Here is a 55743-nt window from a genome sequence, read left to right on the forward strand (position 1 = left end):
TTCCTTGATCTTGCGCGAGAAGGAGACCTCGTTGGTCAGCAGCATGTTCTTGGCGACCTGCTGCGTGATCGTCGAGGCGCCCATCGGCCGGCGGTCGCGGCCGAGATTCTCCACGTTGGTCAGGATGGCGCGGGCGATGCCGACGGGATCGATGCCCTTGTGGTCGTAGAAGTTCTTGTCCTCGGCGGACAGGAAGGCGTTGGTCACGCGCTTCGGCATGGCGTCGATGGGGACGAACACGCGCTTTTCCGACGCGAACTCGGCCAGCAGGCGTCCGTCGCCCGCATGGACGCGGGTGGTCACCGGCGGTTCGTAGTTGGCGAGCTTGGTGTAGTCCGGCAGTTCGTGATCGTAATGGTCCAGCATGTAGACCAGCCCTCCCGCCCCGGCCAGGGCGAGGATCACGACGGCCATCAGGGCGGACAGAATAAAGCGCATGACGGTTCCCAGACAGGCATGGCGGCGGCCCCGCCGCCTTCGTCCGGGACAGAGACCGGGAAGACGCGGAACCGTCCGATGGGCGGCATCCTACACCGCGAGGGGCAGCAGTCCGACTCCCTCGCAGCCATGTCAGGAAAATGTGACGGCCACAAGGCGCATGCAAGAAAGTGGTGACCGGAAGACGCGTATGCCCGCCCGCCCCCGCCCGCATGGCTGCACTGGGCAGCGGTGCCCGGCGCGGCCGATTTCGGTTCAACCGAGCCTCAGCTCTTCTGCGCCCCGGTCAGCCATTTGAAATAGGCGTCGATGGTGCGGACCATGCCGCGGCCGAGCTTTTCGCGGTGGGCCGACTTGCTCAGCAGGCTGACGTCCTGGGGACTCGACAAGTAGCCCATTTCGACCAGCGCGGACGGCATGTCCGGCGCGGTCAGCACGGCGAAGCCGGCCTGACGGTGCGGCTTGTTGGGGATCAGCTTGACCTCGCGGCCGAGGTGCTCCAGCGCCATGTTGGCGAAGCGCTTGGAGTGGTTCATCGTGTCGCGCTGGGCGAGGTCGATCAGGATCGAGGCCACCAGATCATTCTCGGAGGACAGGTCCATGCCGGCCAGCGCGTCGGCCCGGTTCTCCTTGGCGGCCAGCATCTCCGCCTCGCGGTCGGACGCCCGGTCGGACAGGGTGTAGATGGACAGGCCGCGCATGTTGGCGGAGCCGATGCTGTCGGCGTGCAGAGACAGGAACAGGTCGGCGTTGGCCTCCCGCGCGATGGCGACGCGGTCGCGCAGGCGGATGAACACGTCCTTGTCGCGGGTCAGCCGCACCCGGTAGCGGCCGGACCCTTCCAACTGGCGCTTCAGCTCCCGCGCCATCGCCAGCGTGATGTCCTTCTCATAGACCCCGCCGACGCCGACCGCGCCGGGATCGACGCCGCCATGGCCGGGATCGACGACGATCATCGGCTTTTCCGGCACCGGCGCCGCCCGCGGCGGGACCGGGGGCGGAAGGGCCGCGGCGACCGGCACGATGGGGTCCTTCTTCGCCGGCGGGCGGACCGCGTCGCGGCTCACCGACGCGGTGGCCGCAGTGGCCGTGGTCGCGGCGACCGGGGCGGCGGCGGCGAACTGCGCCGGGGTGGTGCGGGCGATGTCGAGGACGAAGCGCGGCTTGAAGCCGTCGCGCGGCGGGATGAGGTAGGACTCGACCACCCGCGCCGGGCCGTCGGTCTCCACCACCAGGCGGGAGGCGCCGCCGTCGCGCCCTTCGAAGCGGTAGCGGGCGACCACGCCCTTGCCCGCCATCACCGTGTTGCCGCCCGGCCAGCTCACCTCCGGCAGATCGACGACGACGCGGTAGGGCGAGCCGTGCACCGACACGGTGAAGGGAACCGAGTCGGTGAGTTCCAGAACCAGCCGCGTCTTGTCGGGATGCAGGCCGAGCCGCGCGTTCAGGACGGACACCCGCTCCTGCACCGGCGGCGGGAAGGGCAGCGCCGCGGTGGTCTGGGCCTGCGCCGGGGCGCACGGCAGAACGGCCGCCCCCAGAAGGGCGCCCAGCGCAGCGACAATCGCGAGCAATCGGGGCATCCGTTCCACCAGAAACCACAAACCGGCAAAGCCAGCGCTCAGCTATAGCGCAGCGAAATCAAGGCGCTCAACGCTGGTGTCCGGGGGCGTGGCGGAATTGTCGGCGAGGGTGCCGTTCATGCAACACCGCCCCCGCCGGCCCCGGCCCGGGGAAATGCCGCCGAACCGGATGCGACGGACCGCAACTTTCGCCGAATTCCACGTTGTGCATGGTTTCGTGCTTGTCTATGGTAGCTCTGCGACATACCGCGACCCACCAGCCCACTCTTCCGAGAGGTTTCTCTCCGGGGTGACTGTGGGCGTCGCCCGCGGACCCCCACGGCCGAAATTTACATCATCGGGCGCGGTCCGGGGCGTGACGCTTCTGGGTTGCCGGTGGATTGGGACGAAACCTCGAAGCTGGTGCCGGCCGCAAGGCCGTAACCCGGAGGCCGAAGCCCGACCCGTCCTGGCTGCTTCGTCAGCGCCGTTCGACGGGTTAGGGGCCGGTTCCGCAGGCTTCGCTCACAACGATGACGCGCCCTGGCGGCTTGTCCGTCGCGCGGGCGGCCTGGGGCGTCATGGGGATCTTGTATGGCCAAGCGCATGCTGGTGGACGCCACGCACCCGGAGGAAACCCGGGTCGCCGTGGTCAATGGGAACAGACTCGAAGATCTCGACTTCGAAATCGCCACCCGGAAGCAACTCAAGGGCAACATCTACCTTGCCAAGGTGACCCGGGTCGAGCCGTCGCTCCAGGCGGCCTTCGTGGAATATGGCGGGAACCGCCACGGCTTCCTGGCCTTCTCGGAAATCCACCCCGACTATTACCGCATCCCGATCGCCGACCGCGAGGCCCTGCTGGCCGAGGAGCGCCGGCTTGAGGAGCAGGCCGAGGCCCGCGCCGAGGCCGCCGCCGACGGCGCCGTGATGGCCGAGCCGATCCGCCCGGATGTCGTGGTCGAGGAAAACTCCCCGATGCCCGGCTCCTACGCCGAGGCCGAGGGCGACGGGTTCGAGGGCGATGTCCCGGCCTTCGCCACGGACGCCGGTTCGGACGGTGGTTCGGACGAGGCCGCGGATTCGGACGAGGCTCCGGAAGGCGCCGCCCCGGCCGAGAGCCCGGACGTCATCGGCGGGGACGAGGTCGAAGAGGCCCACCGCCGCCGCGCCCGCCCGCTGCGCAGCTACAAGATCCAGGAAGTCATCAAGCGCCGGCAGGTCATGCTGGTCCAGGTGACCAAGGAGGAGCGCGGCAACAAGGGCGCGGCGCTGACCACCTACCTGTCGCTGCCGGGCCGCTACTGCGTGCTGATGCCCAACACGGGCCGCGGCGGCGGGATCTCCCGCAAGATCACCAACCCCGCCGACCGCAAGCGCCTGAAGGAGATCCTGTCCGATCTCGACATTCCGGAAGGCATGGCGGTCATCCTGCGCACCGCGGGGCTGGAACGCTCCAAGCAGGAAATCAAGCGCGACCTCGAATATCTGCTGCGCCTGTGGGACGACATCCGCGTCCAGACGCTGAAGTCGTCCGCGCCCTGCCTCATCTATGAGGAGGCGAACCTCATCAAGCGCTCGATCCGCGATCTCTACACCGACGACATCGACGAGATCTGGGTGGAGGGCAGCGCCGGCTTCAACACCGCGCGCGACTTCATGCGCATGATGATGCCGAGCCACAGCAAGCGCGTCATGCAGTACCAGGACGACACGATCCCGCTGTTCCACCGCTATCAGGTGGAAACGCAGATCGACGCGATCCACAGCCCGGTCGTGCAACTCCGCTCCGGCGGCTACATCGTCATCAACCCGACCGAGGCGCTGGTTTCCATCGACGTCAACTCGGGCAAGTCGACGCGCGAGCGCAACATCGAGGAAACGGCCTACAAGACCAACCTCGAAGCCGCCGACGAGGTGGCGCGCCAGCTCCGCCTGCGCGACCTCGCGGGCCTCATCGTGATCGATTTCATCGACATGGAGGAGCCCCGCAACAACGCCGCGGTGGAGCGCCGTCTGAAGGAGGCGATGAAGAACGACCGGGCGCGCATCCAGCTCGGCCGCATCTCCGCCTTTGGACTGCTGGAACTGTCGCGCCAGCGCCTGCGCCCGTCGCTGCTGGAAACCAACTTCGAGCGCTGCCCGCACTGCTCCGGCACCGGCGTCATCCGCTCGGTGGAATCCGCCTCGCTGCACGTGCTGCGCGCCATCGAGGAGGAGGGCATCCGCAAGCGGTCGTCGGAGATCACCGTCTTCGTGCCGACCCGCATCGCGCTCTACATCCTCAACCAGAAGCGCGGCGAGCTGACCAAGATCGAGGACCGCTACCGGTTCCGCGTCATGGTCCAGGCCGACGACACGCTGATCGCTCCGGACCTGCGGCTTGAGCGCGTGAAGGCCCGCACGCCGGAGGACGACGTGCCGCTGGTCAGCGCCGAGCGCGTCCTGGCCGAGACCGACCGCATCCTGGCCGCCGAGGCCGAGGAGGCCGAGGAGGAGGCGCCCGTCGTCGAGGCCGCCGAGGTCGCCGGGGCCGAGGTCACGGAACGCGCCGACGCCGCCGGGGAGAGCGAGGGCGACCGCCGCCGCCGCCGCCGCCGCCGCCGTGGCCGCGGGCGTGACCGCGAGGATGGCCGCGCGCCGTTCGGCGAGTCCGCCGACGCGTCCGACGAGGCGACCGAGGGCGAGGAAGTCGAAGCGGAGGCCGCCGACGCCGACGAGACGGCGGTCGACGAGGAAGCGATCGAGCGCGCCCAGATCGAGGCGCCGGAGTTCGTCATCAACGACGTCGATGTCGGCCCCGCCCACATCGAGGACGACGAGGACGAGGAGGCCGATCTGGCCGCGTCCGAGGCGGAGGACGGCGCCGATGCCTTCGAGGCCAACGGCGACGGGAATGGCGAGCGCAAGAAGCGCCGCCGCGGCAAGCGCGGTGGTCGCCGGCGGTCCCGCCAGCGCGAGGGCCTGGAGGCCGGCGAGGGTCTGCCCGCCGCCGAATCGGAAGATGGCGCCGAGGGCGAGGCGGAAGCCGAGTCCTTCCCGACCGCCGTCGAGGCCGGCCGCGCCGTCAACCCGCCGGAACTGCCGGCGGACATGGAACCGGTCGAGTTCGACTGGGTCCTGACCAGCGCGGTGGCCGCCGAGGCCGCCCCGGAGACCACGGCGGACACCGCCGCGGAGGTTCCGGCCGCCGAGGAAGCCGCCCCGGTGGCGGAGGAGGCTCCGGCCCGCAAGCCGCGCCGTGGCCGCGCCAAGGCGACCGCCGCGGAGGCTGCCGAGGCCGTGACGGCGGAGCCGGAAGCGGCCCCCGCCAAGCCGAAGCGCGCCGCGAAGGGCGCCAAGGCTGCTCCCAAGGCGGCCGCCCCCAAGGCTGCCGCTCCGGAGGAAGCCGCCCCGCCGGCCAAGCCGTCGCGCAGCCGCAAGGCGAAGACCGCGACCGCCGAGGCCGCCCCTGCCCCGGCGCCGGTTGCGGCCCCGGTCGCCGAGGAGCCGAAGAAGCGTCCGGCGCGCAAGCGCAAGACCGCGGCGGACGCTCCCGCCGAGGCGGCACCCGCTCCGGCCCCGGTTGCGGCCCCCGTCGCCGAGGAGCCGAAGAAGCGTCCGGCGCGCAAGCGCAAGACCGCGGCGGATGCGCCGACCGAAGCGGCGCCCGCTCCGGCGGTCAGCGAGACGGTTCCGGCCGCGCCGGCACCCGAGCCCGCCAGCGCAAACGCCGCTCCGGAGGCCAAGCCGCGCCGGGGTTGGTGGAGCCGCTAAGCGCGCGCTTCATCGCCGTAAAGACTGGAAAAGGCGCCTCGCGGCGCCTTTTCCTTTTCCTGAGAACCGCGAAGGGTCCCGACCATGAGCAAGGCCTTCACCCGGGAGAACGACTCCGCCGGCGACGACGACGAGGCCGACGATCCCAAACCCTTGCCCAAGGGCGTGAAGAACTACATGACGCCCGAAGGCTTCCAGCGCATGCAGGAGGAACTGCGTTCGCTGCTGCGCGTCGAGCGCCCAAAGGTGGTCGAGGTGGTGTCCTGGGCGGCCGGCAACGGCGACCGCTCGGAAAACGGCGACTACATCTACGGCAAGAAGCGCCTGCGCGAGATCGACCGGCGCATCCGCTTCCTGACCAAGCGGCTGGAATCGGCGGAGGTGGTTGACCCCACGCTCCAGAAGAACCGCGACCGCGTGTTCTTCGGCGCCACCGTCACCTACGCGCGGGAGGACGGCACGGAGAACACCATCACCATCGTCGGCGCCGACGAGGTGGACATGGACCGTGCCCATGTGAGCTGGATTTCGCCCATCGCCCGCGCCCTGCTGAAGGCGCAGGAGGGCGACGTGGTGGACCTGCGCACCCCCGCCGGGCTGGAGCAGATCGAGGTCGTCGCCATCCGCTATCCGGGCGACGAAGCATAAAGAACGCTGGGGCTACAGCAGCCCCAGCTCCTCCAGTTCGGCGCGCAGGCTGGCGGCGCCGGAGAAACGGTGCGCCGTCATGCCGAGGATGCGGGCGGCCTCGACATTGGCCGGGCTGTCGTCGATGAAATAGCAGTCCGCCGCCGACAAGCCGTAGCGGTCGAGCAGGAGCTGGAAGATCGCCGGGTCCGGCTTCACCAGCCTCTCGTCGCCGGACACGATGATCCCGTCGAAGAGGTTTAGGAAATCGAAGCGCTGGCGGGTCAGCGCCAGCTTGTCCGACGAGAAGTTGGTGATGGAGTAGAGCGGCGTCCCGCGCTGCTTCAGTTCCATCAGGATCTCCGGCGTTCCGGCCATGGGGCCGGGCACCATCTCCTCCCACCGCTCGTGATAGGCGCGGATCAGCTCGCGGCAGTCGGGAAACTCGGCGGTCAGAAGGGCGACCGCCTCGTCCCACGGGCGGCCGCGGTCCTGCTCCAGGTTCCAGGCGGGGGTGCAGATGGTGTCGAGGAAGTCCTCCATCAGGTCCTCGTACCCATCGAACAGCTCGCGGTAGAGATGCCGCGGGTCCCATTCGATGAGCACCTGGCCGATGTCGAAGACGACGGTGGTCGGCTTGGTCATCGTCAATTCCCGTCCCAGCCTCAGCCCTTGCGGGCCGCCGCGACGAGGTCCTTCATCTGGTCCAGCTTGATGGCGCCGGGGACCAGCTCGTCGCCGATGACGAAGGCCGGGGTGCCGCGGATGCCCAGCTCCTCGGCCAGCGCCTGGTTGGCGGCGATGACCTTCAGCACCTCGGGGCTGTTCATGTCCTTCTTCAGCTTGTCGGTGTCCAGCCCGACCGACTTGGCCAGCCGCTGGATCACGTCGTCGTCGAGCTGGCCGCGGTGGGCCATCAGGGCGTTGTGGAATTCCAGATACTTGCCCTGCCCGCGCGACGCCAGGGCCGCCTTGGCCGCGGTCAGCGAGGCCGGGCTGAGGATCGGGAACTCCTTGAAGACGAAGCGCAGCTTGCCGTCGTCCTTGATCAGGCGCTCGGTGTCGGCCTGCACGGCCTTGCAGTAGCCGCACTGGTAGTCGAAGAACTCGACCACCGTCACGTCGCCCTTGGGGTTGCCGGCGACCGGATCGGCGGGGTTCTGGAACAGCGCCGCCTTGTTCTCGGCCAGCGCCGTCTTGGCCTTCTGCTCCTCGGCCATCTTCTGGCGCTTCTGGAGCGAGTCCACGGCCTCCAGGATGATCTCCGGGTTCTTCAGGATGTAGTCGCGCACGACCTCCTCGACGGCCTTGCGCTGCGCGTCGTCCATCGGGCTCTGCGCCTGGAGGGCGGGGGCCAGCAGCCCCGTCGGAAGGGCCAGCGCGGCGGCGAGCGCCAGGGCGGCGGGGCGGAAGCGGGTCATGTCGAACTCTCTCGTGGGGAGCCAAAACGGCGCGAATCGGGGCGATACTGTGGACCGGGACGGCGGGGTCAGGCAAGACGGCTGTGCGCCGCCCAAAGGGAGGAGGCTCAGGCTCACTTGCCGCCCGCCTGCCCGCGGATGTCCTGGGCGCGCAGCCAGCCGGGAGAGCCGACGGGCAGAAGCTTCTCCGCCCGCTCCGCCTGGAAGCGGGCCATCGGCTTGTCGCCGCGGGCGAAGGCCTCCTCGGCGGTGGCGTAGGCGACCATGCCGGCGTTGCCTTTCATGCTCCAGGCCTGGGCCATCAGCCGCCACAGGAAGGCCGACTGCGCCTGCGTCTTGGACGCCACCTGGAGGTTGCGCAGCGCCTCGTCGGCCAGCCGGCCGTCGTTCTGCTCCATCAGGGAGTGGGCCAGCGAGACGCGGATGCTGCCGGCGTCCGGCTCCAGCTCGATCGCCTTGCGGTAGGGCGCGGCGGCGTCCACCGCCCGCCCGTTCTGCAGCATCAGGTCGCCCTTCATCTCGTAGAGGAAGGCGTTCTTCGGTTCCTGGGCGATCAGCCCGTCGACCAGCGGCAGCGCCTGCCGGACCTCGCCGCGCCGGAAATAGGCGTAGGCCCGGCCGTAGCGCGCCACGAAGGACGGGTCGTCCGCCTTGTAGCGGCGCAGCGCCCCGTTGGGGTCGAGATAGGCGTAGAGCTTGGCCTGGATGCGGCGGAACTCCTCGTTCCATTGCGCCGGCACCGGCCTCTTGCCGACCCGTGACCGCTCCACGAAATTGCGCACCGTCTCGATGCGCTCGCGGGTCAGCGGGTGGGTGCGGCGGTAGCCGGCGTCGCGGTCCACCAGCAGCGGGTCGTCGGCGGCGCCCAGCTTCTCCAGGAAGGTGACCAGCCCCTCCGCCGAGATGCCCGATTGCTCCATGTAGGACAGGCCCGCCTGGTCGGCCGAGGATTCCTGGCTGCGCGAGAAGGACAGAAAGTTGCGCTCCGCCAGATGCTGGCCCAGCATGACGCCCGCAGCACCGGCCCCGGCGTTGCCCGCGGCGATGCCGCCGACGATGCCGATGCCCATGCCGATCAGCGAGGACAGGAAGGCGTTCTCCATCGCCTCCGACCCGCGGACCAGATGGCCGCCGGCGATGTGGCCGGTTTCGTGGGCGATCACGCCGATGAGCTGCCCGGCGTCCTCCAGCCCCAGCAGCAGACCGGTGTGCAGGAAGATGTTCTGCCCGCCCGCGACGAAGGCGTTCATGGTGTTGTCGTTGACCAGGACGATGTTCACCGCGTCCGGATCGATGCCAGCGGCCTGGAAGATTGGCCGCGCCATGTCGCGGATGATATGTTCCGTCTCGGCGTCGCTCAGGAATTGCATCTCCTGGCGCCGCTGCGCGCCCGCGGGCGGCGACCACGACAGAACCATCACGGCAACCATGGCGATGACCGAAACCAGCCTGCTGGGCTTGCGCACCGTTTCTTCCTCCGCACACCGGGGCACCGGGCAGCCGGTCAAGACGCCGGTCCGGGCACCCCATTCCACCCGCCGAATCTGGCAAGGGTTGGGCGCGATTGCCATAGCCGCATCGCTGGTGGGCGGCTGCGTCAACACGAAATACCGCACGGGCGCCCCGGCCCAGAGCTTCGTCGCGGCCGACGAGCCGCGCGCCGCGGAGATCGGGCGCGACATCATCGCCCAGGGCGGCAAGGCCGGCGACGCCGCCACCGCCATGGCGATGGCGATGGCCGTCACCCTGCCCTCGCGCGTCGGGATGACCGGCGGCGGCGTCTGCGTGGTGTTCGACGCCGCGAAGAAGGAAACCCGCACGCTCGACTTCCTCCCCCGGCCCGCCGGTGCCGGCGGGGCCGCCCTGCCCGGCTTCCTGCGCGGCGTCTACGCGCTGCAGGCCTCCACCGGGGCGATGCGCTGGGAGCAGGCGGTGGTCCCGGCCGAGCAGCTCGCCCGCTCCACCCCGGTCAGCCGGGCTCTGGCCAGCGACCTCGCCGACTCCGCCGCCCGCCTGTCCGCCGATCCGGAGGCGCGCCGCGTTTTCCTGCCCACCGGCGCGCCGCTGGCCGAAGGCGCTCCGCTGAGCCAGCCGGAGCTGGCCGCCACGCTGTCGCAGGTGCGGCGCAGCGGCATCGCCGCCATGTATGGCGGGCCGCTGGGCGGCGCCGTGGCGCAGGCCGCCGCCATCGACCCCGCCGCGGTCCGCGGCTTCCAGCCGCGCTGGACCGGCACCGCGGCGATCCCTCTGGGCATCGTGTCGATGCATTTCGCCCAGCTTCCCGAGACCAACAACGGCGCCGCCCTGACCGCCGCCTGGAAGGCCGCCGCCGACCTGCCGTCTGACCGGCGCGCCGCCCGCGTGGCCCAGGCGCTGGGCGCCACCGGCAACGGCGCCTCCGCGCCCGGCGCCGGCCTCGTCGTGATCGACCATGAGGAGAATGGGGTCGCCTGCTCCTTCACCATGGGGGCGCCGTTCGGCAGCGGCCGCATGGTGCCGGGCACCGGCCTGCTCGCCGCCCGCGGGGTGGACGGCGCCGGCTTCGGCGCGCCCGGCCTGCTCACCAACGCCATCGTCGGCCGCACCCAGTTCGCCGGGGCGGCCAGCGCCGCCGGCAACGACGGCCCCGCCGCCGCTCCCGCCGCCCTGCTGACCGCCGCCCTGCCCGCCGCGCTCGACAAGGAGCCGGGCGCCGCCATCCGCGTCAGCCGCGACGCGAGCGGGCCGGGCCGGACCACCTTCGTCACCTGCCAGACCTCGATGGAGAGCGGCTGGAAGGAATGCCAGATCGCCGCCGACCCGCGCGCCCACGCCCTGGGCATCCTGGTCGAAACCGAGCGTTGATGTTCAAAAGTCTGGAATCATGAGCAAAGCACCGAAAGTCTCCAAACGGGGCGCCATCCCGCCCTTCTTCGTCATGGAAGTGATGCGCGCCGCCGCCGAGCGCGAAGCCGCCGGCCTTGAGGTCCTGCACATGGAGGTCGGGCAGCCCTCGACCGGCGCGCCGAAGGGCGTGCTGGAGGCCGCCCACCGCATGCTCGACGCCGACGTGCTCGGCTACACCGGGGCGCTGGGCATCCCGGCGCTGCGGGCGGCCATCGCCGGCTGGTACCGCGACCGCTACGGAATCGAGGTGCCGGAGCGGCGCGTGGTGGTCACCACCGGCTCCTCGGGCGCCTTCCAGCTCGGCTTCCTGGCGGCCTTCGATCCGGGCGACCGGGTGGCCATGGCCTCGCCCAGCTACCCGGCCTACCGCCACACGCTGACCGCCATCGGGGTCGAGCCGGTGGAACTGCCGACCGGGCCGGAGCACCGCTTCCAGCCGACCATCGAGCTTCTGGAACAGCTCGATCCGCCCATCCAGGGGCTGATCGTCGCCAGCCCGGCCAACCCGACCGGCACGATGCTGAGCCGCGAGGAGCTGACCGCGCTCGCCGCCTGGTGCGACGCCAAGGGCGTGCGCCTCGTCTCCGACGAGATCTACCACGGCCTGACCTATGGACCGGAGGCCGTCACCGCCGCCGAGGTCAGCGAAAGCGCCCTGGTGGTGAACAGCTTCTCCAAGTACTTCTCGATGACCGGCTGGCGGCTCGGCTGGATGATCGTTCCGGACGACCTGATCCGCTCGGTCGAATGCCTCGCCCAGAACCTGTTCATCTCGGCCCCCAGCCTGTCGCAGGCCGCCGCGGTCGCCGCGTTCAGCTGCACCGAGGAGCTGGACGGCCACGTCGCCCGCTACGCCCGCAACCGCGAGCTTCTGCTGAGGGAACTGCCGAAGGCCGGCTTCGACAAGCTGGCTCCGGCCGACGGCGCCTTCTACATCTACGCCGACGTGACGGAGATGACCGACGACAGCGAGGCCTTCTGCAAGCGCATCCTGACGGAGACCGGCATCGCCTGCACCCCAGGCGTCGACTTCGACCCGGCGCGCGGCCACCGCTTCGTGCGCTTCAGCTTCGCCGGTTCGGAGGAGACCATCGCCGAGGCGGCACGGCGTCTGATCGCGTGGAAGAAGTAAGGAGCCCTTGCCCTATTCCTTCTCCCCCCTGGGGAGAAGGTTAGGATGAGGGGGCGCCGAAGGCGCTCCAAGCTCAACAAGCATCATCCGCCCTACCGGGCGTAGCGCCCCCTCACCCAACCCTCTCCCCAGGGGGGAGAGGGCTTCATTCTCAGTACGCGTATTCCTTGAACACCGGGTCGACGCTGCCGCTCCAGGGGCCGTTGAACTTCGCCAGAAGTTCGTCGGCGGGGGTCTGGCCGGACTCGGCGATGTCGAGCAGCGTGTTCAGGAAATGCGCCTCGTCGTCGCCCCAGTTGTCGTTGCGGGCGCGCCGGGCCAGACCGCCGCGGGCGATCTCCAGCACCTCCAGCGCGACCTCGCGCACCGTGCGTCCGCGGAAGGGGGTGCGCAGGGCGTGGCGCGGCACCTCGGCGCGCAGGTGGGCGCGCTCCTCCGTCGTCCAGCCCTTCACGAGGTCCCAGGCGGCGTCCAGGGCCTGGCTGTCGTAGAGCAGCCCGACCCACAGGGCCGGCAGGGCGCACAGGCGGCGCCACGGGCCGCCGTCGGCGCCGCGCATCTCCAGATACTTCTTCAGACGCACCTCGGGGAAGGAGGTGGTCATGTGGTCGGCCCAGTCGGTGATCAGCGGGACCTCGCCCGGCAGCGCCGGCAGGCGGCCCTGCATGAAGTCGCGGAAGGACTGGCCGGAGGCGTCGATGTACGTGCCGTCGCGGTAGACGAAGTACATCGGCACGTCGAGCAGATAGTCCACGTACCGCTCGAACCCGAAGCCGTCCTCGAACACGAAGGGCAGGTCGCCGGTGCGGTCGGGGTCGGTGTCGGTCCAGATGTGGCTGCGGAAGCTCTGGAAGCCGTTCGGCTTGCCCTCGGTGAAGGGCGAGTTGGCGAACAGCGCCGTGGCGATGGGCTGAAGCGCCAGGCTGACCCGGAACTTCTTCACCATGTCAGCTTCCGACGCGAAGTCCAGATTCACCTGCACGGTGCAGGTGCGCATCATCATGTCCAGGCCGAGCTTGCCGCGCTTGGGCATGTAGTCGCCCATGATCTTGTAGCGGCCCTTGGGCATCCAGGGGATCTCGTCGCGCCGCCACTTCGGCTGGAAGCCGAGGCCCATCATGGCGATGCCCAGCTCCCCGCCGATCTCCTTGACCTGATCGAGGTGGCGGTGCACCTCGGCGCAGGTCTGGTGCAGGGTCTCCAGCGGGGCGCCGGACAGCTCCACCTGCCCGCCCGGCTCCAGCGTGATGTTCGCCATGCCCTGGGTCAGGGCGATCAGGTTGCCCTTCTCCTCCACCGGGTCCCAGCCGAAGCGCTGCAGGCGGGTCAGCAGTTCGCCGATCCCGTCCGGCCCCTCGTAGGGCAGCGGCCGGTGGTCGGAGACGCGGTAGGCGAATTTCTCGTGTTCGGTCCCGATGCGCCACTGGTCGGAGGGCTTGCTGCCTGATTCCAGATAGGCCGCCAGTTGGCGGCGGTCGGTGATCGGTTCACCACGCGTCTGCGGAGGTGCGGACATGGAAGCTCCCGCTTTCAAAAAGTCTAAACTGGCCAACGAGTCAAACGGCCCGCCTCGGAACAGCGGCGCGTCGAGCGGCCCTTACTCCCCCACGGTGGGATCGGCCGGCGCGCGGAAGGGAGGTCGGGTGTCGCCCCCGTCCGCCGTCCAGTCCCCCGCAAGGGCCTGCCAGCAGGCGAGCGCCGCGACCACCGCCGTGTCGGCCCGGAGAATGCGGGGCCCCAGACCGACGGGAACAACAAAGGGGAGTTTGCAAATTTCGTCAAGTTCGGACTGCGCAAAGCCGCCCTCCGGCCCGATCAGGAAGGCGGCGGGGCCGCGCGGACGGCCGCGGACGGCCTCCGCGATGGGGCGTACGTTCCCGGCCTCGGCGCACAGGTACAGCGTACGTTCCACCGGCCAGCCGGCCAGCGCCTTGTCCAGCGGCAGCGGGTCGGCCATCTCCGGCACGGTCAGCCGCTCCGACTGCTCGGCGGCCTCGATGGCGTTGGCGCGCAGGCGGTCGGTGTTGACGCGGTTGGGGTCGGTGCGGCGGGTGAAGACCGGCCACAGGCGCGACACGCCCAGTTCACTGGCCTTCTCCGCCACGAAATCGATGCGCCCGCGCTTGATCGGGGCGAACAGCAGCCAGAGGTCCGGGCCGGCCGCCTGAGGACGCCGCTGCGCCGTCACGGTGAGCGAGCACCAGCCCTTGCCGAAACCGTCGATGGCGGCAAGCCATTCACCGTCCCGCCCGTTGAAGACAGCCACGACGTCGCCCTTGTCGAGCCGCAGGACATGGCGCAGGAAATGCGCCCGCTCGTGGTCGAGCCCCACCGCCTGCCCCTCGCCGAGGGGGCTGTCCACATAGAGGCGGGTCTTCGGTTGGTTTGACATGGCGCGAGGTCTCCGGTGTGCGGCGCCGACTATAGCGATAACGCTTCGGGGCGGAAACGGCCCAGCCTTGCGGGGACCCACCCCCGCCGCTACCTTGCCCCCGGTTTCCTCCACTCCCCACACCCGAGTCCGCCATGACCAGCCCCGCCTCCCCCGCTCCCGGCGACTTCACCGACATCCGGCGCGGCGACTGGATCGACCGCTTCGCCCCGGCGGCGGTCCGGCCCTATCTGCGGCTGGCGCGGTTGGATCGGCCCATCGGCACATGGCTTCTGCTGTTTCCCGGCTGGTGGAGCATTGCGCTGGCCGGGTCGGGACCGCTGCCCGACCTCTGGCTGATGGCGCTGTTCGCAATCGGCGCCGTGGTGATGCGCGGGGCTGGCTGCACGGTCAACGACATCCTCGACCGCGACTTCGACGCCATGGTGGAGCGCACGCGGACCCGCCCGATCCCCTCCGGACAGGTGTCGGTGAAACAGGCGCTGGCCTTCCTCGCCGTCCAGCTCCTCATCGGGCTGGCGGTGCTGGTGCAGTTCAACCCGCTGACCATCGGGCTGGGCGTGCTGTCGCTGGTCCTGGTCTTCACCTACCCGCTGATGAAGCGCATCACCTGGTGGCCGCAGGCCTTCCTGGGGCTGACCTTCAACTGGGGCGCCCTGATGGGCTGGACCGCGGTGCGCGGCGAGCTAGAATGGCCGGCGCTGGCGCTCTACGCCGCGGGGATCGTCTGGACGCTGGGCTACGACACCATCTACGCCCACCAGGATAAGGAGGACGACGCGCGAATCGGCGTGAAGTCCACCGCCCTGCGGCTGGGCGACCAGAGCAAGATCTGGATCTACGGCTTCTACACGTTGACCTTCGTGGGGATCGGCATCGCCGGGCGTCTGGCCGGGCTGGGCGGGCTGTTCCTGCCGCTGCTCTCGCTGGCCGCGCTGCAGCTCTCCTGGCAGGTGGCGACCTGGAACCCCGACGATCAGACGGACTGCCTGAAAAAGTTCAAGTCGAACCGCTGGTTCGGCTGGCTGGTGCTGGCGGCCTTCCTGGCCGGGAAGATCTAGGCGGCCAGGGAGCTGGAGGAAGGCTTAGCGCGTCAGCTCGGCGACGGTGCTGTCGCCGGAGCCCGGCTTGCGCGGCGGCAGGACCGCGCGGATGCCCTCGGTGGAGGCCACCATCTCGACGCCCTTCTGCGCGGCCGGCTGGGTCGGCTTGCGGGCCGGCAGCACGGCGGTCACCACCGGCGGAGCCATCTTCGCAGCGGTGCCCTTGCCGGACAGGGTAAGGGACGCGGTCAGCACCTGCGGCTTGCGGCCCGGAACGGCGACGGCGTGGCCCTTCAGGGAAGCCTCCATCAGGCGCGGCCCGGCGGCGGGCTTGGGCGCGGCGCGGCCCTGCGGAGCCACGGCGAAGGTGCTGCCAATGCCGGCATCCCGGGCATCGGCCTGACGGATCTCCGCCTCCTCGCCCTCCGGCAGGATGAAGCCGTAGGTGGTGTAGACGCGCAGGCCGAGCTGGTCCGACGGCTCGTGCCAGACGCGGACGGCCGTCCAGTCGTTGCGCGGCGACACGTCGACCACGCGCATGTTGCGGCGCAGCCCGCGGCCGTCGAGCCAGGAGTGGTCCACCTCGATGGTGCGGCGGTCGATGATGTGGCTGACCAGGGAGACGTGGCCGCGGCCGAGCCGCTGCGACCGCTTGAAGACGAGGACGGAGCCGAGCGCCGGGCGCTTGTCGCGCTCATATTGATCGGCGGCGGTGTTCCACCACGTCCAGGCATCGCCCCGGATCTCGAAATCCGATATGGAACGCAGCGTGCGGACGCAATCGCCGTCCTGGGCCTGGGCTTGGGATATGGTGAACGGGCTGAGAGCGATGAACGCCGCGAACGATGCGCAGAGTGCAATCCCTTTCGACCGCATATCAGCCCCATGCCCTTTGTTTTTCTCCTTTCGAACGGGTAACACGGGACGGCAGGTGTGTCTACTCCGTTTGAATTATGTAACCAAAACCGGTTGTGGATAGATCATCCATCCCCGCGCAGCTCCGGTGAGAGTCCAGTTATGAACAACTTTTCTCAAATCGACTTCATCCGCTCCAACACCGTCGTAACGCGGACTCCTTTGCTGCCCGAAATCGCGCTGCATCTGGCGACGGAAATCACGCCGTTGTGGGAGGCTACGGAGGATTCTTTGAAAGAGTCCAATGTACCGCCGCCCTATTGGGCCTTTGCTTGGCCGGGCGGTCAGGCGGTGGCGCGGCTCGTGCTCGACCGGCCGGAGCTGGTGGCGGGCAAGTCGGTGCTGGATTTCGCCGCCGGCACCGGGCTGGTCGGCATCGCCGCGATGATGGCCGGGGCGGCGCGCGTCCAGTCCTGCGACATCGACCGCTTCGCCCTGGCGGCCATCGCCCTTAACGCCGAATCCAACGGAGTCGACGTGAAGGCGGTCAGCGCCGATCTGGTGGACCGCCCCCTGCCTGGCATCGACGTCGTCCTGGCGGGCGACGTCTGCTACGAGAAGCCGATGGCCGACCGGGTGACCGCCTGGCTGCGCGCAATCGCCGCAACCGGCACGCTGGTCCTGCTGGGCGATCCGGGCCGCGCCTATGTCCCGCTCAGCGGAATCGAGCGGGTCGCGCAGTACAGCGTCCCGACCTCCCTGGAGTTGGAGGACCGCGAGATGCGCGAAACGACGATCTGGCGCCTGCTGCCGGAGGCCTGAGTCATGAGCGCGACCGCGACCGCTCCGCGCAAGGGCGCCACCCGGATGGCCGACATCCCGCCGGAGGTGCTGGCCGACCTGAACGCCGGCCGCCGCGAGACCGCCACGCTGGCCGAATCGCTGGCCATCGACTTCGCCGCCCTGCTGGCCGCCGCCGTGCCGGAGGCCGCGGGCGCCGTGTCCTTCGACCCGAAGGAGGGCGTGACACGGCGCATGGCGGCGGCGGGGAGCGCGGCTTTCGACCGGCTGGGCCTGGGGGCTGTGGAGCGGCTGGCCGCCCACCCGTCCGACACGGTGCGCGGCTGGGCCTGCTACGCTCTGGCGGCGGCCCCCGGCCTGACTCTGGCGGAGCGGCTGGAGCGCGTCCGCCCGCTGGCCGACGACCCGCATTTCGGCGTGCGCGAATGGGCGTGGCTGGCCCTGCGCCCCCACATCGCCGCCGCCATCGACGAGGCGCTGGCCCTCCTCACGCCCTGGACCGCCGAACCGTCGGAGCGGCTGCGCCGTTTCGCCAGCGAGGCCACCAGGCCCCGCGGCGTCTGGTGCGGCCACATCGGCGCGCTGAAGACCGACCCGGCGCGCGGCCTGCCGGTCCTCGACCCGCTGCGGGCGGACGGCGCGCGCTACGTCCAGGATTCGGTCGCCAACTGGCTGAACGACGCGGCGAAGAGCCAGCCCGGCTGGGTGCAGTCCCTCTGCGCCCGCTGGGAGACGGACAGCCCCGCCCCGGACGCCACCCGCCGCATCGTCCGCCGCGCCCTGCGCAGCGTGCCCTGCGCAGCGTGCCCTGCGCAACGTGAAGGAACCCGCGTGAGGCGGCACCTCCCCCCTTGACGCGGCGCCCTCCAGGCCGATGCTAAGCGCCCTCTCCTGATCCGACCCCATCGCACCCGAACGGACCCTCGACCATGCCCTACACCTCGTTGCGCGACTTCATCGACCGGCTGGAGAAGGCCGGGCGGCTGGTGGTGGTCCGGGAGCCGGTGTCCACGGCGCTGGAGATGACCGAGATCCAGACCCGCCTTCTCGCCGAAGGCGGCCCGGCGGTGCTGTTCGAGAACGTCATCAAGGCCGACGGCACCCGCTCGGAAATGCCGGTGCTGGTCAACCTGTTCGGCACGGTGGAGCGCGTCGCCTGGGGCATGGACCGCGAGCCGCACGAGCTGCGCGGCGTCGGCGAGACGCTGGCCTTCTTGAAGCAGCCGGAGCCGCCGGGCGGCTTCCGCGAGGCGATGGAACTGATCCCGCTCGCCAAGACCGTGCTGTCGATGAAGCCGAAGACGGTCGGCTCCGCCCCCTGCCAGGAGGTGGTGCTGACCGGCGACCAGATCGATCTCGGCCGCCTGCCGGTGCAGAGCTGCTGGCCGGGCGAGCCGGCGCCGCTGATCACTTGGCCGCTGGTCGTCACCAAGGGGCCCACGGCCAAGCGCGAGGACGACTTCAACCTCGGCATCTACCGGATGCAGGTGCTGGGGAAGAACAAGACGATCATGCGCTGGCTGAAGCACCGCGGCGGCGCGCAGCACCATCACCGCTGGCAGGCCAGCGGAAAGCGCGAGCCGCTGCCCTGCGCGGTGGTCCTCGGCGCCGATCCGGGCACCATCCTGGCCGCCGTCACGCCGGTGCCGGACACGCTGTCGGAGTACCAGTTCGCCGGCCTGCTGCGCGGCAAGAAGGTCGAACTGGTGGATTGCAAGACCGTGCCGCTGAAGGTGCCCGCCCAGGCGGAGATCATCCTGGAAGGCCATGTCAGCCTGGACGAATACGCCGACGAAGGGCCCTACGGCGACCACACCGGCTATTACAACTCGGTCGAGCCCTTCCCGGTCTTCACCGTCACGGCGATGACCATGCGGCGCAACCCGATCTACCTGTCCACCTTCACCGGCCGCCCGCCCGACGAGCCGTCGGTGCTGGGCGAGGCGCTGAACGAGGTCTTCATCCCCCTGTTGACCCAGCAATTCCCGGAGATCGTGGATTTCTGGCTGCCGCCGGAGGGCTGCTCCTACCGGATCGCCGTGGTCAGCATGAAGAAGGCCTATCCCGGCCACGCCAAGCGGGTGATGATGGGCGTCTGGTCCTTCCTGCGCCAGTTCATGTACACGAAATGGGTGATCGTCGTGGACGACGACATCGACGCGCGGAACTGGAAGGACGTGATGTGGGCGATGAGCACCCGCATGGACCCCGCCCGCGACATCACGGTGATCGAGGGCACCCCCATCGACTATCTGGACTTCGCCAGCCCCGAGTCGGGTCTCGGCGGCAAGGTCGGGCTGGACGCCACCAACAAGTGGCCGCCGGAGACCAAGCGCGAGTGGGGCCAGAAGATCCGCATGGACCAGGGCGTGGTCGACGAGGTGTCGCGCAAATGGGCGTCCTATGGTCTTCCGGGCAGCGGGACCCCGATCTGGAAGTGAGGCGTTAAGGGACGTCCCGCCTTTTCCAAGGAGCCCGCCATGCCCAGCGAGATCGCTCGCCCCATCGCCACCGTCCGTCTGGTCTTCCGCGACGGCGACGAGACCGCCGGGGACCTGTCGGTGGCGGAGCGGGCGGGAAACAACCTGTTCGTGGCGTCGGACGAGGGCGCGCAGATCGTCCATCTGGCCGCCGAGGAGGGCGGCACCCTCTACCGCCAGGACGCCGTGCATCGCCTGACGGATTTCTTCGCCTTGCCGATGATGGAGCCGGGGGAGGACGAGGTGGACGTCGAGGGTATGGCCGTCGCCGGCGGCTGGCTGTGGGTCACCGGCTCCCACGCGCTGGCCCGCAAGAAGCCGGAGCGCGGGGAGAACGGCACCGAGACGGCGCTGGAGCGGCTGACCGAGGTGCGCTGCGACCCCAACCGCTTCCTGCTCGGCCGCATCCCGCTGGTCAGCGAGGCGGACGGGCGCCTGACCCCGGTCCGCCGCGACGGAAAGCGCAAGGCCGGCTGCCTGAAGTTCCGCAAGGGCGGCAACGCGCTGACCAAGGCACTGGCGGAGGACGAGCATCTGGCCCGCTTCGTCGCGGTTCCCGCCAAGGAGAACGGCTTCGACGTGGAGGGGCTGGCCGCCCATGGCGACCGGGTCTGGCTGGGGCTGCGCGGCCCGGTGCTGCGCGGTTGGGCCTGCATTCTCGAACTGGCGGTGGAGGACCACCCGGACGTCGAGGAGCGTCTGCGGCTGCGCCCCATCGGGCCGAACGGCGAGAAGTACCGCAAGCATTTCGTCGATCTGGACGGGCTGGGCATCCGCGAACTGACCTTCGACGGCGAGGATCTGGTCATCCTGGCCGGGCCGACCATGGATCTCGACGGTCCCGTCGCCGTGTGGCGCTGGACCGACGCCCTGTCGGTCACCCAGGAGACCGTCATCCCGCGCGACCGGCTGGTTCCTCTGCTGAACCTGCCCTACGGCAAGGGCGACGACCACGCGGAGGGCATTGCCTGCGTCCGCCGCGACGGCGCCCCGCCCGCCCTTCTGGTGGTCTACGACAGCCCGTCCAAGGCGCGCCGCCACGGTGCCGGGACCACCGCCGACCTGTTCGCCCTGCCCTCCCGCTACGATCCGGCCAACGCCTTCCGGGCGTGAGCTGTCGTTGTTGATATTGCAACAATCAGTGCATAATTAAGCGGATTATCCCAAACGTGGACATCGCTATTCTTGGCCTCAGACGACAACGGCCCCGACGCGGGGCGCCACGCTGAGACAAGGAGACCATGCCATGACCGCCAACACCGCCGCCATCGACACCCGCACCGCCCCCTACGCCGCCTTCCTGCTGCGCGTCAGCCTGGGCCTTCTGTTCATCGCCCACGGCCTGATCCTGAAGGTCTTCACCTTCGGCATCGCCGGCACGGTCGGCTACTTCGAGAGCCTCGGCTACCCCGGCCTCTTCGCCTATCTGGTCATCCTCGGCGAGATCGGCGGCGGCCTGCTGCTGGTGGCCGGCGTCTTCACCCGCTGGATTTCGCTGTCCCTGCTGCCGATCCTGATCGGCGCGACGCTCCAGCACACCGGCAACGGCTGGGTCTTCTCGGCCCAGGGCGGCGGCTGGGAGTTCCCGGTGTTCTGGACGGTGCTGCTCGGCGTGCAGGCCCTGCTCGGCGACGGCGCCTTCGCCCTGAAGCTGCCGACCGCCGGCCGCGACACCCTTCAGAGCCGGCTGGCCTGACCCTAAGGAAAGATATGACGAGCGGCGCGCGGGCGGGCACCAGCCCCCCGCGCGCCGCCGCTTTTGTGCGGCGGAGGGACCGGACCTGAGGCGATATGCCCCTTCCTCTTCTTCTCCGGGCTCCCATTTGCTAGACAAGCCGGAGACCTAGCGGAGACCGTAATGCCCGTTTCGACCACCTCGCAACCTGACGTGCTGACCCTGCTGGACGATCTGATCCGCAAGGCGAAGGGCGCCGGGGCCGACTCCGCCGACGCCGTGCTGTTCGACAGCGCCTCCCTGTCGCTGAGCCAGCGTTTCGGCAAGACGGAGAAGCTGGAGCGGTCCGAGTCGGGCGATCTGGGGCTGCGCGTTTTCATCGGCAAGCGGCAGGCCATCGTCTCCTCCACCGACCGCAGCGCCAAGGCGCTGGACGAGCTGGTGGAGCGCGCCGTCGCCATGGCCCGCGTGGTGCCGGAGGACCCCTTCTGCGGCCTCGCCGACCCGGAGCAGATCTACACCACCCTCCCCGACCTCGACGTCTGCGACCCGTCGGAGCCGTCGGCGGAGTTGCTGATCGAGCGCGCCCGCATCGCCGAGGAGGCCGCGCTGGCCGTCGAGGGCGTCACCAACTCCGAAGGCGCCGACGCCGGGTGGAGCCGCTCCACCATCGCCATCGCCGCGTCCAACGGCTTCACCGGCCGCTACGGCGTGTCGCGGCAGTCGCTGTCGGCCTCGGTGCTCGCCGGGACGGGCACGGGGATGGAGCGCGACTATGACTATGACAGCAAGGTCTACGGCTCCGACCTGCGCGACCCGGCGTCGATCGGCCGCGAGGCCGGCGAGCGGGCCATCCGCCGCCTGAACCCGCGCCGGGTCAAGAGCTGCAAGGTGCCGGTGGTGTTCGACCCCCGTGTCTCCCGCGGGCTGCTGGGGCATCTGACCGGCTCGATCAGCGGGCCGAGCATCGCGCGGGGCACCAGCTTCCTCAAGGACAAGATGGGGCAGCGGATTTTCGCCGCCGGCATCACCATCGTCGACGACCCGCATGTGAAGCGCGGCCTGCGCTCCCGCCCCTTCGACGCGGAGGGCATCGCCACCACCCGCCGCAACCTGATCGAGGACGGGCACCTGACCACCTGGCTGCTCGACCTGCGCTCGGCCCGCCAGCTCGGCCTGTCGACGACCGGCCACGCGGCGCGCGGCACCTCCGGCCCGCCGGGCCCGGCCCCGGCCAACGTCTACATGGCCCCGGGCGCCAAGAGCCGCGAGGAGCTGCTGGCCGAGATCCCCAACGGCTTCTACGTGACGGAGCTGATGGGCACCGGCGTCAACGGGGTGACCGGCGACTACAGCCGGGGTGCCGCGGGCTATTGGATCGAGAACGGGCAGATCGCCTACCCGGTCACCGAACTGACCATCGCCGGCAACCTCAAGGAGATGTTCCTGAACCTGGAACCGGCGAGCGACCTGGAACTGCGCTTCGGCATGGACGCCCCGACCATCCGCATCGACGGGCTGACCATCGCGGGCCAATGAGTGCCACGGGAGGCGCCGCAAGGCGCCTCCTCTTGGCGTCAGCGGCCCCCCTGTTAACGAACCACGCCGCGGACGATGTCGGCGATGGTGCCGTGCACCGCATCCAGGATCAGCATGTCCGCGCCGGCCAGGATGCACTCCCAGCCGTTCATGCACACCGGCACCCGCTGGCGCAGTTCGACGGGCGCCACCTTTTTGGCGATGCCCGGCGGCAACGGCTTGCCGCGCGCCAGCTTCTTCGCGATCCCCGGCGGCAGGGACGTCACCCCGACCGGATGGGCGACGAAATAGTCGCGGATGATCGTCACATCGCCGCGGGACACCGACCCTCCGGAGGCGCGCCCTTTGGAGTCGTGCCCCCGGGATTCGTAGGACGGCCCCCCCTGCGGCTTGCCGTGCCCTCCGCCGGGACCACCGGCCCAGTCGGGCTTGTCCGCCAGCGCCGGGCCGGTGATGGACAGCACCGCCAGAAGCGCCAGCGCGGCGCGCCCGTTGCGGCGCCGCATCCGATCCCCACTCATTATCCGCATTCCCTTGCCGGCCGAAGGTGAGCCGCAAGCGCATCCCGCGGCCCTACCCCCATCGGATTAGCGATAAGCGTCGCTGCTGGCCTGTGGCAAGAACGGGATATCAGACCGTCACGCTCATCGGCCCACCGGCGCCGCGCACCGACAGGTTGGGCAGGAAATCCTGGAACAGCGACAGGCTCTTCAGGTCGGACACATAGCCCGTTCCCTCCCCGCCCATCGTCTTCCCACCGACGCTCTTCATCACGTCGCCGGCCTGCGCGTCCTGGGCCTCCAGCGCGTCCTTCAACACGGAGGCCAGCGCGCTGCCGTAGCCCAGCCGCTCCATCGGCGCGCCGGTCTCCTTCGTCGTCTTCTCGTAGCTGTACTGCAGCGCGGCCCGCTGGACCGACCAGTTGACCGACTCCTTCTCCTCCTGGCTGGCCTCGTCGAGGAACTTCACCCCGGCGCGGTAGGCGGCGGCCTTGTCAGTGCCGAGGGGATCGGCGGCATCCATCGCCTCCTTCTGCTGGCGGGCCATGATGGACTGCGCTGCCTCCTGCTCGTTCTTGGAGAAGGTGCCGTCCTTGTTGCTGGCGATGGCATGGAGGCTGCGCCGGTCGAAGCCGCCGAACAACCGCTCCACGTCCTTCCCGGTCGGGTCGGAGTAGTTCACCCCCTTGCCTTCCTTCGCCATCGCCGTGTAGGTGGCGTCCAGCGAGTCGCGGGCGTCCTGGATGACCTTGGCGAAGCCCTGGAGCCCCGGCGTCTGGCTGGTGGTCAGCACCGTGGTGGGCGGCGGCGGCAGGCCGGCGGCCTCGGCCTCCTCCTTGGCGGAGGGCTCGAAGTCTTTGCCCCCTGGGCGGCTCTTGTCGACCTCACCGCGCCCGACGCCGGGAATGTCCACGTTCGCGGCGTACTCCGCGAGACCATTCGCCCAGAGCTTCCCCTCGAAGCCCAGGTCATACATAAGCTTGGCGGCGGCCTTTCCCTTCTCATTGTCCGGTGACAGCAACCCACCCTCGCCGCCTTCCGCTTCCGCGCCGAAATCCAGTTTTTCGAACGCGTCCTCTCCCTTCGTCGCGAAATACCTGAAGGCATTCCCCTTGATCTTGTTCGGGTCGCCGCCGACGGTTTCCATCATCTCGCGGTCGATGTCCGCCGACTCCGCGCGGAAGAGGGCATTGGCCGGAGCCATCGCCGCCTGGAACGCCTCGGTGTCCTCGTCCTTCCCGAAGGCGTCGTAAGCGGCGGTGCGCGCCTCATTCAGGGCCGACATGGCCTTGTCCATGCGTTCCGTCTTGATCTTGAAGGCCTTTTCAGCCGCCCCGAGCTTCTCCGCCCAGGCTTCGTCCTCCTCATCCTCGGGCCGCTCCTTGATGAAGCGGTCCTTCACGGCGTTGGTCGCCATTTGGCGCAGTCCCAACGCCACGTCCTTCTCGGTCATCTTGCCGGACTTGACGAAGTCTTCCAGCATCGCGCGGCCCTTGGAGCCGATGGAGGCGAAGACCTTCCCCGCCACGCCGGTCAGCGACTTCGCCAGACCGCTGAGTTCCACGCTGTCCTCGCCCTTCAAGGCGGCCAGGGCGGCGGAGCCCGCGGAGGACCCGGCGTCGGAGGCCGCCTTCCAGGTCCCCTCCGCTTCGGCGGCCCCCCCGGCGGGCTTCATTTTTGTGGCGGTCGCGGTGGCGCTGGCCGTGGTGGCCGAAAACAGGGCGTTGATCGACGCGGACATGGCTTCCCCCTTTCGGTCCCGCCTGGGCCGCGGGGCCTTAATCCTTAGAGATCGAAGTAATTATTGAATGTTCCCAAATAATTTTCCCAAGGCACCTCTTAACGGACTCTTAAAACAGCCGTCAGGGCGCCAGCACCGGCAAGACCCAGGGAGCCAGCGCGATCTCCACCGGCAAACGGGCGATCACGTCGCCGTCGCCCTGCACGGGCTCCCCCGCCGGCCCGTCGATGACCACGCGGCGGGCGGGCAGGATGCGGTAGTCGGGGAATCGCGGCAGCCGCCCGGCGGTGACGCCCCACAGGTAGCGCAGGGCGTTCCCCCGCCCTGCCCGCGGAAACAGGCAGACGTGCAGCCGCGGGTCGGCCAGCCGGGCGTCGGGCGCGCAGACGAAGCGCCCCCCGTAGAAATGCCCCTTGGCGACGATGACGGAGGCGACGTCCACCGGCTCCGCGCCATCCACCGCCACGCGGTAGGGACCGCCGCCGCCCGCGGCGATCCGGGCCAGCGTTTCCACCGCATAGGCACCCTTGCCGATCAGCCGCTTCAGCCGCGCGTCAACCCGCTCGACCACCCGGGCATCCAGGCCGGCGCCGGCCATCATGGCGAAGGCGCGGCCATTCGCCACACCCAGATGCACCGGCAGTGGGCGCCCCTCCGCCAGCACCCGCGCCACGCCCTCCGCGTCCAGCGGCAGGTCCAGCTCATGGGCCAGCACGTTGGCGGTGCCCAGCGGCACGATGCCCAAGGGGATCGTCGTCTCCCCATGTCCGCGCGCGCCCAGCCCGTTGACCACCTCGTTGATGGTGCCGTCGCCGCCCGCGGCGACCACCGCGTCGAAGACGCCGGGCGCCACCGTACGGGCCATCGCCTCCGCGTCGCCGCGCCCGCCGGTGGCCCGAAGCGTCACCGCAGCCCCGTGGCGCTGCTCCAGCAGGTCCAGCACCACGCCCAGACGGCGCGCCCGGCGGGCGCCGGCCACCGGGTTGTGGATGACCAGAAGACGACGCCGGGTCGCCGCGGCCGGACTCGACGTCTCAGGCACCGATTCGCCTCCATTCGCCGCTCCGGCATCCAATATGACCATTATGCTTCAGTTTTGATAAAGTCATATTTCGCCTTTGTTTCACCGCCAAGAAGTCTTATCGAAATCAATGGACCCAACAGATGCGCGTTATTGAAATCGTTGTCAAGACAACGAGCCGCCGATATACGGAACATGTTTCCATGAACCCTTGCCAAAACGGCGATGGAGCGGGGCATGAGCGCATCACGCGACGTCAAGCAGTACCGCAGCATCTGGATCTCCGACGTCCATCTGGGGACGCGGGGGTGCAAGGCGGAGTATCTTCTCGATTTCCTGAAGCAGAACGAGTCCGAGCACCTCTATCTCGTCGGCGACATCGTGGACGGCTGGCGCCTGCGCAAGGCGTGGTACTGGCCACAGGCGCACAACGACGTGGTGCAGAAGATCCTGCGCCGGGCGCGCAAGGGCGTGCAGGTCTATTACATCCCCGGCAACCACGACGAGGCCGCCCGCGACTACGCCGGCCTGCAGTTCGGCGGCGTTCATGTGGTGGAGGAGTGGATCCACGTCACCGCCGACGGGCGGCGGCTGCTGGTCACCCACGGCGACCGCTTCGACGTGGTGGTGAAGTACGCCCGCTGGCTGGCCTTCATCGGCGACAACGCCTACGTGACCCTGCTCCAGGCCAACACGCTGTTCAACTGGGTCCGCCGCAAGCTGGGCTTCCCCTACTGGTCGCTGTCCGCCTTCCTGAAGCACAAGACGAAGACGGCGGTCGAATTCATCGGCAACTACGAGACCGCCCTCGGCGACGAGGCCCGGCGCCGCAAGGTGGACGGGGTCGTCTGCGGCCACATCCACACCGCGGAAATCCGCGACATGGAAGGAATCCTCTATTGCAACGACGGCGACTGGGTCGAGTCCTGCACCGCCTTGGTCGAGCATCCCTGCGGCCGGCTGGAGATCATCGACTGGGCGGCGGACATCCGCCGGCGCACCGCAACGACGCTCCCCGCCCGCCTTCCGGCAAAGGAGAAGACGGAGAAGGAGAAGGCGGCCAAGGAGTCGGTTGCGGCGTGAACATCCTGATCGTCTCCGACGCCTGGCTCCCCCAGGTCAACGGCGTGGTGCGCACCATCGGCACCGTCCGTTCGGAACTGGAGGCCATGGGCCACCGTGTGGAGGTGATCGGCCCCGACCGCTTCCGCACCGTGCCCATGCCCACCTACCCGGAAATCCGACTGGCGCTTGGCGCGGGGCGGCGGTTGGCGGCGATGATCGACGCGCTGCGCCCCGACTGCATCCACATCGCCACCGAAGGGCCGCTGGGCTTCGCCGCCCGGCGCTACTGCCTCGCCCGCGGCAAGCCCTTCACCACCGCCTACCACACCCGCTTTCCCGAATATGTGCGCGACCGGGCGCCGGTCCCGCTGGCGCTCAGCTACGCGGTGGTGCGCCGGTTCCACAGGCCCTCCTCGGCAGTGATGGTGGCGACGCCGTCCATCGAGAGCGACCTCGCCGCCCGCGGCTTCACCAACATCCGGCGCTGGACCCGCGGTGTCGACACCGAGCTGTTCCGCCCCCGCGCCAAGGGCTTTCTGGCGCTGCCCCGCCCCATCGCCCTCTATGTCGGGCGCGTCGCGGTGGAGAAGAACCTCGAGGAGTTTCTGAGGCTCGACCTGCCGGGCAGCAAGCTGGTGGTCGGCGATGGCCCGGCCCGCGCGGAGCTTCAGCAGAAATATCCGGAGGTCCATTGGGCCGGCGCCCGCCATGGCGAGGAGCTGGCCCAGCATTACGCCGCGGCGGATGTCTTCGTCTTTCCGTCGCGCACCGACACCTTCGGCCTGGTGCTGCTGGAGGCGCTGGCCTCGGGCGTGCCGGTGGCCGCCTACCCGGTGCCCGGCCCGCTGGACGTGGTCGACGGCTCCGGCGCCGGCTGCCTGGACGAGGATCTCAAGGGGGCGATCGAGCGCGCCCTGACCATCCCGCCGGAACACTGCCGGGACCATGCCCTGAACTTCTCCTGGCGCCGCTCCGCCGAACAGTTCCTGGCGAACCTGCGCCCGTTCACCTGAGGGCGGCATGGGGCGGGGCCGGCACGCGGCCGGTCCCGCCCTTTCCGATCACGCGGCGCGGATGCGCTGCATGAACAGGTCCACGCTCTCGCGCAGGCGGTCGGACTCGCAGTGCAGATTGCCGGCGGCCCCCAGCACCTCCTCGGCGAGGCTGCCGGTCTCCGACGCCCCTTTGGTCACCGCCCCGATGGTGTCGGTCACGCTGCGGGTTCCGCGGGCCGCCTCCTGCACGTTGCGGACGATCTCCTGGGTGGCGGCGGTCTGCTGCTCCACCGCGGCGGAAACGGTGATGACGATGTCGTTGATGCTGCCGATGGTGGCGCCGATGCCGCTCAGCGCCTCGGCGGAGCCGCGCGCCACCTCCTGGATGCTGGCGATCTGGGCGGAGATGTCCTCCGTCGCCTTGGCGGTCTGGTTGGCGAGGTTCTTGACCTCCTGCGCGACCACCGCGAAGCCCTTGCCGGCCTCGCCGGCGCGGGCCGCCTCGATCGTCGCGTTCAGCGCCAGCAGGTTGGTCTGCCCGGCGATGCTGTTGATGAGCTGGAGCACCGCGCCGATCTTCTGCGCGGCGTCGACCAGACCGTTCACCGTGGCGTTGGTCCGCTCCGCCTCGGCCACCGCGCCGCGGGCGATCTGCGAGGACTGGGCGACCTGCCGGCTGATCTCGCCGATGGAGCTGGTGAGCTGCTCCGACGCGGCGGCGACCGTCTGCACGTTGGCCGACGCCTGCTCGGCGGCGGCGGCGACGGCGAGCGACTGGCGGTTGGTGGCGGCGGCGATCTGCGCCATGCGCTGGGCGTTGCCCTTCATCTCGTCCGACGCGGCCACCGTGTTGTCGGCGATGCCGCTGACGCTGCCCTCCAGGCTGTCGGCGACCTGTTTCAGGATGGCGCGCTTGCTCTCCTGCTCGGCCGCCGCGTAGGTCTCCAGCAGCACTTCGAGGTCGAGCCACGCGACCCGTCCCAGCGTGTCGCGCAGGGCTGCCCGCTCCGCCGCCTTCCGCGACCCGAACAGCGATCCGCGGCCCTCCGCCGCGTCGAGGCCCAGTTCGCGGGCGATGCCGCTGGATACCGTGTGGTGGCAGATGGCCACCGCATAGCCCGGCACACCGTGGTCGTAGAAAGCCTTGGCCAGCCGATGGGCGGACTCCAGGAAGCCCGGGCCGAAGTCGCCCGAGACCACGCGGGTCCAGTGGGCGACGCGCGCGGCGTGGACGTCGGGCAGGGTCAGGGCGTCGCGGATTTCCGGCCAAGCCGCGAAGGCGCTGTGCCATTGTTCCAGCAGCACGGGCAGACGGTGCTGCGCGAAGTCCCGGTTGGCGCGCAAACGCGCGATGTCCGCTTCGGTGATGTTGAAGGCACGGAGCCGGTTTTCCTGGCCGTCACGTTCCTGTACGCCCGCCATGATGTTATCATCCTGAAATATTGAAGGCCGACGCATTGCCCGCCTTCCTCGAAGTTGCCGAGGTTTCTACGCCATCAGAATAGCAACGGATTGCTTCAAAATTATCATAAGAGGTCCCAAAATCGTCATACTCAGGTATGCGATCCGCTCCTATCCGGCCATCAGCCTTCCGGCGGGCGTTAGCGCAAAGCCTTACCTCTGCCACAGCCCCCCATGCTAAAGTGGACAGGACCGCGACCGGGAAATCTGGCCGCGTTGGTTTTGTCGGATGGCGTTTCGACCCGCATGCTTCAGTCACTCTACCGCGGCCTGACGACCCTCGCCGGGCCGGCGGTTCGTCTGTATCTCGACCGGCGGCTGGCCGCCGGCAAGGAGGACTCCGCCCGCCGGGAGGAACGCTTCGGCACGGCCGCGCGCCCGCGCCCACCCGGACGGCTCGCCTGGATTCACGCGGCCAGCGTGGGGGAGGCCAACTCCGTCCTCGTCCTCATCGACCGCCTGCTCGCCGAGACGCCGGACCTGACGGTCCTGATGACCACCGGCACGGTCACCTCGGCGGAGCTGATGGGCCGCCGCCTGCCGAAGCGTGCCTTCCACCAGTATGTGCCGGTGGATCTGCCCGCCGCGGTCGACCGCTTCCTCGACCATTGGCGCCCCGATCTGGTGCTGTGGACGGAATCGGAGATCTGGCCGAACCTGCTCGGCGCCGTTCGGGCGCGCGGCATTCCGGCGGCGCTGGTCAACGCCCGCATGTCGGAACGCTCCTTCAACCGCTGGCGCTGCGCGTCGGGGCTGATCACGCCGCTGCTTTCGACCTTCCAGGTCACGCTGGCCCAGTCGGAGGAGGACGCCGACCGGCTGCGCCGTCTCGGCGCGCGGGGCGTCGTCAGCGTCGGCAACCTGAAATTCTCCGCCGAGCCGCCGCCCGCCGATCCCGCGGCTCTGGCGGCGCTGCGCGCGGCCTGCACCGGGCGTCCCGTCTGGCTGCTCGCCAGCACCCACCCCGGCGAGGACGAGTTGGCCGCCGCGGTGCATGACGCGCTGGCCGAGCGCCTGCCCGGCCTGCTGACCCTGCTGATCCCCCGCCACGCCCACCGCGGCCCCGACATCGCGGCGCTGCTGCGCCAGCGCGGCCTGACCGTCTCGCGCCGCGGCGAGGGCGCCCTGCCCGCCGCCGCGGACGCCGTGCACATCGCCGACACGATGGGGGAGATGGGGCTGTTCTACCGGCTGGCCCCGGTGGTCTGCATGGGCGGTTCCTTCGTCCCCCACGGCGGCCAGAACCCGGTGGAACCGGCCCTGCTCGGTTGCGCCGTCCTCTACGGCCCGCACATGTGGAACTTCACGGAGATCACCCGCCAGCTCGAAGCCGCCGGGGGCGCCCTGCCGGTGGCCGGGACGGAAGCGCTGCCCGACGCGGTCGGGCGCCTGCTGAGCGACGAAGCCGCCCGCGCCCGCGTCGCCGCCGGCGCGACGGCGGTGACCGAGGGCAACCGGCGGATCGTCGACCGCGCCCTGGCCGCGCTCGCCCCTGTCCTCGGCGTCGGCAGCGTCCGGCCCGCGGCATGAGGACTCCCGGCTTCTGGTACGGGTCCGGCGGAGCCGCCGGGGCGGCCCTGGGCTGGGCGCTCGCCCCGCTGGGCGCGCTCTACGGGCTGGCCGGGCGGCTGCGCATGGCGGCGGGGCGGCCGGAGCGGACCCCGGCACCGGTCCTCTGCGTCGGCAATCTGGTGGCGGGCGGCGCCGGCAAGACGCCGGTCTGCATCGCCGTGGCCGAGGCCCTGCGCGCCCGCGGCGTGGCACCCACCTTCCTCACCCGCGGCCATGGCGGGCGCGAGCGCGGCCCGCTGGCCGTCGACCTCGGCGTCCACGATTCGGCCGCGGTGGGCGACGAGGCGCTGCTGCTGGCCGCCCATGGCCCTTGCTGGGTGGCGCGCGACCGCGCCGCCGGGGCGCGGGCGGCCATCGCCGCGGGGGCCTCCGTCCTGGTGATGGACGACGGCTTCCAGAATCCCGGCCTCTTCAAGGATTTCTCGTTGATCGTGGTGGATGGGGCGGTGGGCTTCGGCAACGGCCACCTCATCCCCGCCGGCCCCCTGCGCGAGCCGGTGGAGCGCGGGCTGGCCCGCGCCGGAGCCGTCGTCGTCGTGGGCGAGGACCGCGCCGGGGTGGAGCGCCGCGTCGCCGGCACCCTGCCCCTCCTGCACGCCCGGCTGGAGCCGGTCGAGGAGGCCCGTGCCCTGGCCGGGCGGACGGTCCTGGCCTTCGCCGGCATCGGGCGGCCCGAAAAGTTCTTCGCGACGCTGGAGGCGCTGGGCGCCCGCGTGGTGGAGCGCGCCGCCTTCGCCGACCACCATCCCTACCGTCCCGAGGAGGTGATGGCCCTGATCGACCGCGCCAACGCGCTGGGCGCCCTGCCGGTCACCACCGTGAAGGACGCCGTCCGCCTGCCCGAGCCCCTGCGCGCCCTGGTCCGGGCGGTGCCGGTGCGCGCCGTCTGGCAGGACCCCGCCGCCCTCGACCGCCTGCTCGGCCCCCTTCTGACCGCGCTTCCGACTGGAGTTCCCAATGGCTAAGCCGCGCGGCCCCCTGGTATCCTGGCTGACCCGCCGGGTCGGCTACCCGCTGGAGGCCGTCCTCGTCCATGGCTTCTGCGGCCTGTTCCGCGCCCTTCCGGTGGACCGCGCCTCGGCGCTCGGCGGCTGGATCGGGCGGACCATCGGCCCGCGCCTGCGCGGCACCCGCACCGCCCGCCGCAACCTGGAGCGCGCCTTCCCCGAAAAGTCCCGCGCGGAGATCGACGCGATCATCCGCGGCATGTGGGACAATCTGGGCCGCGTCATCGCCGAATACCCGCACCTCGACGCCATCGGCGAATACGGCCCCGGCGGGCGGACCGAGGTGATCGGGGCGGAGCACATCGACGCCCTGCGCGAGGACGGCAAGGCCGGCATCCTCGTCTCCGGCCATTTCGCCAACTGGGAGGTGCAGTCCGTCACCTCGCGCAAGATGGGCGTGGAACTGGGGCTGGTCTATCGCGCGCCCAACAACCCCTATGTCGGCGCCCTGCTGACCGAGCTGCGCGGCGCCGCCTCCGGCACACACATCCCCAAAGGGTCGGACGGCGCCCGCACGCTGATCCGGGTGCTGACCAAGGGCGGGCACGTCGGCATGCTGATCGACCAGAAGCTGAACGACGGCATGCCCGTCCCCTTCTTCGGGCGCGACGCCATGACCGCCCCGGCGGCCGCACAGCTCGCCCTGCGGCTGGGCATCCCGCTGGTGCCGGCGCGGACCGAGCGTCTGGACGGCGCGCGCTTCCGCATCACCGTCCTGCCGCCGGTGGAGCCGCCGAACAGCGGCGACCGCAACGCTGATGTGCGGATTTTGATGGAGCGCCTAAACGCCCTGTTGGAGCAATGGATTCGCGAGCGCCCCGCCGAATGGCTCTGGCTGCACCGGCGCTGGCCCGACTGACGGAGAAGGTTTCCATGGCCCTGCCGCTCGACCCGCATCTGCTTCAGCTCTACCTCGTCGCGGCGCTGGTCCTGACGCTGGCGCCGGGACCGGATTCCCTGCTCGTCCTGTCGCGCAGCGTGATGGACGGGCGCAACGCCGGGGTGGTCGCCACCGCCGGCATCACGCTGGGCAACCTGATCCACGCGCTGCTCGCCGCCGCCGGCATCTCGGCGCTGGTCGCCGCCTCGCCGGCCCTGTTCGACGTGCTGCGCTACGCCGGCGGCGCCTATCTGGGCTGGATCGGCGGGCGGGCGCTGTGGAGCGCCCTGCGCACCGGCTTCGGCCGCCGCGGCGAAGCGGCGGAGGCCACGGCCAAGCCCGAGTCGGCCCCGGCGCACCGCGTCTTCCTCCAGGCGCTGCTGACCAATCTGCTGAACCCGAAGGTCATCCTCTTCTATCTCGCCTTCGTGCCGCAATTCGTCGCACCGGCGCTCGGCCACGTCGCGCTGCAGATCTTCCTGCTCGGCGCGATCCTCGGCGTCATCGGCGGCCTCTACCTGCTGGGGGTCGCGGCGCTCAGCGCAGGTGCGGCGCGGCGCGCCCTGTCGAGCGCGCGGGTGCGGGCGGTGCTGGACGGCGTCGCGGGGGTGCTGTTCCTGGGCTTCGCGCTGCGCCTGCTGCTGACCGACCGGCGCATCGCCTGACGGCAAATCCGTCAGGCGGGAAAAGACGTTGCGGAGTCAGTGGACGAGCGTGGCCGGGGGTGTCATAGTGCCGCCCGCGTTTAACCGGCCAGCCCGTCCGGCCGAATGGCTTACCGACCGCGAGCGACGATGAGCGAGAAGATCTCCCTGATCACCTGGATGGCGAACATCCACATCCGGTTTGTCACCTGGCGCCGGGGCAACAAGGTCGGCACCGACCGCTTCGGCAACACCTATTACCGGTCCCCGAGCGCGATCGCCGGCGTCAAGGAACGCCGCTGGGTGATCTATGCCGGCGAGCCGGATGCCTCCAAGGTGCCGCCGGAATGGCATTCCTGGCTCCACCACACCACCAAGGAGCCGCTGCCGGAAGGCAACAGCGCCTTCCACAAGCCGTGGCAGAAGGAGCATCTGCCGAACCTGTCCGGCTCGCTCCAGGCTTACCGGCCGCCCGGACACCAGTATGCGGGCGGGCAGCGCGTGCGCGCCACCGGCGATTACGAACCCTGGACTCCGGGCTGAGACGCCCGCGCGGTCCTTTAGGAATCCCTCATGCGCCGCAATGTGATTGAAACCGTGCTCGGCGGGGTCGTCCTCGCCGTGGCCGGCTTTTTTCTGGCTTTCGCCTACACCAGCGCCGATTTGCGCAAGGTGAACGGCTATGCCCTCACCGCCAATTTCACCAGCATCTCCGGCCTCCAGAGCGGGGCGGACGTGCGGATCAGCGGCGTGAAGGTGGGGTCGGTCACCGAACTGACGCTCGACCCGAAGAGCTATCAGGCGGTCGTGCACATGTCGATCCACCCGGACATCAAGCTGCCCAAGGACACCGCGGCGGTCATCGCCTCGGAAAGCCTGCTGGGCGGCAAGTTCCTGTCGCTGGAGCCGGGCGGCGAGGAGGACATGCTCAAGCCGGACGGCCGCGTCGAATACACGCAGAGCACCCCCGGCATCGAACAGCTCCTGGGCCAGGTCATCTTCTCGCTGCAGAACATGAGCAAGCCCGGCCAGGAGGGCGGCGAGCCGCCCAAGCTGTAAGCGCCACACACCGGGCCACAACACACCGGGCCACAACACACCGGTACGACGAACGAAGGGGCCTCGCGGCCCCTTTTTTCATTTGCCCACCCACTTTTCCCCAATCCCCTTCGGAACAGCCTCGGCCACGCTGGCGTTTCCTTGCCCAGGCCCAACACGGCACACTCATCAAAGGAGATCAGCGATGAAAGCCCGTTTCCTGGTTCTCGGCCTCGCCCTGCTCGCCGCCGCCTGCGGCGTGAACACCGAGGAGAAGGCCGCCAGCGGCGCTCTGGGCGGGGCGGCGGCGGGCGCCGTGGTCGGCGGGCCGGTCGGCGCGGTGGTCGGCGGCGCCGCGGGTGCTGCGGGCGGCACCGCCACCCAGAAGGTCGAGGAGAAGGAGGGCACCGCCGGCCCGTCCACCACCAACGCCCCCTACGGCGGCACCCGCCCCAGCGGCAGCATCACCCAGTAAGCGGCCCCGACAAAGCCGGTTCAACAAAGCGGTCACGGAGTAGACGGGGAGACGCTTCCGGGCTAGAAGGCTGTCGGGTTTCGGCCCACGCCGTTCGACATCACGGAAGCGATCCCCAGTGACGACGATCCCAGTGACGACGACTCCGAAAAGCCTCCGCCTGCGCGGCGCGGCCCTAGCGGCCGCGCTGCTCTGCCTTCCGGTCCTGAGCCCGGCCGGCCCGGCCGGCGCCGCTCCGGTGCCGGAGGAGATGGTCAGCCGCTCCGCCGCCAAGCTGCAGGGGCTGGACAAGATCACCGCCCGCACCTCCACCTTCACCATCGCGGTCGGCGAGACCAAGGCGCTCGGCAGCCTGCGCATCACGCTGCGCGCCTGCAAGGAAAACCCGCCGATCGAGACGCCGGAAACCGCGGCCTTCCTCGAAGTGATCGAGAACAAGCCCGGCGAACAGGCGGAGCCTGTGTTCAGCGGCTGGATGTTCGCTTCCAGCCCCGCCCTGTCGGCGATGGAGCACCCGATCTACGACGTCTGGGTGCTGTCCTGCGAGGGGGACTGAGTCCAGCCGGGCCGAGCCCTCCGTTTCCCGCCCTCAGCCTTCCGCGCCCAGCAGCGCCGTGATGGCCGCCCCCTGGTCGACGCCGCCGAAGTCCGTCGGCACCGCCAGGGCGGCGGCCAGCCGGCGACGGTACTCGGCGCGCGGAATCTCCATGGCGCCGAACTGGCTCAGATGTTCCGTCACGAATTGCGCGTCCAGCAGCCTGTAGCCCGCCGCGCGCAGCCGGGCGACCAGATGGACCAGCGCCACCTTGCTGGCGTCGGTGACGCGGCTGAACATGCTTTCCCCGAAGAAGGCGCCGCCCAGCGCGACGCCGTAGAGGCCGCCGACGAGTTGGCCGCCGCTCCAGCATTCCACGCTGTGGGCGCAGCCGCGCTCGTGCAGTTCGGTGTAGAGCCGCAGGATGTCGCCGTTGATCCAGGTCTTCGGACGGTCCGGCGTCGGCTCCGCGCAGGCTTCGATCACCGCGCGGAACGCCGTGTCGAAGCGCAGGTCGAACGGGCCGCGCCGCACCGTCTTGCGCAGCTTGCGCGGGACGTGGAAGCCCTCCAGCGGCAGGACGCCGCGCCGCTCCGGATCGAACCAGTACAGCTCCTCGGAGTCGGCGTTCTCCGCCATCGGGAAAATGCCGGCGGCGTAGGCGCGCAGAAGCAGCGATGCGGACAGCTCGATCATCGCCGACACTATAGCCGTTTGCCCCCTCACCCCCGCAACGTTATCTCAGCGCACCACTTCCGCGCGACAGGTGGCTCCCACCATGGTATGCAACGTGGAGGCGCTTTCTCAGAAGGGATTCCAGCATGAAGACGGCTCTGTCAGCCATCATCGTATCGGTGGTTGCGTTTCTCTCGATGACCGGCGCGTCATGGGCGCAGCGCAAGGCGGAGCCCGGCACCTTCGATTACTATGTGCTCAGCCTCTCCTGGTCGCCAACCCACTGCGCCAAGAATCAGGGGGACGCCGACCCCGACCAGTGCGGGGTCGAGCGCAAGTTCGGCTTCATCGTCCACGGCCTGTGGCCGCAATACAGCAACGGCGGCTACCCGGCCACCTGCACACGCGACCGCACCGTCCCCCGCGCCGTGGTGGACGCCACCATGCCGGTGATGCCCAGCGTCGGGCTGATCGTGCACCAGTGGACGAAGCACGGCACCTGCAGCGGCCTGCCCGTCACCGACTATTTCGCGCAGGTCCGCAAGGCCTTCGCCAAGGTGAAGATCCCCGAGGCGCTCCAGGCCCCGAAATCCGACCTGTCGATCCCGGCGACCCAGGTGGAACGCCTGTTCGTCCAGGCCAACCCGGGACTGGAGCCGGAGTCGGTGGCGCTGGTCTGCTCCAAGCGCGACGTGGCGGAGGTCCGGCTGTGCCTGAACAAGGACCTGACCTTCATGCCCTGCGGCGCCAAGGTGGTCGACCGCTGCCGCCGCGACGCGCTGCTGACCGCGGCGCCGTGACGGGGTGTCGGATTATCGCGGACAACAGGGGCTTCACGGATTGCGCGGATTAAGGCACGGATTTCACGGATTTCTTTGGGCTTGCTCAGCGCGCTGATCGAACAGGCCCGCACTGGGCACGGATATAAAAATCCGTGAAATCCGTGCCTGGGTCCGTGAAATCCGTGAAGACCTTGTCATCCGAGAATCCGGCACCCGCTGGAACGAAAAGAGCCCTTCCTCCCCATCGGGAAGAAGGGCTCTTTTCATTGACCCGCTCGTCGAACCGCTCGACGGCTTACTTCTTCATGCCCATCAGCTGTTCGAGCCAGTGGATGTCGTAGTTGCCGTCGATGAAGGCCTGCTGCGCGATGATGCGCTGGTGCAGGGGCAGCGTGGTGTCGACGCCGCCGATCACATACTCCTCGATCGTCCGGCGCAGCCGCATCAGGCACTCGTTGCGGGTGGTGCCGTGAACGACCAGCTTGGCGATCAGGCTGTCGTAATGCGGCGGGATGCGGTAGCCGTCGTAGAGCGCCGAGTCGACGCGCACGCCCAGTCCGCCCGGCGCGTGGTAGCCGTCGATCTTCCCCGGCGACGGGATGAAGGTCTCCGGATGCTCCGCGTTCACGCGGCACTCGATCGAATGGCCCTGGAAGCGGATGTCCGCCTGGCCGTAGCCGAGCGGGGCGCCGGTCGCCACGCGGATCTGCTCGCGCACCAGGTCGATGCCGGTGATCATCTCGGTGATCGTGTGCTCGACCTGCAGGCGGGTGTTCATCTCGATGAAGTAGAACTGCCCGTCCTCGAACAGGAACTCCATCGTGCCGACGCCGCGGTAGCCGATGGCCGCCGCCGTCTTGGCCGCCAGATCGCCGATGAAGGCGCGCTGCTCGGCGTTCAGGGCCGGCGACGGGGCTTCCTCGATGACCTTCTGGTGGCGGCGCTGCACGGAGCAGTCGCGCTCGCCGAAATGCACGCAGTTGCCATGCTCGTCGCCGAGAAGCTGGATCTCGATGTGCCGGGGCTTGCCGAGATACTTCTCGATGTAGACCTCGTCGTTGCCGAAGGCGGCGCGCGCCTCGCCACGGGCGAGCTGGTAGGCTTCCTTGAGCTGGTCGGGGTTGCGGGCGACCTTCATGCCCTTGCCGCCGCCGCCCGCCGCCGCCTTGATGAGGATCGGATAGCCGGTCTCGCGGCCGATCTTCTCGGCCTCCTCCAGCGTCGGCACCGGGCCGTCGGAGCCGGGGACCACGGGAAGCCCCTGCTCCATCACCGTCTTCTTGGCGGTGACCTTGTCGCCCATGATGCGGATGTGCTCCGCGGTCGGGCCGATGAAGGTGAAGCCGTGCTCCTCCACCATCTCCGCGAACTGGGCGTTCTCCGACAGGAAGCCGATGCCGGGATGGATCGCGTCCGCCCCGGTGATCGACGCCGCCGACAGGATCGCCGGAATGTTCAGGTAGCTTTCGCGGGCCGACGCGGGACCGATGCACACGCTCTCGTCCGCGAGGCGGACGTGCATGGCGTCGGCATCGGCGGTGGAATGCACCGCCACGGTCTGGATTCCCATCTCACGGCAGGCGCGGTGGATGCGCAGAGCAATCTCACCGCGGTTCGCGATCAGGACCTTCTCGAACATCGCCAAGGGATGATCCCCGCTCACTCGATGATCATTAGGACTTCGCCGAACTCCACCGGCTGGCTGTCGGAGACCAGGACCTCGACAACCGTGCCGCCCCGCGGGGCCTTGATGGGGTTCATGACCTTCATCGCCTCGATGATGAGGACGGTCTGGCCGGCCTTCACCGTGTCGCCGACGCGAACGAAGGGGGTGCCGCCCGGCTCGGCCGCGGCGTAGGCCGTGCCGACCATCGGCGAGGTGACCGCGCCGGGATGGCTGGCGGGCTTGCCCGCCGGGGCGGCGGCCGGAGCCGCAACGGGGGCGGGAGCGGCGACCGGAGCGTGCACGGCCACCGCCTGGGCGGCCGTCGGGCGGGTGACGCGGATCCGCTTCTCGCCCTCGGCAAACTCGATCTCGCTCAAGCCCGTCTCACGCAGGAGATCCGCGAGCTTGCGGACCAGATCGCCGTCGATGTCGAAGCTTGCCATGGTGTTCGTTTTTCCCGTGTTCCTTAGTCGCGCTCGAGGATATTCGCCATGGCGTCCAGCGCCAGCAGATACCCGTGAGGGCCGAAGCCGCAGATCATCCCCTTGGCCACCGCGGAAATGTGCGAGTGGTGGCGGATGGCCTCACGCTTGTAGATGTTGGAGAGATGCACCTCGACGATCGGCAGCTCGGACAGGATCAGCGCGTCCATGATGGCGACGGAGGTGTGGCTGTAGGCGCCGGCGTTGATGACGATGCCGTCATGCTCCGTCCGCGCCTGCTGAATCCAGGAAACAAGTTCGCCCTCGTGGTTCGACTGCCGGAAGTCGATGGCCAGCCCGAGCTGTTCGGCGCGTTCCTGGCACGCGCCTTCCAGATCATCGAGCGTCATGGAGCCATAAATGTGCGGTTCGCGCACGCCCAGCATGTTCAGGTTCGGTCCGTTCAGGACCAGAACGGAAGCGTCGATGGCCACGGGCCACGCCCCTTTTCCAAGATCGAGTCCGCGCGTTTATAGCACTTTGCGTCGCGCTGGCAATGCCGCATGGCGCAAACGTTACGCCCATTCGGCGTGTTCTGCTCCCTTAGACGCCAAATGCCTCACGGCGCGGCGGACAGATGACGGCGCAAAATCTCTTCGAAGGCCCCGCCATCCTTCAGCTTTCTCAATCCGGCGTTGAAGGCCGCCATGATCGCCGCCGCCTCCGGCAGCGAACGGGAGAGAATCAGGTGCTGCCCGGCGCGGGCGTAAGGCAAGGAGGCGACGCGGATATCATCCCCGGCCATCGCCTTCGCCACGGCGCTGCGCCCGGTGAACTCGTCGATGACGAAGGCGTCCACCCGTCCCGAGGCGACCATCCGCACGCAGGCCGGCAGGTCCGCCGGGCTCTCCCGCGACAGCGCGCCCGCCGCGGCCAGTTCCGCCAGCTCCGCCGGCAGGGCGTATCCGACCGGCGCGCAGACCGTGCGCCCTCGGAAATCCTCCGGTTTGCGAAAGTCCATGCCGCTGTGGGCGGACAGGTAAACGAGTTGCCGCACCTCCAGCAGCGGGTCGGAGAACAGCATCTCCACCGCGCGGTCCGGCGTGCGAACATATGGGAAGGTGCCGAGGAACCTGCCCGCCAGCACGCCGTCGTAGCCGCGGCGCCAAGGCATGAAGCGCACATCGTAGCGCAGCCCGACCTCGCCGAAGGCGCGGCGCACGATCTCGGTCAGCAGGCCGCCCTCCGGCAGGTCCTCCCCGGTGAAGGGGGCGAAATCGTTGCCGGTGACCAGATCCAGGGCCGAACCGAGGGGCGCCGAGTCGAGCGGTGTGGCGTGGACGGGACCAAAGGCCACCAGCAGCAGGAGCATGGCCAGAAGACACCGCCGCCCCGCCATCGCCCGCCCCCTTCCCTCTTCCGCGGACGCCCGCTCACTCCGCCGGGGCGCGGTTGCGCCGCCCGGCGGGGTCGGTGAACAGGTCGTTGATGCGCTGGACATGCTCCGCCACCGCCTCGCGGATGGAGAAGATGCGCTTCTCGGCGCCGCCGCTCCAGCCGACCGGCTTCTTGCGGAAGATCGAGCGGAAGAAGCGGGTGTTGCGCAGGAAGCCCTGCTGGAGGTTCAGGTCGACGTCGCCGTAGCGCTCCGGCAGGCTGCGGGCGACCCGCCGTGCCATGAAGGAGCGCAGCCAGAAATGGCCGGCGCCGAACAGGCCGCCCAGCACCACCAGCGCCGCCAGCACCCCGACCGGCAGGCCGCCGGCCCAGGCCGGCTGCGACTGGGTCAGCCAGGTGAGGAAGGCCGACACCGTGTCGCCGCCGGCGAGGCTGGCGATCCCGCCGAACAGCAGGGCGAGCAGGGCCAGCCACACCGCGTCGCCGATCAGCACCAGCTTGCGCCAGCGCTTCATCGCCGCGGCGAGCTGCGGGACGATCTCGCCCTTCAGCTCCTTCACGAGGCTGTCGATCATGCCGACGATGCGGTAGGCGCGGGCGACCTCCACCTCGTTGATGCGCACCTGGAGTTCGGCGAGGTCGGAGTCGCGCCGCGCCTCGTAGCGGGCGCGCACCGCGTCGTCGGCGATGGCGACCGCCGACTTGCTGTCATAGAGCGCGTAGAAGCGGCCCGAGACCAGACCGGCCTGCGCGATGGCGCGCTGCCAGGCGCCGAACACCGCCTCCAGATTGTCTTCCTTCGCCGTGGTGTCGATCTGGTTCAGGATGTAGCAGACCTTGCGCGCGTCGGCGCGGTCCACCGTCTTCGCCACCAGATGCTTCAGCGTGTCCTGCATCGCCCCCGGCTCCGGGTGGCGCCCGTCGAAGAAGACCAGCACGAGGTCGGACAGCTCGACGATGTGGTCGACCAGCCGCAGCACCGAGCGGCGCTGGTCGTCGGCGTCGAAGCCCGGCGAGTCGATGAAGATCTTGCCGCGCGCCCGGTCGCCGGACAGCGTCTTGAGCTGCAGGTAGTTGTCGATGCGCTTGCCCTCGCCCGCCGCGACCTTCTCGATCTCGTCGGCGATCCGGTAGAAGGGAAAGCGCGGATCGGCGTTCAGCGCGGTGCCCGGCAGGGCCTCCCGCCGGGTCTCCGGCCCGTGGCAGATCACCGTGAACTTGTCGTCCACCGCCTGGTTGCCGGTGTTCTGCAGCGGTGCGCCGAGATAGCCGTTGAGGAAGGTGGACTTGCCCGCGGAGAAGGTGCCCAGCACCGCGATCATCGGCCACCAGGGAATGCGGGTGGTCAGCGACTCGTGCGGACCCAGCAGACCCAGCCGGACCAGCACCCGGTCGAAATTGCGGAAGGTCGGGATGACCGGGAGAAGGTTCGGGTTTTCCGCGCGGAGATGCGCGTCCAGGGCGGCGAGGCGCTGCTGGAGGGCTTGCCTGGGGGTCATGGCCGGCCGGGTCCCGTCTGCTGTGAAATGGGGTGACGTCTCGTGTCGGAGGCATTCTCTAGCACGAGGGCCCGTTGCGATGGACAGCGAAATCGCCGTGACCGGAAACGCCGTGACGGCGGCGCGGCGTCGGTCCTATCCTGATGGCGTCGTCCCATTCCAAGCATGAGCGCGAGGAGGCAGGCCAGTGACGCAGGGACCGCGGGGGCATGGCGCCCATGACGACGATCACCAGCATCATGACCATGATCATGAACACGGGGATGGGCATGAGCACGGCCATGCGCACAGCCATGACCACAGCCACGGGCATGCCCACACCGCGACGGTGACGGCGGACAGCGAGCGGCGAATCCTGCTGGTCCTGCTGATGACCGCCGGCCTGATGGTGGTGGAGGTGGTGGGCGGCGTGCTGTCCGGGTCGCTCGCCCTGCTGGCCGATGCCGGGCACATGCTGACCGACGCGGCGGCGCTGGCGCTCGCCTGGCTGGCCTTCCGGCTGGGGCGGCGCCCGTCCGACCGGCGGCGCAGCTTCGGCTACCACCGGCTCCAGGTCCTCGCCGCCTTCGTCAACGGCCTCAGCCTGTTCCTGCTCTCCGCCTGGATCCTGTGGGAGGCGGCGCAGCGGCTGCTGGAGCCCCAGCCGGTCCTGGGCGGCACCATGATGGCGGTGGCGGTGCTGGGCGGGCTGGGCAACCTCGTCGGCTTCTGGATTCTGCACCGCGGCGACCGCGGGAACCTGAACGTCCGCGGCGCCGCCCTGCACGTGCTGGGCGACCTGCTCGGCTCGGTGGCGGCGGTCGTGGCGGCGGGCATCATCCTGGCGACCGGCTGGACACCCATCGACCCGATCCTGTCGGTGCTGGTCGCCCTGCTGATCCTGCGCGGCGCCTGGGAGGTGGTGCGGCAGAGCGCCCACATCCTGGTGGAGGGCACGCCAGTCGGCATCGACGTGGACGAGCTGCGCAGCGCCCTGCACCAGGCGGTGCCGGCGGTCACCGACATCCACCACGTCCATGTCTGGTCGCTGACGGCGGAGCGGCCGCTCCTGACCATGCACGCCGTGGTGCCGCCGGGGACCGACCGCGACGCGGTGCTGCGCGATCTGGTCGAGACCCTGCGCGGACGCTTCGGCATCGGCCACGCCACGGTCCAGGTCGAAACCGGCCCCTGCCCGGACGGCCGGGAGATGCATCGCGCGGCCTGACGCGCCCCGTCTGTGATCTTCTTCGGTCGGATGGATCGGAAACGGCGCCCGAAACGTTGTTTTCGGCATGACTGCCGAAAACAACGCCGACACCGACACCGATTCCCTGCGCCTGACCGCGGAGGAGCTGGCCTTCCTTCTCAGCGATCCCCAGAGCCACGCGGACCGGGAGGAGCGCAACGCCCGCGCCAACCGCGCCCGCACCGAGCGGCGGCGCAGCGATCCCGCCTACGCGGAGCGGCTGCGCAACGAGGATCGGCTGCGCCAGCGCCGGCACCGCGCCAAGGCGGCCATCGGCCGGCCCGAGCGGGAACCGGAGCCGCCCGTCCCCCTGCCCGCCCTGTCGGCGGCGGACGCCCTGCAGCGCCTGGAAGCCCATCTGGAGTCCGCTGCCACCCCTCAGGCGGCCCAACTCCGCCGTCGCCCCGACGCGTTGTGGCGCTACGCCGCGGCGTTCGAACTGTACCGCGCCCTGGCGGAGCGGGGGGAGCGGCCGACGCGCGGCGCGCTGGCCGCCGCCTTCGCCGCCCGGCTCGGCCTCGCCCTCACCCCGTCGCAAATCCAGAAGCTGCGCGATCAGGTGGAAGGATTCGCCCGTCCGGGCGGTCCCTGGCACGCCGGCTGAGCGGCCGCCCGCGAAGGCCGATACAGCGCGTCACGCAGCCCGGCCCTCCCGGCCTCTGTTTGGCCCGCAAACGGTCGTTAACGCGCTATTAACTATGAATTAAGGAAGCGTTAAGGCTGTTCGGGGTCCCGCCAGGCTTGGCAATCCGCACCGGAGCGCTGCGTGACAGGCTGTATCGGGCTTCGCCGGCGCTCTAAAGGTCCGTCGGGGCGTTCGGCACCGGTGGTTCGGACTTCGGCGGCGCCGGTTCGCCCGGTGGCGGATTGGGCGGTACGGGACGCGAGCGGTCCAGCCGGCGGATGACGATGTCGCCCTCCGGCGTGACTTCGGGCGGAGCGAACATCGGCACTTGCCGCACCCACCCTTCCAAGGCCTTCATCAGCAGTTCCACCCCCTGGCGGGCCTGCTCGCCCGGCGTGCTGGGCGCGCTTGGCCCCGGTGGGGTGGCGCCGGGCGGGGGCGGTTTGTCGGCGGCGCCCGCCGGCACCGTCCACAGGGCACCGGCAAGGAGCAAAGGCGCCACGAGACTTACGGGGATGAGGCGGCGCGCGGTCATGGGTTCGTCACTCCCGGTTGGTGATCGAGGCCGGTGTGAAGGCCTACCCTGACAAACGTCCGCGCCGCCCTTTCCATCGCACGCTTTTTTCAACGCAGCCGGACTCAGAACTCCTTCCAGTCGTCTTCGTCGGCCGACGCGCGCTGCAGGGTCGCCGAAGCCGCCTTGCCCACCGCCGCCGGACGGGACGGGGCCGCCGCCACCTTGCGCGCCGCGGGCTTGGCCGGCGCCGGCTTGGTCGGGGTGATGCTGCGCCGCAGGGCCGGAGCCCCCCCACCGTGATGGGCGGCCGGAGCCGCCGCGAAGGCCGCGGCGTCCAGCTTGAAGAAGCTGACCAGGGACCGCAGGTCCGTCGCCTGATTGGCGAGCGACTGGGCGGCGGCGGTGGTTTCCTCGACCAGCGCGGCGTTCTTCTGGGTCATCTCGTCCATCTGCGAGACGGTGGCGTTGATCTCGTCGAGCGCCGCCGCCTGCTCGGAGGAGGCGGAGGCCATCTCGGCGATCAGCCCGGCGACCTGCTGGACGCCCGACACGATGCCCTCCAGCGCGTCGCCGGCCTTCTTGACCAGCTCCACACCGTCCTTCACCTGGCTGTCGCTGTCGAGGATCAGCCCCTTGATCTCCTTGGATGCCTGAGCGGAGCGCTGGGCGAGGTTGCGCACCTCCTGCGCCACCACCGCGAAACCGCGCCCGGCGTCGCCGGCCCGCGCCGCCTCCACCGCGGCGTTCAGCGCCAGCAGGTTGGTCTGGAAGGCGATCTCGTCGATCACCCCGATGATGTCGGTGATCTTGCGGCTCGACGCCTCGATGCGCTTCATCGCGTCGATGGCCGAGTCCGCCACCGTGCCGCCGGACTCCGCGGCGGTGCGGGCGTCGGCGGCCATGCCGTTGGCGCGCTGGGCGTTGTCGGCGTTGGAACGCACCGTGGCCCCCAGCTCCTCCATGCTCGCCGCCGTCTCCTCCAGGGACGACGCCTGCTGCTCCGTCCGCTCCGCGAGGTCGCTCGACCCCAGCGAGACTTCGGAGGCCGCGCCGGAAATCGCGTCGGTGGCGCGCAGGATCTGGCCGACGATCTCGCCGAGCTTGGCGGAGGTGGTGTTGACGTCGGTCTTTAGCGTCTGGAAGGCGCCTTGGTAATCGCGCTCCACCCGCTTGTTGAGGTCGCCCTGGGCGAGCGCGCTGAGCACCGCGCCGAGGTCGGCGATGACCGCCTCGACCGTGTCGGTCAAGCGGTTGATGCCCTCCGACATGGTCCGGTAGAAGCCGTCCTTGCCGCTCAGCTCCAGCCGGCGCGACAGGTCGCCCTTCGACACGCCGTCGATCAGCGCGGCGATCTCCTCGCCGATCGCCGTCTCGCGGGCGCGCTGCGCCTCGTCGGCGCGGCGCTCGGCCTCCAGCCGCTCGCGCTCGGCCTCGTCCATCGCCTTCTTCTGGATGGCGTTGTCCTTGAACACCTGCACCGCCTGCGCCATCCGCCCGATCTCGTCGCGGTTGGCCAGCGCCGGGATGGTCACCGTCAGGTCGCCGCCGGCGAGGTTCGTCATCGTCTCGGTCATCGACACGACCGGCTTCACGATGGACCGCGCCACCGCCCAGGCCAGCAGCAGGCCGAACAGGAAGGCGCCGGCCGCGATCGTTATGTTGGCCGACAGGGTGCGGTCCATGCTGCCGGTGGTATCGGCGAGCACGGCGTCGCGGTCCTTGCCCTCGATCGCGACCGTGCGGTCGGAAAGGTCGGCGAACTCGACGCCGCGGGCGCCCATCACGTCGACGAGCCGGGCGTTTTCCAGCATGACGGCGGCGGTCTCGCGGAACAGCGAGACGTAGCGGTCGGAGAGCTGGTCGGCGGCCAGCGCCGCGGCCCGGCGCGCCGGGTTGCTCAGCCGCTCGGTCGCCCGGCGGATGGCCTCGCCGAAGGCGTCGTCACGGGCCGACACCTCGGCGATGATCGACTCGTTCGGGCTGGTGAAGAAGCGCGACGCGGCCAGCCGCGCCAGCAGCAGCTGCTCCTGCGCGAGGGCGGCGTTGGCCGCCGCCTCGTGCTCGCCGTCGGCGATCAGGGTGGAGACGAGCTGCGACACGGACTCGCGCGCCTTCTCGCCCGCCGGGACGAGCTGCTCGGCGTAGAGGCGGTCGCGGCGCAGACGAAGCTCCGCCAGCGTGTTGAAGTCGGTCACGTAGTTGGCGAAGACCTGGTTCATCCGCTCCAGCAGGGCGCGGCGCTCGCCGGTCGTTCCGTCGAGCGCGCCCCGCAGGTCCTTCACGAGGGTCGCCTGGACGGCGCGCACCTGCTCCGCCACCTTCGGGTCACCGAAGGTGTTGAAGGTCAAGGCGAGGCGGCGCATCTGGGCGACCTGCGCGTCGATCGAGCTGACCTGGATCGAGTGGTTGCTCACCGTCGCGTAGGATTCGAAGCCGGACCGCGCCACCCCGAGGCCCCGCACGCCGATGGCGACGACCACCGCCAGCAGCAGCAACACCACAAGGAAACCGAAGTAAATGCGGGTCCCGACCTTGAAGCGCCCCGCCAGACTGCTTGTCTGCATCGACCTGATCCTTTGATTGCGATCCGGCGGCGCAGGGGAGCGTCGCCGCCGATCATCGCCGCCGACCATCCATGCCGGCCCGATCTGGCGGACGCGGCGCGGACTGTGGCGCGAATTCTATAGCCTCCGACCTATCCGAATTTGATTAGCAAAATGTTTCCACACCATCGCGAGAAGCTGAAATCACCATAATTTGAAATGTTCACTCCATAATCACGATCCGTGATGCCATTTCTTTCTCGATTGCCCTCATGCGCGAGTGCGCAACCGGCACGCGCGCGACAGGCAAAGCGCCACAATCAACGCCTTCAGCAGACCGCGTTGCAAGGGAGGGCGCAAGGGTGCGGGAGAATCCATATGCTTTCATATCTGCTCAAATCATGACCAGAGCGCAGTAATTTCAGAGATTCCGCTTGCGCACCAAAAAGTTCTGTGTGAACAATCTTATCGTCATTCTCAAATCCTACATATTTATTCGCAAGCATTGGAGTTCCGGGTCCATGAGCGAACCAGCCGTGCGCAAAAGAGGGCGACGCGGATCGCCCGAATCCTGGTCGGTCGATGCACATGTCGGGCAGCGCGTGCGCATGCGCCGAACCCTGCTGGGCATGAGCCAAGAAAAATTGGGCGACGCGATTGGCCTGACCTTTCAACAGGTCCAGAAATACGAACGCGGCTCCAACCGCATCTCGGCCGGCACGCTGTATCGCCTCGGACTGGTTCTTGACGTTCCCGTCAGTTTCTTCTTCGATTGTTATGACGATTCGCAGGCCTCGGGCGGGAAAGCGGCCTCGACGGACGACTCCCGGATCATTGACAGCTCGATCAGCCGCCGCGAAGCGCGCATGCTGAGGCTGTGGCGCGCCGCTCCGGAGAGCGTGGGCGACGAGCTTCTTTCGCTTCTGGGATCCCTGTCGCCCCATCTGCGTGACGCGCGGGAGGACGAGGTTCAGGAAGATGAGGATGGCCGACCGGCCGACACCGCGTCATCAATCGCCGCATCATCGGCCGCCGCATCACCGGCCGCCGCATCACCGGCCGCCGCATCACCGGCCGGCGCATCACCGGCCGGCGCGCCGAGACACCGCTTCGCGCGCGAGGGGATCGTTCTGTCGGTTCCGGGCTCAAGCGGTTCCAAGGCCGAGTCGAAGGCGGGCCCCGCTGCGGGCAAGGCGCTCCTGAAAGCCGCCGCCTCCCCCCGCATCAAGGCCGACGCGGCGGCCGGCGGGAAGCGGCGGCGTCACGGCGCCGTCTGGGACCCGGCGGACATCTACCGTGCCGGAAAGGCGCCGGCCGGCAAGCCGAACAAGGCCCCCACCTGACGGCGCAACGCCCGCCCAAAGATACGGGTCCCAAAAAGCAGGGGCCCAGGAACGACAGGCGGGGCGGCGCCATCACCGGGCGCCGCCCCGCTTTGCGGAAAACGCCGGGAGTTTGGAATCAGAAGCGCAGGATCGCCGCGGTCGAGGCGCCGGACGGCAGTTCCTCCTTGCTCACCACATGCACCTCGCCACCGCGCAACAGGGTCTCGGTGGCGGCCTCCTCGACAAGGTCGACAGCGCCGTCCGTTGCGTGGTGCAACGGGAAGGCCCGGTGATAATCCTCGCGGAAGTGTCCCCAGACCTTCTCGTTCTCGGCCACCAGGAGGACTCCGACCCGACCTTCGCGCGCCGCCACCATCACGTCCTCGGCCCGCGTCGTTGTCCGTTCCGCCGTGTTGCGGTCGCCATTAAGGGCGTTGAACCGTTCCACCGCCGTCCGCCGTGTCTGCTCGAACATCGGCCGGACCACCGCATAGGCGCGTCGATGCAGGTCGTCGATGTCCAGGGCATCGGGGTTCGTCACGACTCCCTCTTCCTGCATTCCCTGAAGATGCGCGTCCCGGCGCAGATGCCCCTGGATTTCCTCGTCGGCCACCAGCACCAGCGGACCACGGAACGGTTTCAGGTGATCGCGCACACGGCCGGCAACCCGTCCGAGATACTCGATGAGGTGAGCCTTGCGCAGTTCCTCGGGGTCTTCACCGAAGTTGTGCGTCTTGACCATCGACACGCCGCCGCGGTCCGTGCGGTCGGCATGGCGGGCCGGCGGGGCCGAATGCAGATTGTTCTCGTAATTGGTTTCGGCATGGATTTCCGCGACACCCTGCGGCAGGCCGGCGTCCTCCTCCGCAATGCCGTGGCGCGTCGCGCAGAACAGGCGGGCACGGCCCGCCGTGACGGCCAGGATCATGAAGGCGCCGTCGTCCGCCAGCAGCGGCAGCAGCGGCCGCAGCGTGAAGCGGGAGTTGACGACCACCTCCTCCGGCAGTTCGACGGGCACGCGATGGATGGCCGATACGCCCTTGGCCAGGAAGATGGCCAGACCACGGTCCATGTGGCGCCAGAACTCGTTCTGCTCCAGAAGATCAGACGCCGGTTTCAGGAAGGCCTCGGCGTCGGGCCGGCGCAGGCCGTGCTTCTCGCACAGCTGGTCCTGCGCCTTGGAGAGCAGGTTGCGCAGCCGGATCACGTCTTGGCGGATGTCGCGTCCGGCGATGTGGGTGGGCAGGAAGATGGACACCGCCGGGGCGGCATCGACGGTCAGAAGCCGTTCCAGATCGTGTTTGCAGAACATCGCCTTCGTCGCCCTCCGCGTTGCTCGTTCGGGGAATTCCGATGGGAGCAACCGGCGCGTCGGGCCATGGTTCCGGGGTGCCTACCGACTGGGCAGGCGCCCGGAACAGGGCGTACGGCAAGTCCGCCTATGACGCCGACGGCGATGGCGTCACCCGGCTATGCGCGGAAAATCACCAGGTGCGGACCGGCCCGGTGTCGATGTGCACGAAACCGCTGCGCGGGTAATAACCAACGCCGCCGGCCTCCATGCCGCGGGCCGCGGCGGCGATGGCCTTCAGTTCGACATCCGGCAGCATCACGTCGATGGCCATGCCGCGGGTGTGGTAGCTTTCCTTCGCCACCCCGCGCGAGCGGCGGCGCGCCATGGCGTTGGTGCGGCGCGACCGATAGCCGCAGATGACCTGGAAGGGCTCGTCGCTGTCCAGAGTCTGGTGCAGGCGGGCCAGCACGTCGAACAGGCGCGGATCGTAGCGGCCGACCTGCTTGGCCCGGTGATCGCGCAGCAGCACGTCCAGCTTCTTCAGCGCGTCCGGGCGATAGGCGCCGTCGGCCCAATAGACGCCGCTGAACTGTTCGTTGGTGTTTATGTTGTGCAGGGCCAGTCGGCGCGCGCCGCCGGCGAGAGGGGCCGCAAGGGCCGGTGCGGCGGGCACCAGGACCGGAACGGCCAGGGCGGTCAAGGTCGCGGCGGCGAAGGTCAGAAACCCACGGCGGCCGGTCTCGCGCCCATTCATCGGCGCGGCACGGTCGTCATTCCCCAAAAGCATCACTCCCTATGCATTTTGGTGATCGGGCCGCACCGTTCCAGCGCCGGAGGACCCACTATGGATTGTTCGGATAAGACCTAAATATTGCGGTCATAGCGAACGACTATTTCCTATAGGCTAGGGCTTGACGGGGATCAACCCGAAAATGGCCCGAATCGGTCACAATTCGGCCCCCGGCGCTCCCACCAGCAATGGTTGCCCCTGGCCGGAGGCCGTACGCCGATTTCCCGATCCCCTGGACGTCCGTCCCTGCCTCGCCGGACGCGGGTTCACGTACTACATTCGATAGAAAGGACGGGGGATCGGACCGCCTGCCAGACGAGGACGGATCATGCACGCATCCCAGACGCTTACCGACCAACGACGCCGCCCGGCGACGGTCCTGGCCGCGCTGACGCTGGCGCTGTCCGTGATCGCCGGCACGGCCACCACCCCGGCCACCGCCGAAGCCGCCGCCTACCGCGACACGCTGACCGGCTGGGCCGACCGCCTGGACGCCGCCGCCACGCTGCTGGAGGCGGAGCCGGAGCGCCCGGTCACCCGCATCGGGTCCGGGCCGCTTTTGAAGAAAGGCAGCGCCGGCGAGCGCGTGGAGCGGCTGACCCAGCGCCTGGCCGAACTGGGTTTCCTCGACCGGCTGCGCCAGGGCGATCTGTTCGACGAGGAGGTGGACACCGCGGTGCGCGCCTTTCAGTTCAGCCAGCGGATGAAGGTGGACGGGCTGGTCGGCGGCGGAACGCGGGTGGCGCTGGACCGCAGCCCGCAGGAGGCGGCGGCCCAGCTGCGGCGCAGCGCGCTGTCCATGCGCGCCTTCCGCGACACCGCGCCGGACACCGTGATCCTGGTGAACCTGCCCAGCCAGACCACCACGCTGGTCCGCGACGGGGAGGAGGCGCTGACCATGCGCTCGATCGTCGGACGCCCGTCGCGCGAGACGCCGCTGCTCCAGGACCAGATCACCCACGTCATCGTCAACCCGACCTGGACCGTGCCGCCCACCGTGCTGAAGGAGGACAAGCTGCCCCTGCTGCGGGCCAAGGGCACGCCGGGCATCGCCAACGCGGTGGTCTATCTGGACGGCGCCCCGGTGGAGCCGGCCGTCGTGGACTGGCGCAACGTCTCGCCGCGCCGGGTGCGGATCGTCCAGCAGCCGGGCGACCACAACGCGCTGGGCCGGTACCGCTTCAACATGACCAACCCCTACAACATCTACCTGCACGGCACCAACGAGCCGCGGCTGTTCGATCGGGAGATCCGCACCGTCAGCTCCGGTTGCGTCCGCCTGGAGGACGCGCGCGGCATGGCCGAGGCGCTTCTGGCGAACGAGCATGTGTCCACGGCGCGGCTCGACCGCATGCTGGACCGTCAGGAACCCCAATGGATCAAGCTGACCCAGCCGGTGCCGGTGCGCTTCGTCTATTGGACCGCGACGGTGGACGACCGCGACGCCGTCCGGCTGCACCCGGATATCTACGACCTGAACGAGGACATCGCCCCCACGTCGGCGCCGGAGCCGGCCGGCCCAACCTCGGCCGACCCGATGCCCCCGGCCCAGAGAGCCTGAGCCCCAAAAAAAGCCGTTCCCAGAGAAGCCGTTCCAAAAAAAGCCCCCGCCGATTGGCGGGGGCTTTTTCGTCAGGTGGCCCGCAATTCGGTGTCGGAGCCGGAGGCCCGCCACACCTTGGAGGCGGTCGGGCCGGTATCGCCCGTTGCCTCCACATACTTCACCGGGTCGCCGGTCCGGAGCTGGTCCATATCGACGTTCAGACAGCTGTTCCGGTGGAAGTAGAGCTGCGTCCCGGTGTTGGTGGTGATGAAGCCGTGGTCCTCGGTCGGGTTGAGCTGCGAGACCCGGCCCGGCTGTTCCGGATCATGGACCTTCACATCGCGGCGCATCTTGTCCTTGTATTCCTTCAACTGCCGCTCCGCGGCTTCGAAGGCGTCGCGGATCGAGGTCCGGGCGTCGGGGTTGGCATAGCGCTCCTTCGCCTTGTTCGGCTTGCGGCTGACCACGATGTCCTGGCCCGGCACCATCAGCTCGATGTGGACGTCGAAGACGTTGCCGGTCTTGTGCTGGCGGTGCTGGGCTTCCACGGCGACGCGGATCCCGACCAGCCGGTCGAACAGCTTTTCCGTCTTCTCCGCCCGTTCGCGGATGTAGGCCTCCAGTTCCGGCTGGGAATCCATGTTGTGGAAGGCGATTTCCAGGTTCGTGTCCATGGGGAGTCCTCTCTAAGCACGACATGAGGAAAGCGGTGGGCGCCGCCGTCAGGAGTCGCGGGCTTGCCCGGGGATGCGGAACTCCTCTCCCTGGTCGGCGAGGCCCGGCATCTCGCCCTGGCTTTCCATGCTCAGCACGGGTTCGACCGGTTCGGTCCGCTCCGCGGTGTCGTCGGGACCGCGCGCCGGATTCGGACGCAAGGTGTCCCGGTAATTGTCCTCGATGGCGATTTCCTCGCTCGCCAGTTTCCAATGGTCTTCGGCGCGATCCTCCGGACGGCCTTCACGCTCCCAGATCTGGTGAGCGCGCGCTCTGATCCGGCCTTCCAAATCATCCGCCATCCGGGCTGCCTCCTTTCGGTTCTCGTTCCGCGCTTCCCGTGCCCCAAATGGCAGGGGCATTCGACCGGGGCGCTTCCGGACAACCGCGCCGGAACACGGAAGGTTCCTCCCCCAAGGGAGGGGCGAAGCCGGGAAAACACCGGAAACCACGCCGTTTGAATTAATTCCGAAGGGGTGGTATTCGACGACGGCGACGATCCGGAGGACAAACGCGTGAACCGGCCTGAACACGGACGCCCCCTCACGTCCTCCCTCCTCACGGGCATGCGCCGCTTCCGTTCCTCCCTGTTCGCGCTGCCGTTGGCCGCGGGGATGCTGCTCGCCCTTCCGGACACCGCCGCCCGCGCGGCGGATGGACCGCCGCTGCTGCAACTCGGCCTTTTCCAAAGGGAAGGGGATGCCTGGTGGGCGTGGGACAGCCTGCGCCGCCGCTCGCCCGATCTGGCCGACGGACTCAGCCCGGCGGTCGTTCCGCTCGACGCGCGGCGCCAGGGCGAAGGCGTCGCCCTGCGGGCCACCGCCCCGGTGGGGTTGGACGTGACGGCGCTGTGCCGCCGCATGCTCGGCGCCGGCTTCGGCTGCCTCGTCCTCGACGCGCCTCCGCCGGCCCCTTCCCTGTCGGCACCGCCTCAGGCATTGCCCCAGGCACCAGAGACCAGGCCGCCCGCCGACAGCGCTCAACTCGCCCCGCCCCGCCCCGCCGGGGATGGCAAGGCGGACGTCGCGATCACCTACCCGCCGGAAGCCGCCCGGACCATGGCCGCCATCGAGAAGTCCGGGCGCCGCAAGGGCCGGCTGGGCGCGGTGATCCCCGACACGGCGCTCGACGTCATGCCGGCGACGCTGAAGGAGGAGGGCTGGAACCTCTGCGCCCTCACCTTCGATGATGGGCCGCACCGGGTGGTCACCCGCCAGATCCTGGACGTGCTGAATCGCGAGAAGATCCCCGCGACCTATTTTCCGGTCGCCAGCGTCGCCGAGAACCAGGGCGAGGTGATCCGCGACTTCATCGCCGCCGGCCATGAGATCGGCAACCACAGCCTGACCCACGCCGACCTGCGCGCCATGGACCCCGAGGCGCAGCGCCACGAGATCGCCGAGGCCAACCGCATCCTGCGCGGCTTTGGCGCCAACCCGGTGCTGTTCCGCCCGCCCTACGGGCGCTACACGCCGGATCTGCTGGCCATCGCCCGTGAGGAGAGCATGAGCCCGGTGCTGTGGACCGTGGACACCCGCGACTGGCAGGTCCGCGACCCCGACCGCATCGTCCAACATGTCAAGACCGAGGCGGGGACCGGAAGCGTGCTGCTGCTGCACTCCACCTACCCGTCCACCCTCAACGCCCTGCCCCGCGTGATCGCCGCGATGCGTGCGAAAGGCTGCGAGTTCGTCACCCTGTCGGAATGGATCGAGCGGATGCACCAGATCGCCACGCCGGCCACGGCCATGGCCCCGACCCTGGTGAACGCTGGGGTGAACGCTGGCGCGAAGGCTGGGGTGAAAGCCGGCGACGCGGCTCTGCGCACCGCGAACTGAGCCGCGCGGAGCGCAAGGTCTGGGGCCGCGGCCGGAACCGGAACGGTCCCTTTACTTTCCGGTCTTCTGCTTGCGGATCTGCAGATACTTGCGGATGGTCGCCTCGACCTCCGGTGGCAGCATGTTCCAGGCGCCCGACACCGACCCGCCCTTGACCTCCTCGATGGTCACGGTGGCGGGGAAGGTGAACTTGCCGCAGGCGTCGTCGATCCGGACCGTGATCCGCGCGGTCTGGCTGGGGATCAGGGACCCGTCGAAGCCGGTCGCCACGAAGCCCTTGTGGCTGACCCCGGCCAAGGGAAAGCTCTTGCCGTCGAACTCGATGACGTTGGACGGGCCGGCGGACGCGTTGGGCCGGCGCGGCGCCGCCTTCTTCTCGTCCTTGACGGTCACCTTCAGAAAATCGAACAACCCCATGCACAGCCCCCGCCGAACAGCGCCGTCCATCGCCACGGCGCCATCACTTTATGCGCGGACTTGCAAGGGGAGCAACCGGGATTTCCCGGGCCGGCGGCGCTTCAACCCTGGGGCGAGGCCACCGCCCTCCCCCGCGTCCGTACGGCGGACAGCGCGTCCAGCGCCCGCCGGACGCTCAGCATCGCGAAGGGCAGCAGGACGAGGAGGACCGCGGCCATGCCCGCCGCCACCGTCAGCACGCCCGCCGCGTCGGCTTCGCCCAGATGGGCACCGAGGGTCAGCAGCAGATGAAGGATCAACGCGGACAGCATCGCCGCCGCCAAAGCCGGAGCGGCAAATCCTTGCACGCGCCGACACCGCGATTGGCCGGTCGCCGCGCGCCATGACCATCGTGGACGCGCCGCCGGGCAAGACGTCCCATAGACATCCAGCATGGGCACTCCTCCCGTCACTGCTCATCCGGCGCGGGTTGGATTGGGGCAATACGGCGGGATGAGGCGTGACCACTATAGCGGCAAAAGTGCGCAAAGCCTAAAATCTGAAGTACTTATTCTGATTGGCCGGCCCTCCCGCCAAAGGTTATGGGTCCAGGACCGCTCTCTTCACCTCCCGCTTAGGCTCTCCACAGAGTCTGTGGATAACTGTGTTGACAAGGCCCCGCTTTTCCCGATTCGAGTCAAGCGCGACAAGGCCATAGCGCGATTTGCCTACATTTTGGGCATGTCACACAAACCATTGAAATGCATTGCCTTTCCAGATTCCCAGGGGTGTTGCAACGCTCACGCCTGTCAATTGGATTCTGCTGTCCGGCAACCCACGCGGCGATTTCGCGCGGGTCTGTGCCCTGTTGACAACTGAATGTTTGGATTCCCCGCTTGAGGCACCCCGATCCCTCCACACCCCTCCCCCACCGGCGGAGATGATTC

At 69.4% G+C, this 55743-nt stretch carries 52 protein-coding genes and 1 pseudogene (1 of these 53 cut by a window edge); 27 read left to right on the top strand and 26 right to left on the bottom strand.

Annotated elements, in window-relative coordinates; genetic code table 11:
• Both D3869_RS04205 and D3869_RS04210 read right to left on the bottom strand, forming a co-directional pair.
• Positions 1 to 438, bottom strand: partial view of a penicillin-binding protein 1A gene (locus D3869_RS04205; RefSeq protein ID WP_137139046.1) — the start only. 2073 nt of this gene lie to the left of the window's left edge; the window shows 438 of its 2511 coding nt (coding positions 1-438); its start codon is at positions 436 to 438; its stop codon lies beyond the left edge, outside the window.
• A 266-nt stretch (positions 439 to 704) separates the two neighbouring features.
• Positions 705 to 2012 (bottom strand): N-acetylmuramoyl-L-alanine amidase, encoded by a 1308-nt coding sequence (locus tag D3869_RS04210; protein ID WP_137139047.1) that lies wholly within the window; start codon positions 2010 to 2012, stop codon positions 705 to 707.
• 582 nt (positions 2013 to 2594) lie between these two features.
• Here D3869_RS04210 and D3869_RS04215 point away from each other — a divergent pair.
• Complete coding sequence (locus D3869_RS04215) at positions 2595 to 5756, top strand: Rne/Rng family ribonuclease (RefSeq protein ID WP_137139048.1); 3162 nt, start codon at positions 2595 to 2597, stop codon at positions 5754 to 5756.
• Positions 5757 to 5840: 84 nt separating this feature from the next.
• Complete coding sequence (gene greB / locus D3869_RS04220; protein ID WP_137139049.1) at positions 5841 to 6404, top strand: transcription elongation factor GreB; 564 nt, start codon at positions 5841 to 5843, stop codon at positions 6402 to 6404.
• 12 nt (positions 6405 to 6416) lie between these two features.
• Here greB and D3869_RS04225 read toward each other — a convergent pair whose 3' ends face one another.
• From D3869_RS04225 to D3869_RS04235, 3 genes are all read right to left on the bottom strand, one after another.
• Positions 6417 to 7028 (bottom strand): HAD family hydrolase, encoded by a 612-nt coding sequence (locus D3869_RS04225; protein WP_137139050.1) that lies wholly within the window; start codon positions 7026 to 7028, stop codon positions 6417 to 6419.
• Between the two features lie 20 nt (positions 7029 to 7048).
• Positions 7049 to 7804, bottom strand: a complete 756-nt coding sequence (locus D3869_RS04230) for a DsbA family protein (RefSeq protein WP_137139051.1) — start codon at positions 7802 to 7804, stop codon at positions 7049 to 7051.
• A gap of 113 nt (positions 7805 to 7917) precedes the next feature.
• Entirely contained in the window at positions 7918 to 9270 is a 1353-nt protein-coding gene (locus D3869_RS04235) for a M48 family metalloprotease (protein ID WP_247895713.1), read from the bottom strand.
• On the opposite strand from D3869_RS04235, the gene D3869_RS04240 reads away from it, so the two are divergent.
• Positions 9239 to 10648 (top strand): gamma-glutamyltransferase, encoded by a 1410-nt coding sequence (locus D3869_RS04240; RefSeq protein ID WP_247895714.1) that lies wholly within the window; start codon positions 9239 to 9241, stop codon positions 10646 to 10648. The genes D3869_RS04235 and D3869_RS04240 overlap by 32 nt on opposite strands.
• Positions 10649 to 10667: 19 nt before the next feature.
• Positions 10668 to 11822: a pyridoxal phosphate-dependent aminotransferase gene (locus D3869_RS04245; RefSeq protein ID WP_137139052.1), complete on the top strand. Its 1155-nt coding sequence runs from the start codon at positions 10668 to 10670 to the stop codon at positions 11820 to 11822.
• 151 nt (positions 11823 to 11973) lie between these two features.
• Here the strand turns inward: D3869_RS04245 and D3869_RS04250 are convergent, their stop codons facing one another.
• The gene (locus D3869_RS04250) at positions 11974 to 13338 is read right to left on the bottom strand and encodes a glutamate--cysteine ligase (protein ID WP_137139053.1); all 1365 of its coding nucleotides are present in this window, start codon (positions 13336 to 13338) and stop codon (positions 11974 to 11976) included.
• Between the two features lie 81 nt (positions 13339 to 13419).
• The gene (locus D3869_RS04255; RefSeq protein ID WP_137139054.1) at positions 13420 to 14214 is read right to left on the bottom strand and encodes a 16S rRNA (uracil(1498)-N(3))-methyltransferase; all 795 of its coding nucleotides are present in this window, start codon (positions 14212 to 14214) and stop codon (positions 13420 to 13422) included.
• Positions 14215 to 14348: 134 nt separating this feature from the next.
• Here D3869_RS04255 and ubiA point away from each other — a divergent pair, with 134 nt between their 5' ends.
• Positions 14349 to 15275 carry a 4-hydroxybenzoate octaprenyltransferase gene (gene ubiA / locus D3869_RS04260; protein ID WP_137139055.1) on the top strand — a complete coding sequence of 309 codons (927 nt, stop codon included), beginning with the start codon at positions 14349 to 14351 and terminating at the stop codon, positions 15273 to 15275.
• A gap of 24 nt (positions 15276 to 15299) precedes the next feature.
• Here the strand turns inward: ubiA and D3869_RS04265 are convergent, their stop codons facing one another.
• The gene (locus D3869_RS04265; protein ID WP_137139056.1) at positions 15300 to 16133 is read right to left on the bottom strand and encodes a CHAP domain-containing protein; all 834 of its coding nucleotides are present in this window, start codon (positions 16131 to 16133) and stop codon (positions 15300 to 15302) included.
• Positions 16134 to 16274: 141 nt separating this feature from the next.
• On the opposite strand from D3869_RS04265, the gene D3869_RS04270 reads away from it, so the two are divergent.
• The 6 genes from D3869_RS04270 (at position 16275) to D3869_RS04295 (ending at position 22607) form a co-directional block, all read left to right on the top strand.
• Complete coding sequence (locus D3869_RS04270) at positions 16275 to 16934, top strand: class I SAM-dependent methyltransferase (protein WP_094307062.1); 660 nt, start codon at positions 16275 to 16277, stop codon at positions 16932 to 16934.
• 3 nt (positions 16935 to 16937) lie between these two features.
• Positions 16938 to 17768 (top strand): DNA alkylation repair protein, encoded by an 831-nt coding sequence (locus D3869_RS04275; protein ID WP_137139057.1) that lies wholly within the window; start codon positions 16938 to 16940, stop codon positions 17766 to 17768.
• 74 nt (positions 17769 to 17842) lie between these two features.
• Positions 17843 to 19354, top strand: a complete 1512-nt coding sequence (locus D3869_RS04280; protein WP_035675227.1) for a UbiD family decarboxylase — start codon at positions 17843 to 17845, stop codon at positions 19352 to 19354.
• Between the two features lie 39 nt (positions 19355 to 19393).
• A complete protein-coding gene (locus tag D3869_RS04285; RefSeq protein WP_137139058.1) occupies positions 19394 to 20506 on the top strand; it encodes a DUF3616 domain-containing protein in 1113 nt (370 codons plus the stop codon).
• Positions 20507 to 20639: 133 nt separating this feature from the next.
• Complete coding sequence (locus D3869_RS04290; protein ID WP_137139059.1) at positions 20640 to 21089, top strand: DoxX family protein; 450 nt, start codon at positions 20640 to 20642, stop codon at positions 21087 to 21089.
• 162 nt (positions 21090 to 21251) lie between these two features.
• Positions 21252 to 22607: a TldD/PmbA family protein gene (locus D3869_RS04295; protein ID WP_137139060.1), complete on the top strand. Its 1356-nt coding sequence runs from the start codon at positions 21252 to 21254 to the stop codon at positions 22605 to 22607.
• Between the two features lie 53 nt (positions 22608 to 22660).
• Here the strand turns inward: D3869_RS04295 and D3869_RS04300 are convergent, their stop codons facing one another.
• The 3 genes from D3869_RS04300 to D3869_RS04315 all read right to left on the bottom strand — a co-directional run bounded on the left by D3869_RS04300 (position 22661) and on the right by D3869_RS04315 (position 25890).
• Complete coding sequence (locus tag D3869_RS04300; protein WP_137139061.1) at positions 22661 to 23113, bottom strand: anti-virulence regulator CigR family protein; 453 nt, start codon at positions 23111 to 23113, stop codon at positions 22661 to 22663.
• Between the two features lie 124 nt (positions 23114 to 23237).
• On the bottom strand, positions 23238 to 24848 hold the full coding sequence (locus tag D3869_RS04305; RefSeq protein ID WP_175426394.1) for a hypothetical protein: 1611 nt from the start codon (positions 24846 to 24848) through the stop codon (positions 23238 to 23240).
• Positions 24849 to 24969: 121 nt separating this feature from the next.
• Entirely contained in the window at positions 24970 to 25890 is a 921-nt protein-coding gene (locus D3869_RS04315; protein ID WP_247895715.1) for a diacylglycerol/lipid kinase family protein, read from the bottom strand.
• A 216-nt stretch (positions 25891 to 26106) separates the two neighbouring features.
• Between D3869_RS04315 and D3869_RS04320 the strand changes: the two genes are divergently transcribed.
• Both D3869_RS04320 and D3869_RS04325 read left to right on the top strand, forming a co-directional pair.
• Entirely contained in the window at positions 26107 to 26952 is an 846-nt protein-coding gene (locus tag D3869_RS04320) for a UDP-2,3-diacylglucosamine diphosphatase (RefSeq protein WP_137139064.1), read from the top strand.
• Entirely contained in the window at positions 26949 to 27947 is a 999-nt protein-coding gene (locus tag D3869_RS04325) for a glycosyltransferase family 4 protein (RefSeq protein ID WP_137139065.1), read from the top strand. The genes D3869_RS04320 and D3869_RS04325 overlap by 4 nt, the downstream gene beginning before the upstream one ends.
• A gap of 48 nt (positions 27948 to 27995) precedes the next feature.
• Here the strand turns inward: D3869_RS04325 and D3869_RS04330 are convergent, their stop codons facing one another.
• The gene (locus tag D3869_RS04330) at positions 27996 to 29351 is read right to left on the bottom strand and encodes a globin-coupled sensor protein (RefSeq protein ID WP_137139066.1); all 1356 of its coding nucleotides are present in this window, start codon (positions 29349 to 29351) and stop codon (positions 27996 to 27998) included.
• Positions 29352 to 29636: 285 nt separating this feature from the next.
• On the opposite strand from D3869_RS04330, the gene D3869_RS04335 reads away from it, so the two are divergent.
• The 8 genes from D3869_RS04335 to D3869_RS04370 all read left to right on the top strand — a co-directional run bounded on the left by D3869_RS04335 (position 29637) and on the right by D3869_RS04370 (position 35562).
• Positions 29637 to 30920: a 3-deoxy-D-manno-octulosonic acid transferase gene (locus tag D3869_RS04335; RefSeq protein WP_137139067.1), complete on the top strand. Its 1284-nt coding sequence runs from the start codon at positions 29637 to 29639 to the stop codon at positions 30918 to 30920.
• Complete coding sequence (gene lpxK / locus D3869_RS04340) at positions 30917 to 31927, top strand: tetraacyldisaccharide 4'-kinase (RefSeq protein WP_137139068.1); 1011 nt, start codon at positions 30917 to 30919, stop codon at positions 31925 to 31927. Before D3869_RS04335 ends, lpxK begins: the two co-directional genes overlap by 4 nt.
• Positions 31920 to 32828: a lipid A biosynthesis lauroyl acyltransferase gene (locus tag D3869_RS04345; RefSeq protein WP_137139069.1), complete on the top strand. Its 909-nt coding sequence runs from the start codon at positions 31920 to 31922 to the stop codon at positions 32826 to 32828. The genes lpxK and D3869_RS04345 overlap by 8 nt, the downstream gene beginning before the upstream one ends.
• On the top strand, positions 32795 to 33514 hold the full coding sequence (locus D3869_RS04350; RefSeq protein ID WP_247895716.1) for a LysE family translocator: 720 nt from the start codon (positions 32795 to 32797) through the stop codon (positions 33512 to 33514). The genes D3869_RS04345 and D3869_RS04350 overlap by 34 nt, the downstream gene beginning before the upstream one ends.
• Before the next feature lie 129 nt (positions 33515 to 33643).
• Complete coding sequence (locus D3869_RS04355) at positions 33644 to 34036, top strand: NADH:ubiquinone oxidoreductase subunit NDUFA12 (RefSeq protein WP_038526645.1); 393 nt, start codon at positions 33644 to 33646, stop codon at positions 34034 to 34036.
• Between the two features lie 30 nt (positions 34037 to 34066).
• On the top strand, positions 34067 to 34552 hold the full coding sequence (mlaD, locus tag D3869_RS04360; RefSeq protein ID WP_014241151.1) for an outer membrane lipid asymmetry maintenance protein MlaD: 486 nt from the start codon (positions 34067 to 34069) through the stop codon (positions 34550 to 34552).
• A 184-nt stretch (positions 34553 to 34736) separates the two neighbouring features.
• Positions 34737 to 35006: a hypothetical protein gene (locus D3869_RS04365; protein ID WP_137139070.1), complete on the top strand. Its 270-nt coding sequence runs from the start codon at positions 34737 to 34739 to the stop codon at positions 35004 to 35006.
• 118 nt (positions 35007 to 35124) lie between these two features.
• Positions 35125 to 35562 (top strand): DUF2155 domain-containing protein, encoded by a 438-nt coding sequence (locus D3869_RS04370; protein WP_247895717.1) that lies wholly within the window; start codon positions 35125 to 35127, stop codon positions 35560 to 35562.
• 33 nt (positions 35563 to 35595) lie between these two features.
• Here D3869_RS04370 and aat read toward each other — a convergent pair whose 3' ends face one another.
• The gene (gene aat, locus D3869_RS04375; RefSeq protein ID WP_137139071.1) at positions 35596 to 36237 is read right to left on the bottom strand and encodes a leucyl/phenylalanyl-tRNA--protein transferase; all 642 of its coding nucleotides are present in this window, start codon (positions 36235 to 36237) and stop codon (positions 35596 to 35598) included.
• Positions 36238 to 36362: 125 nt separating this feature from the next.
• Between aat and D3869_RS04380 the strand changes: the two genes are divergently transcribed.
• Positions 36363 to 37016 carry a ribonuclease T2 family protein gene (locus D3869_RS04380; protein WP_137139072.1) on the top strand — a complete coding sequence of 218 codons (654 nt, stop codon included), beginning with the start codon at positions 36363 to 36365 and terminating at the stop codon, positions 37014 to 37016.
• Positions 37017 to 37293: 277 nt separating this feature from the next.
• On the opposite strand, the gene accC is transcribed toward D3869_RS04380, so the two are convergent.
• From accC to D3869_RS04405, 5 genes are all read right to left on the bottom strand, one after another.
• The gene (gene accC, locus D3869_RS04385; protein WP_014241156.1) at positions 37294 to 38637 is read right to left on the bottom strand and encodes an acetyl-CoA carboxylase biotin carboxylase subunit; all 1344 of its coding nucleotides are present in this window, start codon (positions 38635 to 38637) and stop codon (positions 37294 to 37296) included.
• Positions 38638 to 38657: 20 nt separating this feature from the next.
• Complete coding sequence (accB, locus tag D3869_RS04390; protein WP_137139073.1) at positions 38658 to 39107, bottom strand: acetyl-CoA carboxylase biotin carboxyl carrier protein; 450 nt, start codon at positions 39105 to 39107, stop codon at positions 38658 to 38660.
• 23 nt (positions 39108 to 39130) lie between these two features.
• Positions 39131 to 39580, bottom strand: coding sequence for a type II 3-dehydroquinate dehydratase (gene aroQ, locus D3869_RS04395; RefSeq protein ID WP_014241158.1), 450 nt, complete (start codon positions 39578 to 39580; stop codon positions 39131 to 39133).
• 125 nt (positions 39581 to 39705) lie between these two features.
• Positions 39706 to 40458 (bottom strand): substrate-binding periplasmic protein, encoded by a 753-nt coding sequence (locus D3869_RS04400; RefSeq protein ID WP_247895718.1) that lies wholly within the window; start codon positions 40456 to 40458, stop codon positions 39706 to 39708.
• Positions 40459 to 40519: 61 nt separating this feature from the next.
• A complete protein-coding gene (locus tag D3869_RS04405) occupies positions 40520 to 41983 on the bottom strand; it encodes a dynamin family protein (protein ID WP_137139075.1) in 1464 nt (487 codons plus the stop codon).
• Positions 41984 to 42170: 187 nt separating this feature from the next.
• Between D3869_RS04405 and D3869_RS04410 the strand changes: the two genes are divergently transcribed.
• On the top strand, positions 42171 to 43190 hold the full coding sequence (locus tag D3869_RS04410) for a cation diffusion facilitator family transporter (RefSeq protein WP_137139076.1): 1020 nt from the start codon (positions 42171 to 42173) through the stop codon (positions 43188 to 43190).
• A gap of 67 nt (positions 43191 to 43257) precedes the next feature.
• Positions 43258 to 43815, top strand: a complete 558-nt coding sequence (locus D3869_RS04415; RefSeq protein WP_137139077.1) for a hypothetical protein — start codon at positions 43258 to 43260, stop codon at positions 43813 to 43815.
• Positions 43816 to 44008: 193 nt separating this feature from the next.
• Here D3869_RS04415 and D3869_RS04420 read toward each other — a convergent pair whose 3' ends face one another.
• Both D3869_RS04420 and D3869_RS04425 read right to left on the bottom strand, forming a co-directional pair.
• Positions 44009 to 44371, bottom strand: coding sequence for a hypothetical protein (locus tag D3869_RS04420; RefSeq protein ID WP_137139078.1), 363 nt, complete (start codon positions 44369 to 44371; stop codon positions 44009 to 44011).
• A 104-nt stretch (positions 44372 to 44475) separates the two neighbouring features.
• Complete coding sequence (locus D3869_RS04425) at positions 44476 to 46917, bottom strand: methyl-accepting chemotaxis protein (RefSeq protein WP_137139079.1); 2442 nt, start codon at positions 46915 to 46917, stop codon at positions 44476 to 44478.
• A 500-nt stretch (positions 46918 to 47417) separates the two neighbouring features.
• Here D3869_RS04425 and D3869_RS04430 point away from each other — a divergent pair.
• Positions 47418 to 47693: pseudogene (locus D3869_RS04430) on the top strand (helix-turn-helix domain-containing protein); the annotation flags it as partial.
• A gap of 664 nt (positions 47694 to 48357) precedes the next feature.
• Here the strand turns inward: D3869_RS04430 and D3869_RS04440 are convergent.
• Complete coding sequence (locus tag D3869_RS04440) at positions 48358 to 49533, bottom strand: hypothetical protein (RefSeq protein ID WP_137139080.1); 1176 nt, start codon at positions 49531 to 49533, stop codon at positions 48358 to 48360.
• A gap of 172 nt (positions 49534 to 49705) precedes the next feature.
• Positions 49706 to 50302, bottom strand: coding sequence for a DUF882 domain-containing protein (locus D3869_RS04445; protein ID WP_137139081.1), 597 nt, complete (start codon positions 50300 to 50302; stop codon positions 49706 to 49708).
• Between the two features lie 331 nt (positions 50303 to 50633).
• Between D3869_RS04445 and D3869_RS04450 the strand changes: the two genes are divergently transcribed.
• A complete protein-coding gene (locus D3869_RS04450; protein WP_137139082.1) occupies positions 50634 to 51866 on the top strand; it encodes a L,D-transpeptidase family protein in 1233 nt (410 codons plus the stop codon).
• Positions 51867 to 51937: 71 nt separating this feature from the next.
• Here D3869_RS04450 and D3869_RS04455 read toward each other — a convergent pair whose 3' ends face one another.
• Both D3869_RS04455 and D3869_RS04460 read right to left on the bottom strand, forming a co-directional pair.
• A complete protein-coding gene (locus D3869_RS04455) occupies positions 51938 to 52522 on the bottom strand; it encodes an HPF/RaiA family ribosome-associated protein (protein ID WP_137139083.1) in 585 nt (194 codons plus the stop codon).
• A gap of 48 nt (positions 52523 to 52570) precedes the next feature.
• A complete protein-coding gene (locus D3869_RS04460; protein WP_137139084.1) occupies positions 52571 to 52864 on the bottom strand; it encodes a DUF2934 domain-containing protein in 294 nt (97 codons plus the stop codon).
• 213 nt (positions 52865 to 53077) lie between these two features.
• On the opposite strand from D3869_RS04460, the gene D3869_RS04465 reads away from it, so the two are divergent.
• On the top strand, positions 53078 to 54400 hold the full coding sequence (locus D3869_RS04465; RefSeq protein ID WP_247895719.1) for a polysaccharide deacetylase family protein: 1323 nt from the start codon (positions 53078 to 53080) through the stop codon (positions 54398 to 54400).
• A 51-nt stretch (positions 54401 to 54451) separates the two neighbouring features.
• Here D3869_RS04465 and D3869_RS04470 read toward each other — a convergent pair whose 3' ends face one another.
• Positions 54452 to 54817: a hypothetical protein gene (locus D3869_RS04470; protein ID WP_137139086.1), complete on the bottom strand. Its 366-nt coding sequence runs from the start codon at positions 54815 to 54817 to the stop codon at positions 54452 to 54454.
• A gap of 101 nt (positions 54818 to 54918) precedes the next feature.
• Positions 54919 to 55128, bottom strand: a complete 210-nt coding sequence (locus D3869_RS04475; RefSeq protein ID WP_137139087.1) for a hypothetical protein — start codon at positions 55126 to 55128, stop codon at positions 54919 to 54921.
• Positions 55129 to 55743 lie beyond the last annotated feature (615 nt).

Source organism: Azospirillum brasilense (assembly GCF_005222205.1).
Lineage (GTDB): Bacteria > Pseudomonadota > Alphaproteobacteria > Azospirillales > Azospirillaceae > Azospirillum > Azospirillum brasilense_G.

Excerpts from the sequence above, each read along its gene's own strand:
- D3869_RS04285 (WP_137139058.1), top strand. The coding sequence starts at position 19,394 with ATGCCCAGCGAGATCGCTCGCCCCATCGCCACCGTCCGTCTGGTCTTC.
- D3869_RS04470 (WP_137139086.1), bottom strand. The coding sequence starts at position 54,817 with ATGGGGTTGTTCGATTTTCTGAAGGTGACCGTCAAGGACGAGAAGAAG.
- D3869_RS04440 (WP_137139080.1), bottom strand. The coding sequence starts at position 49,533 with ATGTTCTGCAAACACGATCTGGAACGGCTTCTGACCGTCGATGCCGCC.
- D3869_RS04295 (WP_137139060.1), top strand. The coding sequence starts at position 21,252 with ATGCCCGTTTCGACCACCTCGCAACCTGACGTGCTGACCCTGCTGGAC.
- accC (WP_014241156.1), bottom strand. The coding sequence starts at position 38,637 with ATGTTCGAGAAGGTCCTGATCGCGAACCGCGGTGAGATTGCTCTGCGC.
- D3869_RS04345 (WP_137139069.1), top strand. The coding sequence starts at position 31,920 with ATGGCTAAGCCGCGCGGCCCCCTGGTATCCTGGCTGACCCGCCGGGTC.
- D3869_RS04280 (WP_035675227.1), top strand. The coding sequence starts at position 17,843 with ATGCCCTACACCTCGTTGCGCGACTTCATCGACCGGCTGGAGAAGGCC.
- D3869_RS04380 (WP_137139072.1), top strand. The coding sequence starts at position 36,363 with ATGAAGACGGCTCTGTCAGCCATCATCGTATCGGTGGTTGCGTTTCTC.
- D3869_RS04475 (WP_137139087.1), bottom strand. The coding sequence starts at position 55,128 with ATGCTGTCCGCGTTGATCCTTCATCTGCTGCTGACCCTCGGTGCCCAT.
- D3869_RS04350 (WP_247895716.1), top strand. The coding sequence starts at position 32,795 with ATGGCTCTGGCTGCACCGGCGCTGGCCCGACTGACGGAGAAGGTTTCC.
- D3869_RS04225 (WP_137139050.1), bottom strand. The coding sequence starts at position 7,028 with ATGACCAAGCCGACCACCGTCGTCTTCGACATCGGCCAGGTGCTCATC.
- D3869_RS04425 (WP_137139079.1), bottom strand. The coding sequence starts at position 46,917 with ATGCAGACAAGCAGTCTGGCGGGGCGCTTCAAGGTCGGGACCCGCATT.
- mlaD (WP_014241151.1), top strand. The coding sequence starts at position 34,067 with ATGCGCCGCAATGTGATTGAAACCGTGCTCGGCGGGGTCGTCCTCGCC.
- lpxK (WP_137139068.1), top strand. The coding sequence starts at position 30,917 with ATGAGGACTCCCGGCTTCTGGTACGGGTCCGGCGGAGCCGCCGGGGCG.
- D3869_RS04330 (WP_137139066.1), bottom strand. The coding sequence starts at position 29,351 with ATGGCGGGCGTACAGGAACGTGACGGCCAGGAAAACCGGCTCCGTGCC.
- D3869_RS04405 (WP_137139075.1), bottom strand. The coding sequence starts at position 41,983 with ATGACCCCCAGGCAAGCCCTCCAGCAGCGCCTCGCCGCCCTGGACGCG.
- D3869_RS04290 (WP_137139059.1), top strand. The coding sequence starts at position 20,640 with ATGACCGCCAACACCGCCGCCATCGACACCCGCACCGCCCCCTACGCC.
- D3869_RS04355 (WP_038526645.1), top strand. The coding sequence starts at position 33,644 with ATGAGCGAGAAGATCTCCCTGATCACCTGGATGGCGAACATCCACATC.
- D3869_RS04335 (WP_137139067.1), top strand. The coding sequence starts at position 29,637 with ATGCTTCAGTCACTCTACCGCGGCCTGACGACCCTCGCCGGGCCGGCG.
- D3869_RS04215 (WP_137139048.1), top strand. The coding sequence starts at position 2,595 with ATGGCCAAGCGCATGCTGGTGGACGCCACGCACCCGGAGGAAACCCGG.
- D3869_RS04420 (WP_137139078.1), bottom strand. The coding sequence starts at position 44,371 with ATGACCGCGCGCCGCCTCATCCCCGTAAGTCTCGTGGCGCCTTTGCTC.
- ubiA (WP_137139055.1), top strand. The coding sequence starts at position 14,349 with ATGACCAGCCCCGCCTCCCCCGCTCCCGGCGACTTCACCGACATCCGG.
- D3869_RS04400 (WP_247895718.1), bottom strand. The coding sequence starts at position 40,458 with ATGCTCCTGCTGCTGGTGGCCTTTGGTCCCGTCCACGCCACACCGCTC.
- D3869_RS04320 (WP_137139064.1), top strand. The coding sequence starts at position 26,107 with ATGAGCGCATCACGCGACGTCAAGCAGTACCGCAGCATCTGGATCTCC.
- D3869_RS04415 (WP_137139077.1), top strand. The coding sequence starts at position 43,258 with ATGACTGCCGAAAACAACGCCGACACCGACACCGATTCCCTGCGCCTG.
- D3869_RS04365 (WP_137139070.1), top strand. The coding sequence starts at position 34,737 with ATGAAAGCCCGTTTCCTGGTTCTCGGCCTCGCCCTGCTCGCCGCCGCC.
- D3869_RS04245 (WP_137139052.1), top strand. The coding sequence starts at position 10,668 with ATGAGCAAAGCACCGAAAGTCTCCAAACGGGGCGCCATCCCGCCCTTC.
- D3869_RS04255 (WP_137139054.1), bottom strand. The coding sequence starts at position 14,214 with ATGTCAAACCAACCGAAGACCCGCCTCTATGTGGACAGCCCCCTCGGC.
- D3869_RS04250 (WP_137139053.1), bottom strand. The coding sequence starts at position 13,338 with ATGTCCGCACCTCCGCAGACGCGTGGTGAACCGATCACCGACCGCCGC.
- D3869_RS04230 (WP_137139051.1), bottom strand. The coding sequence starts at position 7,804 with ATGACCCGCTTCCGCCCCGCCGCCCTGGCGCTCGCCGCCGCGCTGGCC.
- D3869_RS04460 (WP_137139084.1), bottom strand. The coding sequence starts at position 52,864 with ATGGCGGATGATTTGGAAGGCCGGATCAGAGCGCGCGCTCACCAGATC.
- D3869_RS04450 (WP_137139082.1), top strand. The coding sequence starts at position 50,634 with ATGCACGCATCCCAGACGCTTACCGACCAACGACGCCGCCCGGCGACG.
- aat (WP_137139071.1), bottom strand. The coding sequence starts at position 36,237 with ATGATCGAGCTGTCCGCATCGCTGCTTCTGCGCGCCTACGCCGCCGGC.
- D3869_RS04240 (WP_247895714.1), top strand. The coding sequence starts at position 9,239 with ATGACCGAAACCAGCCTGCTGGGCTTGCGCACCGTTTCTTCCTCCGCA.
- accB (WP_137139073.1), bottom strand. The coding sequence starts at position 39,107 with ATGGCAAGCTTCGACATCGACGGCGATCTGGTCCGCAAGCTCGCGGAT.
- D3869_RS04305 (WP_175426394.1), bottom strand. The coding sequence starts at position 24,848 with ATGTCCGCGTCGATCAACGCCCTGTTTTCGGCCACCACGGCCAGCGCC.
- D3869_RS04445 (WP_137139081.1), bottom strand. The coding sequence starts at position 50,302 with ATGCTTTTGGGGAATGACGACCGTGCCGCGCCGATGAATGGGCGCGAG.
- D3869_RS04265 (WP_137139056.1), bottom strand. The coding sequence starts at position 16,133 with ATGCGGTCGAAAGGGATTGCACTCTGCGCATCGTTCGCGGCGTTCATC.
- D3869_RS04270 (WP_094307062.1), top strand. The coding sequence starts at position 16,275 with ATGAACAACTTTTCTCAAATCGACTTCATCCGCTCCAACACCGTCGTA.
- D3869_RS04455 (WP_137139083.1), bottom strand. The coding sequence starts at position 52,522 with ATGGACACGAACCTGGAAATCGCCTTCCACAACATGGATTCCCAGCCG.
- D3869_RS04300 (WP_137139061.1), bottom strand. The coding sequence starts at position 23,113 with ATGCGGCGCCGCAACGGGCGCGCCGCGCTGGCGCTTCTGGCGGTGCTG.
- D3869_RS04275 (WP_137139057.1), top strand. The coding sequence starts at position 16,938 with ATGAGCGCGACCGCGACCGCTCCGCGCAAGGGCGCCACCCGGATGGCC.
- greB (WP_137139049.1), top strand. The coding sequence starts at position 5,841 with ATGAGCAAGGCCTTCACCCGGGAGAACGACTCCGCCGGCGACGACGAC.